The 57671-nt window shown below is 68.2% G+C and carries 35 protein-coding genes and 2 pseudogenes (1 of these 37 running past the window's edge); 32 read left to right on the top strand and 5 right to left on the bottom strand.

The window, feature by feature from the left end; translation table 11 throughout:
- From IEY68_RS30915 to IEY68_RS30825, 20 genes are all read left to right on the top strand, one after another.
- Positions 1–748: the 3' portion of a CoA transferase subunit A gene (locus IEY68_RS30915; protein WP_058856181.1), read on the top strand. The gene continues 11 nt to the left of window position 1, outside the view; only the last 748 of its 759 coding nucleotides appear in the window; its start codon lies off the left edge, out of view; it ends in the stop codon at positions 746–748.
- On the top strand, positions 745–1407 hold the full coding sequence (locus IEY68_RS30910) for a 3-oxoacid CoA-transferase subunit B (RefSeq protein ID WP_058856182.1): 663 nt from the start codon (positions 745–747) through the stop codon (positions 1405–1407). The genes IEY68_RS30915 and IEY68_RS30910 overlap by 4 nt, the downstream gene beginning before the upstream one ends.
- A gap of 231 nt (positions 1408–1638) precedes the next feature.
- Positions 1639–2007 (top strand): hydrogenase maturation nickel metallochaperone HypA/HybF, encoded by a 369-nt coding sequence (locus IEY68_RS30905; protein ID WP_058856183.1) that lies wholly within the window; start codon positions 1639–1641, stop codon positions 2005–2007.
- On the top strand, positions 1971–2819 hold the full coding sequence (gene hypB, locus IEY68_RS30900; RefSeq protein WP_058856184.1) for a hydrogenase nickel incorporation protein HypB: 849 nt from the start codon (positions 1971–1973) through the stop codon (positions 2817–2819). Before IEY68_RS30905 ends, hypB begins: the two co-directional genes overlap by 37 nt.
- Positions 2820–2900: 81 nt before the next feature.
- Positions 2901–3956 (top strand): NADH-quinone oxidoreductase subunit B family protein, encoded by a 1056-nt coding sequence (locus IEY68_RS30895; protein WP_058856185.1) that lies wholly within the window; start codon positions 2901–2903, stop codon positions 3954–3956.
- 12 nt (positions 3957–3968) lie between these two features.
- Positions 3969–5765 (top strand): nickel-dependent hydrogenase large subunit, encoded by a 1797-nt coding sequence (locus IEY68_RS30890; protein ID WP_058856186.1) that lies wholly within the window; start codon positions 3969–3971, stop codon positions 5763–5765.
- A 33-nt stretch (positions 5766–5798) separates the two neighbouring features.
- On the top strand, positions 5799–6713 hold the full coding sequence (locus IEY68_RS30885; RefSeq protein WP_058856187.1) for a NifU family protein: 915 nt from the start codon (positions 5799–5801) through the stop codon (positions 6711–6713).
- Positions 6710–7345 carry a DUF5947 family protein gene (locus tag IEY68_RS30880; RefSeq protein WP_058856188.1) on the top strand — a complete coding sequence of 212 codons (636 nt, stop codon included), beginning with the start codon at positions 6710–6712 and terminating at the stop codon, positions 7343–7345. The genes IEY68_RS30885 and IEY68_RS30880 overlap by 4 nt, the downstream gene beginning before the upstream one ends.
- Entirely contained in the window at positions 7342–7989 is a 648-nt protein-coding gene (locus IEY68_RS30875; RefSeq protein WP_058856189.1) for a DUF6084 family protein, read from the top strand. The genes IEY68_RS30880 and IEY68_RS30875 overlap by 4 nt, the downstream gene beginning before the upstream one ends.
- Positions 7986–9311, top strand: coding sequence for a hypothetical protein (locus IEY68_RS30870; RefSeq protein ID WP_058856190.1), 1326 nt, complete (start codon positions 7986–7988; stop codon positions 9309–9311). Before IEY68_RS30875 ends, IEY68_RS30870 begins: the two co-directional genes overlap by 4 nt.
- A gap of 13 nt (positions 9312–9324) precedes the next feature.
- Positions 9325–9444, top strand: a complete 120-nt coding sequence (locus IEY68_RS37215; RefSeq protein WP_373293039.1) for a DUF6893 family small protein — start codon at positions 9325–9327, stop codon at positions 9442–9444.
- Positions 9445–9466: 22 nt separating this feature from the next.
- Positions 9467–9784: a hypothetical protein gene (locus IEY68_RS30865; RefSeq protein ID WP_058856191.1), complete on the top strand. Its 318-nt coding sequence runs from the start codon at positions 9467–9469 to the stop codon at positions 9782–9784.
- 13 nt (positions 9785–9797) lie between these two features.
- A complete protein-coding gene (locus IEY68_RS30860) occupies positions 9798–10262 on the top strand; it encodes a hydrogenase maturation protease (protein WP_058856192.1) in 465 nt (154 codons plus the stop codon).
- 2 nt (positions 10263–10264) lie between these two features.
- Entirely contained in the window at positions 10265–10507 is a 243-nt protein-coding gene (locus IEY68_RS30855; protein ID WP_058856193.1) for a HypC/HybG/HupF family hydrogenase formation chaperone, read from the top strand.
- On the top strand, positions 10504–12774 hold the full coding sequence (gene hypF / locus IEY68_RS30850) for a carbamoyltransferase HypF (RefSeq protein WP_058856194.1): 2271 nt from the start codon (positions 10504–10506) through the stop codon (positions 12772–12774). Before IEY68_RS30855 ends, hypF begins: the two co-directional genes overlap by 4 nt.
- Before the next feature lie 19 nt (positions 12775–12793).
- Positions 12794–13117 carry a HypC/HybG/HupF family hydrogenase formation chaperone gene (locus tag IEY68_RS30845; RefSeq protein WP_058856195.1) on the top strand — a complete coding sequence of 108 codons (324 nt, stop codon included), beginning with the start codon at positions 12794–12796 and terminating at the stop codon, positions 13115–13117.
- Positions 13114–14226 carry a hydrogenase formation protein HypD gene (hypD, locus tag IEY68_RS30840; protein WP_058856196.1) on the top strand — a complete coding sequence of 371 codons (1113 nt, stop codon included), beginning with the start codon at positions 13114–13116 and terminating at the stop codon, positions 14224–14226. The genes IEY68_RS30845 and hypD overlap by 4 nt, the downstream gene beginning before the upstream one ends.
- Positions 14219–15301, top strand: a complete 1083-nt coding sequence (hypE, locus tag IEY68_RS30835; RefSeq protein ID WP_058856197.1) for a hydrogenase expression/formation protein HypE — start codon at positions 14219–14221, stop codon at positions 15299–15301. The genes hypD and hypE overlap by 8 nt, the downstream gene beginning before the upstream one ends.
- A gap of 35 nt (positions 15302–15336) precedes the next feature.
- Positions 15337–16455 (top strand): Nickel transporter NicT, encoded by a 1119-nt coding sequence (gene nicT / locus IEY68_RS30830; protein WP_195826242.1) that lies wholly within the window; start codon positions 15337–15339, stop codon positions 16453–16455.
- Positions 16452–17201: a DUF6390 family protein gene (locus tag IEY68_RS30825; protein ID WP_267886591.1), complete on the top strand. Its 750-nt coding sequence runs from the start codon at positions 16452–16454 to the stop codon at positions 17199–17201. The genes nicT and IEY68_RS30825 overlap by 4 nt, the downstream gene beginning before the upstream one ends.
- Here the strand turns inward: IEY68_RS30825 and IEY68_RS30820 are convergent.
- A complete protein-coding gene (locus tag IEY68_RS30820; protein ID WP_229719144.1) occupies positions 17198–18538 on the bottom strand; it encodes an MFS transporter in 1341 nt (446 codons plus the stop codon). The genes IEY68_RS30825 and IEY68_RS30820 overlap by 4 nt on opposite strands.
- A 45-nt stretch (positions 18539–18583) precedes the next feature.
- Between IEY68_RS30820 and IEY68_RS30815 the strand changes: the two genes are divergently transcribed.
- Complete coding sequence (locus tag IEY68_RS30815) at positions 18584–18931, top strand: ArsR/SmtB family transcription factor (RefSeq protein ID WP_058856213.1); 348 nt, start codon at positions 18584–18586, stop codon at positions 18929–18931.
- A 49-nt stretch (positions 18932–18980) separates the two neighbouring features.
- Here IEY68_RS30815 and IEY68_RS30810 read toward each other — a convergent pair whose 3' ends face one another.
- Positions 18981–19346: an ArsR/SmtB family transcription factor gene (locus IEY68_RS30810; protein ID WP_058856198.1), complete on the bottom strand. Its 366-nt coding sequence runs from the start codon at positions 19344–19346 to the stop codon at positions 18981–18983.
- Positions 19347–19438: 92 nt separating this feature from the next.
- Here IEY68_RS30810 and IEY68_RS30805 point away from each other — a divergent pair, with 92 nt between their 5' ends.
- Positions 19439–21415, top strand: a complete 1977-nt coding sequence (locus tag IEY68_RS30805) for a heavy metal translocating P-type ATPase (RefSeq protein ID WP_189094582.1) — start codon at positions 19439–19441, stop codon at positions 21413–21415.
- Positions 21416–21478: 63 nt separating this feature from the next.
- Complete coding sequence (locus tag IEY68_RS30800; protein ID WP_082681548.1) at positions 21479–22135, top strand: TetR/AcrR family transcriptional regulator; 657 nt, start codon at positions 21479–21481, stop codon at positions 22133–22135.
- Positions 22136–22310: 175 nt separating this feature from the next.
- On the opposite strand, the gene IEY68_RS30795 is transcribed toward IEY68_RS30800, so the two are convergent.
- Positions 22311–23402 carry an acyl-CoA thioesterase gene (locus tag IEY68_RS30795; RefSeq protein ID WP_082681549.1) on the bottom strand — a complete coding sequence of 364 codons (1092 nt, stop codon included), beginning with the start codon at positions 23400–23402 and terminating at the stop codon, positions 22311–22313.
- 222 nt (positions 23403–23624) lie between these two features.
- Here IEY68_RS30795 and IEY68_RS30790 point away from each other — a divergent pair, with 222 nt between their 5' ends.
- A complete protein-coding gene (locus tag IEY68_RS30790; protein ID WP_058856200.1) occupies positions 23625–23798 on the top strand; it encodes a CsbD family protein in 174 nt (57 codons plus the stop codon).
- Positions 23799–23916: 118 nt separating this feature from the next.
- On the opposite strand, the gene yczE is transcribed toward IEY68_RS30790, so the two are convergent.
- On the bottom strand, positions 23917–24588 hold the full coding sequence (gene yczE / locus IEY68_RS30785; RefSeq protein ID WP_229719143.1) for a membrane protein YczE: 672 nt from the start codon (positions 24586–24588) through the stop codon (positions 23917–23919).
- Positions 24589–25045: 457 nt separating this feature from the next.
- Between yczE and IEY68_RS30780 the strand changes: the two genes are divergently transcribed.
- The 5 genes and pseudogenes from IEY68_RS30780 to IEY68_RS30760 all read left to right on the top strand — a co-directional run.
- The gene (locus tag IEY68_RS30780; protein WP_063000455.1) at positions 25046–49498 is read left to right on the top strand and encodes a non-ribosomal peptide synthetase; all 24453 of its coding nucleotides are present in this window, start codon (positions 25046–25048) and stop codon (positions 49496–49498) included.
- Complete coding sequence (locus IEY68_RS30775) at positions 49498–50280, top strand: FkbM family methyltransferase (RefSeq protein WP_058856203.1); 783 nt, start codon at positions 49498–49500, stop codon at positions 50278–50280. The genes IEY68_RS30780 and IEY68_RS30775 overlap by 1 nt, the downstream gene beginning before the upstream one ends.
- Positions 50281–50345: 65 nt before the next feature.
- Positions 50346–50561, top strand: a complete 216-nt coding sequence (locus tag IEY68_RS30770) for an MbtH family protein (protein WP_058856204.1) — start codon at positions 50346–50348, stop codon at positions 50559–50561.
- A 106-nt stretch (positions 50562–50667) separates the two neighbouring features.
- Positions 50668–52869: a molybdopterin oxidoreductase family protein gene (locus tag IEY68_RS30765; RefSeq protein ID WP_063000457.1), complete on the top strand. Its 2202-nt coding sequence runs from the start codon at positions 50668–50670 to the stop codon at positions 52867–52869.
- Between the two features lie 503 nt (positions 52870–53372).
- Positions 53373–53609 (top strand): annotated as a pseudogene (locus tag IEY68_RS30760) (oxygenase MpaB family protein); the annotation flags it as partial.
- A gap of 77 nt (positions 53610–53686) precedes the next feature.
- On the opposite strand, the gene IEY68_RS30755 reads toward IEY68_RS30760, so the two are convergent.
- A complete protein-coding gene (locus tag IEY68_RS30755) occupies positions 53687–54310 on the bottom strand; it encodes a TetR/AcrR family transcriptional regulator (RefSeq protein WP_058856206.1) in 624 nt (207 codons plus the stop codon).
- 148 nt (positions 54311–54458) lie between these two features.
- Between IEY68_RS30755 and IEY68_RS30750 the strand changes: the two genes are divergently transcribed.
- The 3 genes and pseudogenes from IEY68_RS30750 to IEY68_RS30740 form a co-directional block, all read left to right on the top strand.
- Positions 54459–55415: an oxygenase MpaB family protein gene (locus tag IEY68_RS30750; protein WP_058856207.1), complete on the top strand. Its 957-nt coding sequence runs from the start codon at positions 54459–54461 to the stop codon at positions 55413–55415.
- A 30-nt stretch (positions 55416–55445) separates the two neighbouring features.
- Positions 55446–55724, top strand: coding sequence for a hypothetical protein (locus IEY68_RS30745; protein ID WP_058856208.1), 279 nt, complete (start codon positions 55446–55448; stop codon positions 55722–55724).
- 105 nt (positions 55725–55829) lie between these two features.
- Positions 55830–57617 (top strand): annotated as a pseudogene (locus IEY68_RS30740) (DUF4158 domain-containing protein); the annotation flags it as partial.
- Positions 57618–57671: the final 54 nt, after the last annotated feature.

Raw genomic sequence — 57671 nt, 5'->3', positions numbered from 1 at the left:
GGTGGCGGCATCGGCCGCCGCGGCCGTCGCCGATATCGCCGGCGGCGCGTCACTGGCTGTCGGTGGTTTCGGCCTCTGCGGTATCCCCGACGCGTTGATCGCCGCGATCGCCGCGGGCCCGGCGACCGGTTTCGAGGTCTACTCGAACAACTGCGGTGTCGACGACTACGGACTCGGAATCCTGCTCTCGGCCAAGCGCATCGCGCGCGTCACCGCGTCCTATGTGGGGGAGAACAAGGAGTTCGCCCGGCAGTATCTCGCCGGAGAGCTGGAAGTCGAACTCACACCGCAGGGCACGCTGGCCGAAAGGCTGCGGGCCGGCGGCGCCGGAATACCGGCGTTCTACACTCCGGCCGGTGTGGGTACGCCGATCAGCGAGGGCGGTCTGCCCTGGCGGTACCGGCCCGACGGGTCGGTGGCGGTGGCCTCCCCACCCAAGGAGGTGCGCGAATTCCACGGTAGGCGTTTCGTCCTGGAGGAAGGGATCCGCACCGATTTCGCGCTGGTGCACGCCGTCGTCGGAGATACCGAGGGAAATCTGGTGTTCGACAAGACCGCGATGAACTTCAATCCGCTCGCCGCCATGGCCGGGAAGGTGACCATCGCCCAGGTGGAACGACTCGTCGAACCCGGTGCACTGGATCCCTCGCAGATCCATCTTCCCGGTGTGTTCGTCCAGCGGATCGTGGATACCGGGCCGCAGGACAAGCGAATCGAGAAGCGGACCGTGCAGGAGGCGACGGTATGAGCTGGACCCGGCAGCAGATGGCGCGACGGGCCGCCGCGGAGATGCGTCCCGGTGAGTACGTGAACCTGGGCATCGGACTGCCGACGCTGATCCCGAACTATCTACCGCCGGAGGTGAAGGTCGTCCTGCACTCGGAGAACGGCATCCTCGGCACCGGCCCCTATCCCACCGCGGACGCGGTCGATCCCGACCTGATCAACGCGGGGAAGGAGACCGTGACGGTCGATGCCGGTGCGGCCTTCTTCGATTCGGCGCTGTCGTTCGGCATGATCCGCGGCGGGCATATCGATACCGCGGTACTCGGGGGTATGCAGGTGTCGAGAACCGGTGACCTCGCGAACTGGATGGTTCCGGGCAAGGTGGTCAAGGGGATGGGTGGCGCCATGGACCTGGTGCACGGCGCCCGCCGCGTCATCGTCGTCATGGAACACACCGACCGCGCGGGTGGTGCCAAGATCGTCGAGCAGTGCACCCTGCCGCTGACGGGTCAGGGGGTGGTGCAGCGGATCATCACCGATCTGGCCGTCATCGATATCGGCAGCGATGCCCTGGTGCTGCGCGAACTCGCACCGGAGGTGGAGGTGGAGCAGGTGCGGGCGGCGACCGGTACCGATCTCGTCGTCGATCTCCTCGCCACCACCGGAGGTAATGCGCGGTAGCGGTCGCCGGCTCGGCAGGTGGGGGCACGAGGCCCGCCGCCGGTGCCCGGCGTATTCGACGTGCAGCCCGCGGTCCCGCGCCCGGACCGCCGGTACCGAACGGTCGAGCTCCGGCGCGATCTCGGACCGGCCCCGGTGACGTTCCCGAGACGAGCCCGCCGGCCCCGAGGGTGACTCGGCAAGAAGCGGCCGGAGTAGCATCCAAGTATCCCTCGACGAGTCGAGATCTTGATGCACGAACTCGCGATCGCGCAGAGTGTCATCGACGCCGTGTGTGACCACGCGGCGGGGCGTGCCGTGTATCACGTGACCGTCGATGTGGGGGTGCTGACCGCGGTCGTGCCCGATGCCCTGCGATTCGCTTTCGAGATCGCCGCCGAGGGCACCGTCGCGGACGGCGCGAACCTCGATATCCGGTCCGTACCGGGTGCGGCGCACTGCCGCGACTGCGGTGCGGACTTCCCCGTCACCGATCTGCTCCTGCTCTGCCCGTGCGCAAGCGCGGATGTGGAGATAAGGGGCGGCCGGGAACTGCGGATCCGGTCGATGGAAGTGAGCCGAGAATGTGCGCAACCTGCGGATGTGGAAACGACACGATAGGCGTGATCACGGTCGGGCGCGACGGACCGGCCGATCCCGAACACGGCCGGGACGGGCCGCCGCACTCCCATGGTCCCGGCCACGAGCATTCACCTGACGATGTGGCCCCACATACCCATCCACCGGCGACCGAGACGGTATCGCTCGAGCAGAAGGTGCTCGCACGCAACGACCACCTCGCTCAGCACAACCGGGAGTGGCTGCGTGCCCGCGGCATCGTGGCGCTGAACATGACCAGTTCCCCGGGAGCGGGGAAGACCACGCTGCTCGAACGGACGATTCGCGCGCTGCCCGATGCCCCGATCGCCGTCATCGAGGGCGATCAGGAGACCGTACGAGATGCCGAGCGGATCGCCGCGACCGGAGCTCGGGCGGTGCAGGTCAACACCGGAGCCGGCTGCCACCTGGACGCCGAGATGACGCGCCGGGCGGTGCATGCGCTGGGTCCCGCACCGAGCACGCTGCTGTTCATCGAGAACGTCGGCAACCTCGTCTGCCCCGCGCTGTTCGATCTGGGTGAATCCCGGAAGGTGGTGATGATCTCGGTGACCGAGGGGACGGACAAACCCCTGAAATACCCGCATATGTTCGCGGCCGCAGGTCTGGTGCTGGTGAACAAGATCGACCTGCTGCCCTACGTCGATTTCGATCTCACCGCCTGCGCCGCGTACGCGCACGCGGTGAACCCCGGCGTCGAGATACTGCCGATCTCGGTCACCACGGGCGAGGGGCTCGAGCACTGGTACGAATGGCTCGCGGACCAGCGCCGGGAGGCCGCCACGAGCCTTGAGGGTGCGGGTCACCCCGTCTAGACTGTTGTGATCAGAGTCACAATCCGTGGTCTATGAGCCGGAACGGCCAGTCCCCGCTTCGACTCCGGAAGGTGGCAGCGTATGCCAACTCAGGAAGCGGTCCGAGCCGAAGAGACCTTGATCCACGTGCTCTGGATCAATGCCGGTCTCAGTTGTGATGGCGATTCGGTGGCGTTGACCGCCGCCACCCAGCCCAGTGTCGAGGAAATCGCCCTCGGCGCCCTCCCCGGTCTCCCCCAAGTCGCGGTGCACTGGCCGCTCATCGACTTCGAGTGCGGTCCCAACGGTGGTGCCGACGATTTCCTCGAATGGTTCTTCCGGGCAGACCGTGGCGAACTCGACCCGTTCGTGCTGGTCGTGGAGGGATCGATACCCAACGAGCAATTACACGAGGAGGGCTACTGGTGCGGATTCGGTAATGATCCCGCCACCGGCCAGCCCCTGACCACCAGCGAATGGCTGGATCGTCTCGCCCCGAAGGCCACGGCCGTCGTGGCGGTCGGTACCTGCGCGACCTATGGCGGTATCCACGCGATGGCGGGTAACCCGACCGGCGCCATGGGCGTGCCCGACTATCTCGGCTGGGACTGGAAGAGCAAGGCCGATATCCCCATCGTCTGCGTGCCCGGTTGCCCCATCCATCCGGACAATCTGTCGGAGACCCTCACTTACCTGCTCTATACGGCCACCGGCCAGGCGCCGATGATCCCGCTCGACGAGGCCTTGCGCCCCAAATGGCTGTTCGGCGCGACCGTGCACGAGGGTTGCGACCGTGCCGGCTACTACGAAGAGGGCGATTTCGCCACCGAGTACGGGTCACCGAAGTGCATCGTGAAACTGGGCTGCTGGGGCCCGGTGGTCAAATGCAACGTGCCGAAACGCGGCTGGATCAACGGTGTGGGCGGCTGCCCGAATGTGGGTGGGATCTGTATCGGTTGCACGATGCCCGGCTTCCCCGACAAGTTCATGCCGTTCATGGACGAACCACCCGGCGGAAAGCTCTCGTCCACTGCCTCTGGCGTCTATGGATCCGTGGTCCGCAGCCTCCGCAGCATCACCGGTCGCACGGTCGACAAAGAGCCACGCTGGCGGCACCGCGGCGAAAAGCTCGAGACCGGCGCGACCCGAACCTGGTAGGAGGTATCTCCGATGACACAGATCATCCCCGAGCCGTCGCATCGGACGATCGAACCGGACAGTCTCGTCGAGATGGCATGGGACCCGATCACCCGCATCGTCGGCAGCCTGGGTATCTACACCAAGATCGACTTCGATAACAACGAAGTGGTGGAATGCCACAGCACCTCGTCCATCTTCCGCGGCTACTCCGTGTTCATGCGCGGCAAGGACCCGCGCGACGCCCACTTCATCACCAGCCGTATCTGCGGTATCTGCGGCGACAACCACGCGACCTGCTCCTGCTACTGCCAGAACATGGCCTACGGAGTGCAGCCGCCACACCTCGGTGAGTGGATCGTCAACCTCGGCGAGGCGGCCGAGTACATGTTCGACCACAACATCTTCCAGGAGAACCTCGTAGGCGTGGACTTCTGCGAGAAGATGGTCGCCGAGACCAATCCCGGTGTGCTCGCGGTGGCCGAGCGGACCGACGCACCGCACGCGGCGGCACACGGATACCGCAAGATCGCCGACATCATGCGTGCGCTCAATCCGTTCACCGGGGAGTTCTATCGGGAAGCCCTGCAGGTGAGCCGGTACACGCGCGAGATGTTCTGCCTGATGGAGGGCAGACATGTACACCCGTCGACGCTGTACCCCGGCGGTCCCGGGACGGTGGCGACCGTGCAGCTGATGACCGATTACATGACCAGGCTGATGCGCTATGTCGAGTTCATGAAGAAGGTCGTGCCGATGCACGACGATCTGTTCGACTTCTTCTACGACGCGATACCCGGCTACGACAAGGTCGGCCTGCGGCGCACGCTGCTGGGCTGCTGGGGCTCGTTCCAGGACCCCGAGGTCTGCAACTTCGACTACACGGATATGGAGGACTGGGGTCGCAAGATGTTCGTCACCCCGGGCGTGGTGGTCGACGGCGAGCTCCTCACCACCTCCCTGGTCGATATCAATCTGGGCCTGCGGATCCTGCTGGGCAGTTCGTACTACGAGGACTGGACCGATCAGGAAACGTTCGTGCTCACCGATCCCCTGGGCAATCCGGTGGACCGGCGCCACCCCTGGAACCAGCACACCAACCCCAAACCGCAGAAGCGCGACCTGGACGACAAGTACAGCTGGGTCATGTCGCCGCGCTGGTTCGACGGCAGCCAGCATCTCGCCCTGGACACCGGCGGCGGTCCGCTGGCGCGGCTCTGGGCGACGGCGCTGGCCGAACTGGTCGATATCGGATATGTGAAGGCGACCGGCCACAGTGTGCAGATCAACCTGCCCAAGACCGCGCTCGCGGGCCCGGTCACGCTGGAATGGAAGATCCCCGCGCACGGTAGCAACACCATCGAACGCGACCGTGCCCGTACGTATTTCCAGGCCTACGCCGCGGCCTGCGCGCTGCACTTCGCGGAGAAGGCACTGGCGGAGATCCGGGCCGGCCACACCAAGACCTGGGAGCCATTCGAGGTGCCCGAGGAGGGCATCGGTTGCGGTTTCACCGAGGCGGTGCGCGGTGTGCTGTCGCACCACATGGTGATCCGGGACGGGAAGATCGCGAACTATCACCCGTATCCGCCGACCCCGTGGAACGCCAGTCCGCGCGACAGCTACGGCACGCCGGGCCCGTACGAGGACGCGGTCCAGGGTCAGCCGATCTTCGAGGAGAACGACCGCGAGCACTTCAAGGGCATCGACATCATGCGCACGGTCCGCAGTTTCGACCCCTGCCTGCCGTGTGGTGTGCACATGTACCTGGGTAAGGGGCAGAGCCTGCGGAAACTGCATTCACCGACGCAGACGCTCACACCGGAGTGAGTCCCGTAGCGATACCGGCGACGGGAGGGTGAGGTGGACGCATCCCCACGGGAGCAGGACGGCACAGCACCCGACGAGCAGCGCTGGCGGGCGGCGGGCGACCGTATCGAAACGCTGCTGGAGGCGAGTTCGGCGGGCGGCACCGTCGCGCGCGAACGTGCCGAGCAGTTGGTGCGCGAAGTGGTCGAGTTGTACGGCGCGGGACTGGCCCGGGTGGTCGACCTGCTGGACACGGGAACACTCGAGCTGCTGGCCCGTGACGACCTGGTGGCGAGCCTGTTGCTCGTGCACGGGCTGCACCCGCACGAGGTGGACGTCAGGGTGCGGGCCGCACTCGACAGTGTGCGGCCGTATCTGGGTTCACACGGCGGTGATGTCACCCTGGTCGGCATCGTCGACGGGGTGGTCCGCCTGGAACTGACCGGCAGTTGCCGCAGCTGTCCTTCCTCGTCGGTGACCTTGGAACTGGCCGTGGAAGACGCGGTACGTGCCGCGGCCCCCGAGATCGAGGCCATCGAAGTCGTTGCGGCGCAACCTGAACCGGCGGAGCCGATCGCGCCCGAATCGCTGTTCTCCCGGGTGCGGTCGAACGATCGTGCGCCGGGCAGTTGGGTGGCGGTCCCCGAACTCGCCGAACTCGGTCCGGGCGAGGTGGGCGGGTTCACCGTCGCCGGACTCACGGTGCTGGCCTGCCGGGTGGGTGAGCAACTGTTCGCCTATCGGGACCATTGCCCGGCCTGTGCGCATTCGCTCGCGGGCGCCGCGCTGCACCGGCGGGCCGGAGCCCCGGTCGGTGACGCGGTACTGCGCTGCCCGGTCTGTCGCGCGCATTACGATGTCGTACGGGCCGGTGCGCGTATCGACGGCGACGGTCACCTCGAACCGCTCCCGGTCCTGGTGCGTTCCGGTGAACTGTCGGTGGCGGTACCGGTGGGGGTGCCCGGGTGAACACGCCGTTGGGAGTGCTGCGGCGGATCACCGCCGAGCGTCCGCCCGCGCCGCGGGTGGGGGAACGCTGCGAGATGTGCGCCGAGCCGATCGCCGCCGAGCACCAGCATGTCGTGGATATCGAAGGCCGGCAGCTGATGTGTGTCTGTCGCGGCTGCTACCTGCTGTTCGTCGACCAAGAGGCAGCGTTGCGGTACCGGGCGGTGCCCGCGCGCTATCTCGCCTTCCCCGGCTTCACGATCGGCCCCGCGGAGTGGGACGCATTGGAGATACCCGTGGGGCTCGCCTTCTTCTTCCACAACTCCGCGTCGGACCGGACCGTTGCCTTCTATCCGGGACCCGCGGGCGCCACCGAATCGGAACTTCCACTGGCGCAGTGGAACACGATCCTGCGGCGCCATCCGGAACTGGACGTGCTCGCCGCCGATGTCGAGGCCCTGCTGATCCGCGTCCCCGAGAACGACACCACGGAGGCGAGCTGTCTGCTGCTGCCGATCGACGCGTGCTACGAATTCGTCGGCCGGATGCGGCTGCTGTGGCGCGGTTTCGACGGTGGGCAGGATGTCCGTGACTATCTGGACGAGTTCTTCGCGGCGGTCTCGGCCCGGGCGCGACCGGGCGGTGCGGTATGAGTCCTGTGCACTCGACGACGTTCGCGGTTCTCGAGATCGGGCCGCAGCCCTACTCCGTCGCGCCGATCCTGTCCGCTCGGGTCGGCATCGCCTCGCTCGCGGACGAACCCGTGCACGCGATCGCGCTCCGCGCGCAGGTACGGATCCAGCCGTCGCGCCGCCGCTATACCGACGAGGAGGGCGCGGGGCTGACCGACCTGTTCGGCGCTCGCGATCGGTGGCGGGATACGCAGCGATCCTTCCTCTGGATGCACTGCGCCACCATGGTTCCCGGGTTCTCCGGCGGCGCCGAGGTCGATATGCCGATGCCGTGTACCTACGACTTCGAAGTGACCGGGTCGAAATACCTGCACGCCCTGCGTGACGGCGCGGTGCCGTTGCTCTTCCTGTTCAGCGGCACGGTTTTCATCAAGGGCAGCAACGGATTCGCGATCCAGCAGATCCCCTGGGATCGCGAGGACGCGTTCGATATGCCGGTCTCGGTCTGGCGGGACCTGATGGCCGCGCATTTCCCGAACACCGGCTGGGTCCGCCTGCACCGGGACACCCTCGACGCGCTGGCCGCGTACAAATCCGGCCACGGCCTGCTCGGGTTCGACGAGGCGGTGACCCGGCTGCTGGCAGGGAGCGAGGAAGTACCGTGACCGCCGATCCGCTCGCCCGGGCGCGCGCCGTCGCCGACGCGGTGCTCTACGAGGGCTATCTGCTCTACCCCTATCGAGCGAACGCGCGTAAGAACCTGTCGCGCTGGCAGTTCGGCGTCCTGGGCCCACCGGGGGCAGCCGCGGCCGGGTTCGGCGAAGAGCCGTCCCTATCGGCCGGATTCCTGCTCGACCCGGGTACGGACCCGATGCTGACGTGGACGATCCGGTTCCTCCAGCTCCAGCGGCGGCAGGCGATCGACGGCGACGGCCGGGCCCGCGCCGAACTGTCCGCCGGCGCGCGGTCGTGGCTGACCTGGGACGAGGCCGTCACACAGGAGATCGTCATCGGACCGGCCGCAGTGGAGTCCTTCGTACGTCCGCTGACGGTTTCCGGGGGTGTCGACACCGAGGAGGTCGACGACGCCGCGGGCCGGACGGTCGGGGCACTGGTGCGCACCCGGCAGCCGCTCGCCGGCGAGTTCGAGGTCGCCGCCGTGCCCGACGGCCGGTTCCTGCGGCTCACGGTGGAGGTGCGCAATGCGGACGCACCGGCGACCGGGCCCCAGGACGCCATCGCGCGTTCGCTGATCGGCGCGCACGTCCTCGGACAGGTTACCGGCGGACAGTTCGTCTCGTCGCTGGACCCACCGGCCGAGGCCGCGCCGGCGGTCGAACGCTGTGCGCGGCACCGGTGCTTCCCGGTACTCGCGGGTCCGCCGGACGATCACAGCCTGCTGCTCATTTCGCCGATCATCCTCTACGACCACCCCGAGATCGCGGAGCAGAGCGCGGGGGAGCTGTTCGACTCCACCGAGATCGACGAGATCCTCACCCTGCGTGTGATGACGATGACCGACGAGGAGAAGGCACAGGCGCGGGCGACCGATCCGCGCGCGGCCGAGATCGTGGACCGCTGCGACGCCGCAACGCCGGAAGCGATGCGGCAGCTGCACGGTGTGCTGCGGGAGCCCCGGCTCGACCGGCCCCGTCCGGTACCCGAGGTACCGGACGGATTCGACTGGTGGGATCCAGTGGCCGACAGCGCCGTCCGCCCGGATATCGACGCGGTGCCGGTGGCGGGCGTGCTGGTGCACCGGGGTAGCCGGGTCCGGCTGCACCCGTCCCGGCGCGCCGACGCCCAGGATCTGTTCGTCGACGGTGCGGCCGCGCGGGTGGTCTCGGTGCACCAGGACGTGGACGGGGATTCGCACGTAGGGGTCGTACTGGACGACGACCCGGCGGCCGAACTGCACGAATGGTTCGGCCGGTACCTCTATTTCGCGCCCGACGAACTGGAGCCGCTCGACAGTCCCGAGAAGTGAAAGGAAGTTCGTGATGGAGACGGTGGGAGTGATCGCGACAGCGGTGGTGGCGGTACTGGCGGCAGCCGGTGTCTACCTCGGCGTGCGGTCGGTACCGGACATCCGGAGATATCTGAAGATCCGGCAGATGTAGCGGCGGATCGGAAGGAGGCGAGATGCAGGACCCCAGAGAAGAATCACAGGAGGCACGCGGCGAGCCGGGCTCGCGCGATACCGGCGCGGACACGGTGGCCGGCGGAACCACCGATCGTGAAGCGGGCGATCTCGGTCACGAGGAGACGACCTCCGCGCCCGACGAAGCCGCCGAGCGGGAGGCGGAGTTCACCTCGGAACCGGCCCCCGGCAGCGAACCGCCCGTCCCGCCCTACGACGACCGCAAAGCGACCGCGAACGAGCCGCAGGAGACGGCGACCGGGAAGGTCGACGACAAGAGAGTCGGCGGGGCGACGTCGCCGACCGAAGGGGAAGGCTGAACCGACGGATACCGTGCTGATCGCCGGGATCGGCAATATCTTCCTCGGCGACGACGGGTTCGGGCCCGAGGTGGTGCGGCGGCTGCCGGACCACCCGGCGGCCGGTGCGCGCGTGGTGGACTACGGCATCCGCGGTATGCATCTGGCCTACGACCTGCTCGACGGCTGGGACGCACTGGTCCTCATCGACGCGGTACCCGATCGCGGTACGCCCGGACAGGTGGAGGTGTTGCGGGCCGAGGTCGGCGATGCCACCAGCGTGGAACTCGACGCGCACGCGATGAACCCCGCCGCGGTTTTCGCCGGTGTCCGCGCGCTGGGCGGCACTGTCCCGCCGACCGTGATCGTCGGCTGCCAGGTCGAGTCGGTGGATGAGCGGATCGGCTTGTCCGCTCCGGTCGAGAACGCGGTAAACGCTGCCGCGAAAGAAGTGCATCGCGTGGTCGCCGAACTGCTGAGACCACGTCAGGAGGTGTGACCATGTGTCTCGGAATTCCTGGGCGGGTCGTCGAGATACCCGAGGGATACCACCATCAGATCGCCCTGGTGGACGTATCCGGCGAGCAGCGCCGGGTGAACATCGGCCTGCTCGAAGACGATCCGGTGCGACCCGGTGACTGGGTGATCATCCATATGGGATTCGTGGTCGAGAAGACCGACGCGGCGGGCGCCGCCGAGGCGATGGCCGGGCTGCGCCTGCTCGGGAGCGGTGAGCAGCCGTGACGGCCGACCGGGCCCGACGACGGTTCGTGGTACGCGGCGTAGTGCAGGGCGTGGGCTTCCGGCCGTTCGTGTACACCACCGCCGCGGAACTTTCGCTGAGCGGCCGGGTGTCCAACGACAGCAGCGGTGTCATCATCGAAACCGAGGGCAGACCCGTTGATCTCGCGGAATTCGAGGGGCGCCTGCGGGGTTCGCCGCCACCGCTGGCGATGATCGAATCGATCGAGCGGACCGAGATCGCCGTCCGCGGTGGAACCGGATTCCATATCGCCGATACGACCGGAGGCGCCGGTCGTACCCTCGCGTCACCGGATATCGCCCTGTGCGCGGCGTGCGCCGCCGAATTGCGCGATCCCGCCGACCGCCGCTACCGGCATCCCTTCGTCAACTGCACCGACTGCGGACCCCGGTTCACCATCATCGCGGCACTGCCCTACGACCGGGCGAGCACCTCGATGGCCGATTTCCCGATGTGCGACCGGTGCGCCCGCGAATACCACGATCCCGCCGACCGCCGTTTCCACGCTCAGCCCATCGCCTGCCCCGACTGCGGCCCGAGCCTGTACTACACCGGGCCGGATGGGGGCGAACCACTGGCCGCTGCCCGGGAACTGCTCCGGTCGGGTGGAATCCTCGCGGTGAAGGGGATCGGCGGCTACCACCTGGCCTGCGATGCGGCGAACGAGACCGCGGTAGCCGAATTGCGCCGCCGGAAACGACGCGGTGGCAAGCCTTTCGCCGTGATGACGCCCGATCTCGCCACCGCCCGGACGATCGCCGCCGCGGACGCCGCGGCCGCCGCGCTGCTGACCGGGCCACAGCGCCCCATCGTGCTGCTGCCGCGCGGCGAGCGGCCGGTGGCGGCCTCCGTCGCGCCGGACAACCCGGATCTGGGTGTGCTCGTTGCCTATACCCCGTTGCATACGCTGCTGTTCGGCCTTCCCGGTGATCCGGCCGGGCCCGACGTACTGGTGATGACCTCCGGCAACCGGAGCAGCGAGCCGATCTGCTACGACGATGTGGACGCCGGTGAACGCCTGGCCGGTCTGGCCGACGGATGGCTGTGGCACAACCGCAGGATCCTGGTGCCCTGTGATGATTCGGTGGTGCGTCTGGTCGACGGTACCGAATCACCGGTGCGCCGCTCGCGTGGATACGCACCGCTGCCCCTCGCACTACCTGTACCCGTCGCGCCGACACTCGCCGCGGGTGCCGACCTGAAGAACGTCTGCGCGGTCGCCGACGGCCGATATGTGTGGCTGAGCCAGCACATCGGCGATATGGACGATCTGGCGACACTGCGGGCCTTCGATGCCACCGAACGACATCTCCGGGAACTCACCGGTGTGCACCCCGTTCAGCTCGCCGCGGATATGCACCCGGGCTACCGCTCCACGGAGTGGGCGCGCCGGAACGCGAACGGCCGCCCGGTGCGCACCGTGCAGCACCATCACGCGCATATCGCCGCGGTGATGGGGGAGCACGGCCTCGGCCCGGCCGAGACAGTACTGGGCGTCGCGTTCGACGGCACCGGGTTCGGTCCCGACGGAGCCGTCTGGGGCGGTGAGATCCTCGCCGCCGGGTACAAGGGTTACCGGCGGCTGGCCCATCTGAAATATGTGCCGCTCGCCGGTGGTGATACGAGCGTGCGACGCCCTTATCGGATGGCGCTGGCGCACCTGTGGGCGGCGGGGATCGAATGGTCGCCCGCGATTGCCTCGGTCCGCGCCTGTCCGGCCGCCGAACGCGCGGTGCTCGCCCATCAATTCGAGACCGGACTGGGTTGTGTGCCGACCTCGAGCATGGGCCGATTGTTCGATGCGGTGGCGTCGCTGGCCGGGGTCCGGCACACCGTGGAGTACGAGGCGCAGGCGGCCATCGAACTCGAAGGAATCTCGCGGCCCGGCGATACCGGTGGTGCGGAGTACCGATTCGCGGTCGACTCCGGCCGCGACCCGGCGTCGATCGATCCCGCCCCGGTGCTCGCGGCGGTGGTCGCCGATGCCGCGCGCGAGGTACCCGCGGCGGTGATCGGTGCCCGGTTCCACGCCGCCGTCGCGCGGCTGGTACTGGATACCGCGCTGGCCCGCGCCGGGCCGGATACGACTGTCGCCCTCTCGGGCGGTGTGTTCCAGAACGCGCTGCTGTTGTCGGCCACCCGGCGGCTGCTGCGGACAAGCGGTTTCACCGTACTCACCCACCACCGGCTGCCACCCAACGACGGCGGCCTCGCGTTCGGACAGGTGCTCGCGGTGGCCGCGGGCTGAGCGGAGAAGGAGGACGATCATGTGCCTGGCAGTTCCCGGTAAGGTGCTCAGCCTCGCGGAGCGCGACGGCACCCTGATGTCGGTCGTCGATTTCGGCGGCGTGCACAAGGACGTATGCCTGCAGTACATCCCGGACGCCGCGATCGGCGACTACGTCGTCGTGCACGTCGGATTCGCCATCCAGCGGCTGGACGAGGAATCGGCACTGCGGACCCTGGCGGAATTCGATCACCTCGGTGTGCTGAAGGAGGAGTTCGGCGACGGTTTCGCCGTCGCGGCCGCGCAGGCGGGAATGGACAACCCGGAGGCGCCGCGGCAGCCCGACCCAGAGGAGGAGCCGTGAAATATCTCGACGAATTCAGTGATCCGCACTTGGCGAAGAAACTTCTCGACCGGATCCGCGCCACCACCGACCGCCGCTGGGCGATCATGGAAGTATGTGGCGGGCAGACACATTCGATCATCCGGCACGGCATCGATCAGTTGCTGCCGGATCAGATCGAGATGATCCACGGTCCCGGCTGCCCGGTATGCGTCACTCCGCTGGAGGTCATCGACAAGGCGCTCGAGATCGCCGCGCGGCCCGGGGTCATCTTCTGCTCGTTCGGCGATATGCTGCGGGTTCCGGGCAGTACGAAGGATCTCTTCCATGTCAAGAGCGAAGGCGGAGACGTCCGCGTCGTCTACTCACCACTGGACGCGCTGGAATTGGCCAGGGCCAATCCGGACCGGCAGGTGGTCTTCTTCGGTATCGGTTTCGAGACCACCGCCCCCGCCAACGCGATGACCGTGTATCAGGCCCAGCGACTCGGTATCGAGAACTTCTCGCTGCTGGTCTCGCATGTGCTGGTGCCCCCGGCGATCGCCGCCATCATGGAATCACCGCAGTGCCGGGTGCAGGCTTTCCTGCTGGCCGGGCACGTGTGCACGGTGATGGGCACCCAGGAGTATCCGCCGCTGGCACAGCGGTACCGGGTCCCCATGGTCGTCACCGGTTTCGAACCGCTGGATATCCTCGAGGGCATCCGCCGCACAGTGGCACAGCTGGAGACGGGTCGGCACGAGATGGAGAACGCCTATCCACGCGCGGTATCGGATGCCGGAAATCCCGCCGCCAAGGCCATGCTGGACGATGTCTTCGAGGTCACCGACCGGGCCTGGCGCGGTATCGGAGTGATCCCGGGCAGCGGCTGGCGACTCTCGTCGCGTTACCGCGACTTCGATGCCGAGCAGCGGTTCTCGGTCGGCGAACTGCGTGCGGACGAATCGGCGGTCTGCCGGTCGGGGGAGGTACTGCAGGGCCTGATCAAACCGAACGAATGCGCCGCGTTCGGCACCCAGTGCACGCCGCGCAATCCCCTGGGCGCCACCATGGTGTCCTCCGAGGGCGCCTGTGCCGCCTACTACCTCTATCGCCGCCTGGACCTGCCCGCGGAGGTGGCCCATGCGTGAGGATCTGAGTATGCCCGCCGCACCGGCCATCGACGTGGACGGTTGGGTCTGCCCGATGCCGTTGCGTGACGCGCCGAATATCGTGATGGGCCACGGCGGCGGTGGTGCCATGTCGGGCGAACTGATCGAGCATCTGTTCCTGCCCGCCTTCGGGGCGGCCGCCGACGCCGGTATGGGGGATTCGGCGGTCTTCGCGGTCGACGGCACCCGGCTGGCCTTCTCCACCGACTCCTTCGTGGTGAAACCGCTGGTCTTCCCGGGTGGTTCGATCGGTGAGCTGGCGGTGAACGGTACCGTCAACGATCTCGCGATGGCCGGTGCGCGACCCCTGGTGCTGTCCACCGCCTTCATTCTCGAAGAGGGCACCGCCCTGTCCGAGATCGCCCATGTGGCCGAGGCTCTCGGCACTGCCGCGTCGGCGGCCGGAGTATCGCTGGTGACCGGTGATACCAAGGTCGTCGACGCTGGCCACGGTGACGGGATCTTCATCAACACCGCCGGGATCGGTGTCCTCGATGAGGGCGTCGATATCCGGCCCGAGCGGGCGGCACCCGGAGATGTCGTCATGGTCAGTGGCGATATCGGCGTACACGGGATCGCGGTCATGAGTTGCCGGGAAGGTCTGGAATTCGGCACGACGGTACTCAGCGATACCGCGCCGCTGGCCGGACTGGTGTCGGCGATGCTGGACACCGGTGCGGATCTGCACGTCCTGCGCGATCCGACACGTGGCGGAGTCGCCGCGACCCTGAACGAGATCGCCCGCGCGGCCGGGATCGGCGTATCGCTGGAGGAGACCGCGCTACCGGTCCCGGCCGCGGTGCGCGATGCCTGCGGGCTGCTCGGCCTGGATCCGGTGTATGTGGCCAACGAGGGCAAACTGGTCGCGTTCGTCGCGCCCGCGGACGCGGATCGGGTACTGGCGGCCATGCGCGCGCATCCGCTCGGGGCACGTGCGGCAGTGATCGGTACCTGTGTCGAGGAACATCCGGGAATGGTGGTGGCGCGCACCGCACTCGGCGGCACCCGGGTGGTCGATCTGCCCGCCGGGGAGCAACTGCCGCGGATCTGTTGACGCGGCGGGTCCGATCGGACTGCCGCCCGAAAGAAATGAGGTATCCGACGGTGCGGATATCGGTGGCGGCCCTACGGCGGGGATGGTCGGATCTGGGCCCGGCGCAGCGGCGCAGTGTCACCGGGATGAGTCTCACGATCGTCGCACTGCATGTGATCGGGTTCGCGACGCTGCTGTTGCTCGTGGTGCCCGGCGGCTATCTCGTGGACGGAGCGGTGTTCGGCGCCGGACTCGGGATCACTGCCTACACCCTGGGTATGCGGCACGCGTTCGACGCCGACCATATCGCCGCCATCGACAATACGACCCGGAAACTGGTCGCCGAGCAGAAGAAGCCGCTCTCGGTCGGGTTCTGGTTCTCGCTCGGACACTCGACCATTGTGTTCGCACTGGTCGCCTTGCTGGCGGCCGGAGTCAAGGCGCTCGCGGTCAATCTGCAGGACGACGATTCGCGGTTGCAGCAGTGGACCGGTGTCTTCGGAACCGGGGTCTCGGGTACGTTCCTGATCCTGATCGGGTTGCTCAACCTGGTATCGCTGGTCGGGATCTGGCGGGTGTTCCGCGGGATGCGCGGCGGTCGATACGACGAAGCCGAACTCGAGCGCCGGCTCGACGATCGCGGCGCGCTCAACCGCGTTTTCGGGCCGCTGATACGGGCAGTGCGCGAACCCTGGCAGATGTATCCGGTCGGGTTGCTGTTCGGCCTGGGCTTCGACACCGTCACCGAGGTCGGCCTGCTGGTCATCGCCGGTGGCGCCGCGGCCACCGATCTGCCCTGGTACGCGATCCTCGTTCTGCCCGTGCTCTTCTCGGCGGGCATGTCGCTGTTCGACGCACTGGACGGGACTTTCATGAACTACGCCTACGGCTGGGCGTTCGCGGGCCCGGTGCGCAAGATCTACTACAACTTCGTGGTCACCGGTCTGTCGGTCGCGGTGGCCCTGCTGATCGGCGCGCAGGAGATCATCTCGATCATGACCGAGAAACTGGACCTCACCTCGGGCCCGCTCGCGTGGATCGGTTCGCTCGACCTCGGCGCGATGGGGTTCATCATCGTCGGTCTGTTCGTGGTGACCTGGGCCGCCGCTGTCGCGGTCTGGCGTTTCGGCGAGGTCGAACAACGGTGGCGGCGCGGATTACCGGTGGATCCGTGAGTACGAGCGCGAAGGCGGTCGCCGCCCCGGGAACCGAGATGTTCGCCCGGTTCGCCTACGCACCCAACCGGCTCGGTTACTGCGGACCGGCCGAGACCTCGGCCCTGCGCACGGGCTCCGCCGACCGGGTGCGGGACGCGGCGCGCCATTTCACCGGGGCCTGGCCTTATCTGCGGGTGATGTCGCGGATGACCGGGATCGCCGATCCGCTCGATCGCCGGCTCGTCGAGTCGTACTGGCTCGGTGGTGGTGTGGGCGCGGAACTCGATCCGGCCGCATTCGTCACGGAGTTGCTCGCCGTGATCGGCCCGGCCGCGGGGAACTACTGGCAGTACCTGACGCGGGACTGCCTGGCCGGGGAGGCGGCGGCCAATCACTGCTTCCACGTATTCGGCATCTATCCGTGGTCCCGTCTGCTCGGTCGCGGTGGGGAGCAGCCGATCCGGGTGCTCGACTGTTGCCGCATCGGCTGGGGCACGGTGTCGGCCCGGGCCGGCGACGAACTGACGGTGCGGTGCCGTCGGTTGCGCTTCGATGGGGGCCGATTGCTTCTGGGAGTACCGGAGCCGGTCTCGGTGCCCGTATGGGAAGACGGGTTCGCCGCCGTCCCGGACGCAGCGCCGGGGCAGCTCGTCGCCCTGCACTGGGACCGGCTGTGCGGTCCGTTGACCCTTTCCGAGGCGCGCACACTGGCCGTGACGACGGCTCGGCAACTTCGCGTCACCAACCGGCGACTCGCGCGTTAACCGACCGGCGTGGGCCACCGCCGGTGGTTGTCGTCGATGACGAACGTGTGGGTGTGCCGGTAGGTGGTCGCGCCCACCGGCACGGCGTCGTGCAGGTGATCCGGATCAACGCGGTCGTCGTGGACGTGGCCGAGAGCCGCCGGGTCGCGGCGCGGCCAGTACCGGACCGCCGCGGCCAGCCCACCCACCGCGGCAACGGCCAGGACGATCCAGGCGACGGCGAAGCCCGCCGAGGTCGCCAGCCCGCCCGCGAGCGGGTAGGTGATGAGCCAGCACAGATGCGATAGCGAGAACTGGGCGGCGAAGAGGGCCGGCCGGTCCTTCGGTTGCGCGGAGCGACGTAGTACTCGACCCACCGGAGTAATCGCCAGTCCGGCGCCGGCGCCGATGACCGCCCAGACCACGAGGGCGGTGGTCCGGCTGCCGGTACCGTTCAGCGCCATCATGATCGCGGCGGTGATGCCGAGTACCAGAGTGCCCGCGCCGGCCAGCACGATCGAGCGTTCGCGCGCCCGATCCAGCACTCGGGGCAGTGCGAGGGCGGCGAGCATCGTTCCGGAACCATTGGCCGCCAACAGCACCGCGACATCGGATTGTGAGCCGCCCAGGACATCGCGGACGTAGTTCACGGTATCGACCATCACCACCGACCCCACCGCGGCCACCACCAGGTTCACCCCGAGCAGGCCGCGCAGGCGCGGGGTGGCGGCGAAGATCCGCATTCCCGCGACGGTGCGGTCCCATATCCCGGTTGTCCGCGCGCGGTGGGCGATATCCGGGATCGCAGTGCCGGCGACCAGCGCCGCGGAGGCGAGGAACCCGAGGGCGGTCCCCGCGAACAGCCAATGGAAGTCCAGCACCGTGAGCAACAGCGCCGCCAGCAGCGGGCTGAGCAGGGTCTCCATCGTGGAAGCGAGTTGTGCGGCGGACAGGGCTCGGGTGTACTCGCGCTCGTCGGGCAGGATATCGGGCAACACAGCTTGGAAGGCCGGGGTGAACACCGCCGACGCGGTCTGTAGAACGGCGATCGACAGATAGATCTGCCACACCTCGTTCACGAACGGCAGTGTCAGCACCACCGCTACCCGGACCAGATCCAGCCCGACGAGCAGCCCCCGCCGCGGCAGCCGATCGGCGTAGGCCGCCGCCACCGGCGCCACGGATACGTAGACGACCATTTTGATCGTCAGCGCGGTACCGAGTACCAGGCCCGCATCTCTTCCTGCCAGCTGATAGGCCAGCAGACCCAGCGCCACGGTCGCCAGACCGGTGCCGCACAACGCCGACACCTGCGCCGTGAACAGATGCCGGTAGGCGCGTCGGCTGAACAGTGACACCCTCGACTCCTGGATCCGCTCCGAGCACCGGCAGAATATGTGCTCGTGTACGCACATGATAGTAGTAGCCATTGGTCCGAGCTTCCGCCCCCGGACCTCGCCGAGGCGGCGGCGAAGGCGATGCGGATGCTGTCCGACCCCACCCGATTGCGACTCCTGTGGTTGCTGAGCGGTGACGAACTGGATGTCGGCTCGCTCGCCGAACGGGTATCGCTGGCCCGGCCCGCGGTATCGCAGCATCTGGCCAAGCTCGAACTCGCCGGGCTGGTGATCCGGCGTCGCGACGGCCGGCGCATGCTCTACCGCACCCGTGGCGGACATGTGCGCCGCCTGCTGGTCGAGGCGCTGAACGCCGCTGAGCATCACGTACGCGGGATACCGGACCACGACTGAGATTCCGGGCCGCCTGTTCGGTGAACCCGGTATCCGGTAGCGGATCCGCTCAGCCGGCGGCTTCGGGGCGATCGGCGAGACCCAGGCGCAGGTGCTCGCTGTGGTAGATCGCCTCGTCGAGCAACTGGGCCACATGGTTGTCGTAGAGGCTGTAGACGATGCTGCGCCCGGCGCGAGCGCCGGTGACCAGGCCGAGATTTCGCAGCAGTCGCAATTGGTGGGAGACCGCGGACTGTTCCATCCCGACCGCCGCCGCCAGCTCGGTCACCGGTAGCGGTCCCTGCCGCAGTTCGCTCAGGATCAGCAGCCGGCTCGGCGTGGCCAGCGCCTGCAGCGTCGTCGCGACCCGGCCTGCCGCATCGGCGTCCAACCGCGTGGTGGTCGGGCGGTCCCGGCCTTCGACCCCGTGTCCCATAAGCGAACAGCATATCAACCAGCATAAATGAAGACGTCTTCATATGTTCTGTTATTGTCGGCGGATCTGTTCGTTCCCTGTGGAGGTGGCCCGTGGCCGTTCCGACGCGTACGTCCACCGTCGCGACAGCTGTACCCGCGCCGGTGGCGGTGCGCCGTACGAAGCTGTTGTCGCTATCCGAAACCCGTTGGGCGGCAACGGCAGTGGCGTTGTCCGGGGCCGGGGCCGCGGCGCAGCTCGCCGGGGGTCCGGACTGGCTGTGGTGGTCGCTGTACCTGGCCTGTTACGCGGCCGGTGGCCGGGCACCGGCCGCGGCCGGTTTGCGCGCGTTACGAGAGAAGACGCTGGATGTGGATCTGCTGATGGTGGCCGCCGCCCTCGGCGCCGCAGCGATCGGGCAGGTCGGTGACGGCGCGCTGCTGATCGTCATCTTCGCAACCTCGGGCGCGCTGGAGGCCTTCGCGAGCGCCCGCACGGAGGATTCGGTACGCGGGCTGCTGGATCTGGCCCCGGATACCGCGACCCGGGTCACCGAATCGGACGAGGAGGAGACGATCGCGGTCGCCGACCTCGAGGTCGGCGATACCGTCCTGGTGCGGCCCGGAGAACGGATCCCCGCCGACGCCACCGTTGTATCCGGCGGCAGCGAGGTCGATCAGGCCACCATCACCGGGGAACCGTTGCCGGTGGACAGATCCGCCGGTGACGAAGTGTTCGCCGGCACTCTCAACGGCACCGGCTCCCTGTGGATCCGGGTCGATCGCCGTGCGCGGGACTCGGTGATCGCCCGGATCGCGTCCCTGGTGGAAGAGGCGAGCCGCACCAAGGCCCGTACTCAGCTGTTCATCGAGAAGATCGAGCAGCGCTACTCGGTGACGATGGTCGGGGCCACCCTGGTGATATTCGTGGTGCCGCTGGTGTTCGGCGAGACAGCGCAGCGCGCGCTGCTGCGCGCGATGACGTTCATGATCGTCGCCTCCCCGTGCGCGGTGGTGCTGGCGACCATGCCTCCGCTGCTGGCCGCGATCGCGACGGCCGGACGCCACGGTGTCCTCGTCAAGTCCGCGGTCGTGATGGAGAAACTGGGTACCACCGATGTGATCGCGTTCGACAAGACCGGAACGCTGACCCGGGGTACTCCCGAGTTGGCCGGGATATGGTGTCCGATCGACACATTCGACGCCGACGAGGTGCTCCGGCTCGCCGCGGCCGCGGAGCGGCCCAGCGAACATCCGCTCGCCGCCGCCATCGTCCGGGCCGCCCGCGCGCGGGGGCTCGACCTACCGTCCGTGAGCGATTTCGTCGCTCATCCGGGCCGTGGCGTGAGCGCTCGCGTCGAGGGCCATCGCATCGCGGTCGGGTCACCGGCGGCGCTGGAGAACGTCGAGCCCGGCCCGGTCGTCGAGGCGGCGGCTGCTGCGATAGCGACGATGCAGGCGGGGGGCCACACCGCGGTCGTGGTGACCCGTGACCGCCGCCCGGCCGGGGTGCTCGCCCTCGCCGACGAGATGCGGCCGGAAGCCGCGGTCGCTGTCGATGCGGCGCGACGGCTGACCGGAACGATCCCTGTGCTGCTGACCGGTGACAACCGGGCGGCCGCCGACCGAGTGGCCGTCCGGGTCGGCATCACCGATATCCGGGCCGGACTGCTGCCCGCCGACAAGGTGGCCGCTGTCCGGCAGTTGCGGGCCGCCGGCGCCGGGGTGGCGGTCGTGGGTGACGGTATCAACGACGCCCCCGCTCTCGCCGCCGCGCACGTCGGTATCGCGATGGGCGGGGCGGGTTCGGATCTCACGCTCCGGACCGCCGACGCGGTTATCGTTCGTGACGATCTCACCACCGTTCCCACGGTGATCGCACTGGCCCGTCGCGCCCGCCGGGTCGTGGCCGCGAATCTGGTGATCGCCGCATCCTTCATCGTGGTGCTGGTGGTATGGGATCTGGTGGGTACCCTGCCGCTGCCGCTGGGGGTGGCGGGCCACGAGGGCTCCACGATCATTGTCGGACTCAACGGCCTGCGCCTGCTGCGCAGTGCCGCCTGGCGTCGTGCCGCCGACGCGGGCCGGTAGCCGGGCGCGGCGGTGACCTCGGCCGCCCACTCTGCTATGTAACCGGATTTGTATATTGGTTACATGGCTGCGGGTGGCGACACTGTCGATGAGGCGATCATGGACGCTGCGTTGGAAAGGATTCTGCAGGTCGGGATCAGGCGGGCCGGCCTCGAGGATATCGCGCGGCGGGCCGGGATCAACCGGATCACCATTCATCGGCGCTTCGCCGGGAAGGACAACCTGGTCGAGGCGGTCCTGGAGCGGGAGACCCAGCGCATGCTGACCGAGGTCAGCGCGATCGCCACCACCGCCACCACCGTGGAGGACCGGATCGAGGAGACGATGCTGCATGTGCTGTTGCAGACTCGGATCCACCGGCTGGTCACCCAGCTGCTGCGGGTGGCTCCGGAGGAGGCGCTCGGTTTCTACACCGTGCAGGGTGAGCGGCTGGTCGCGATCGGTATCGATTACATCGTCGGGATGCTCACCCACGCCCAGTCCGCCGGTCTGGTCGACCGCTACGATCCGCGTCCGGTCGCCGAACTCGTTGCCCGCCTGGCGCATTCGCTGATGCTCACACCCGGCGTCGGTGGTGTCGATTTCACCGATCCCGACGAAGCGCGCGCCTTCGTCCGCAGCACCATCGTTCCGCTCATGAAACACGGGATCGCCGCCCCTTCGAGCGCCGGAACCGCCGGCCGATCCGCCCCGGCGTCGGAAGGGATCGCTCAGCTGTGATGTCCGGGACAACCTCACCGGACATCACGCCTGGATACACCGCTCGCGCGATTCCGGCCGGAACGGGGGAGAGTGCGCTCGCCGGCTCCGGCGCGGCCCGCCGACAACTCGTCGGATCGAGCCGGATCCCGCCGGGTACCTGCCGAGGGGGCCGGCAACCCCGGCACGCTCCGGCTCAGCCCGGAATCGGCGCGCGGAAGTAGCTGGGTTCGGCGTCGGCGGGCAGATCGGCGGCGGTGGCGAACGGTTCGGCCTCCGCCCGCAGCTCGACCAGGTGACGGGCATGGGCAGCCAGCGAGCGGTCCTCATCGGAGACCGGTGTCCACTGTTCGATCGGGCGGGCCTTCCCGTTGGCGTCGACCGCCACCACGACCGCCAGGCCGTGTGCGGCGAGTGCGGGTTCGTCGGAGTGCGGGTCGGTCGACGTCACGTGCACGCTGATATGCATACTGCGCGGCCCGGTATGGATGAGCCGCGCGGTGACCTCCACGATATGGCCGATGACGATCGGCCGGTAGAAGCGGATACCGCCGAAATAGGAGGTGATCACATGCTGCCCGGCCCAATCGGCGCCGCAGACGTAGGCGGCCTCGTCGATCCACCCCATCGTGCGGCCCCCGTGGACCTTGCCGCCCCAGTTGATATCCGACGGTGCCGCGAGAAAGCGCAGCGTCGCGCTCGGTGCGGTGCCGCTCGCGGTGTAGCGCTGCGCCGCCATGGCCTCCTCGATCCGCTTCCGGACCGAGATACGCGCCCGCGCCTGCCGATGGCGGTGCAGTTCGAGGATCGTGGACGGCTCCCACTGGGGCACCTCGACGGTCCGGCGTTCATCGTCCACCGCGACGAAGATCGTCAGGCACTGGGCCGTCTGGACCGGTTTCTGCCGGGTGGGGTCGGTCGAATAGACGCTGACCAGGATATGCATGCTCGTGCGCCCGGTGTGGACGAGATTCGCGTGCAACTCGACCAGTTCGCCGACCGCGATCGGCCGGTCCAGGTGAATATTGCCGACGTAGGCGGTGACGCAGTAGCGCCCGCTCCACTGGGCCGCCGCGGCATAGGCGACCTTGTCGATCCATTCGAGAAGTTTGCCGCCGTCCACCGCGTCCGCGATCCCCGCGTCGGCGGGTTTGACGAGGAAACGATGGATCGCCTCGGGCCGCCTGCCGGATACGGCCGGGGTCGGGAGAGGGTCGATGGTTGTGGTGGTCACGGCCTGCCGATCTGCTCGGGTGGACGGATGTACGGTTCCCGACTCCGTTGTCATCCGGTGGAGGATAGGCATACGCGACGCTACGGGCGAGTAGCGCGCCACCACCGCTGGAGAACTCTGCTGTCGGACCGTCGATCGTGTGTACACACTCGCCGAGTGGGTAGCTGCGTTCGCCGGGCAGATCGCGACTACCTGTTTGGGACGGCGGTTGGTGGTTATTCGCCCCGACGACCGGCCGGACAGCAGGCCGGGCGCACCCGACGAGAGGGTCAGGCGATGAGTGCTACGGACAAGTTCAACAACAAGGCCGAAGATCTCGCTGGTCAGGCCAAGGAAAAGCTCGGGCAGGCCACCGGCGACAAGGACAAGGAGAACGAGGGTAAGGCCGACCAGACCAAGTCCAACCTCAAGGACGCGGGGGAGAAGGTCAAGGACGCCTTCCGCGACTGAGGCGAACATACGAGTGGGCGACGCCGGAATCGGCGTCCCCCACTCGGCGTCTGCGGCAGAACCGCGACGTGGGCGGGTTCGTACCCCGACGCGGCGCGGGATGCAGCGAGATATCCGCTCACGCCCGCGACCGGATCTCGGCGTTATCGCCTCCCATGGGTTCGGGAGCGCCGTCGGTATCGGTCGGCCGCCGCGTCGGCGTGGTGTCGAATCCGGGCAGGCGCCCCGCGACCAGTGGCACCATGAGCTGGATGAGCGGTCCGATGGCGACCGCGTAGACCAAGGTGCCGACCCCGACGCTGCCACCGAGGAGCCAGCCGATCGTCAGGACCGATACTTCGAGGACGGTCCGTACCAGCCGGATGGACCACCCGGTCCGCCGGACCAGACCGGTCATGAGACCGTCGCGCGGGCCCGGCCCGAGTCCCGCGCCGATGTACAGCACACTGGCCACCGCGTTCAGCACGACCGCGACCACCATCGCGCCCAGCCGGACCGGCATCGACTCCCACTCGGGGAGTATCAGTAACCCGACGTCGACGGAGACGCCGACCAGCACCACGTTGCTCACCGTGCCCACACCGGGCCACTGGCGCAATGGAATCCAGGCCAGTAGAACCACCACACCGGTCAGTGCGGTGACGGTGCCGAAGCTCATCGGGACGTGCCGGGTGACACCTTGATGGAAAACGTCCCACGGGTCCAAACCCACTGCGGCGCGGATCATCACGGCCATCGAGAAGCCGTACAGCCAGAGACCGGCGAACAGCGCGGTGAGACGTCTGATCATACGACGAGCATTCCTGTCGCTGGATCTATCGTACAGAGCCACATGTCTACGACTGGACCTCGATAAGGAGCCGAGCGTTCCGGGTATGCGTTGTTCGATATCCGGGCGAGCCGCCGATCCGGGCTGTTCGGCCGAGGCCGGCTCGCGGGTTGGGTGGCCGTCGTCCCCGGCCCGTTTCCGTTGCGCCCGAGGTCGAACCGGCGCCCGCGGCGCAGGTCCGGGCGGGGGCGGCGTGCCAAAAGGCGAAACGCCGCATCCGGTTGCGGGCCGCGCGGAGAGTATGCATAAACTGTGCGGCGCACGGTCTGATAGCTGTTTGCTCTTAAAGGTGTTCCGTGGCAGGGGCGTGGACACCGCTTCGACGTTGACGAAGTCGTACACAGGCAATTTCGAGCATGCGCAAGGGGATCTTTCTGCTGTGCTCCGGTGCCTCCGAGTCTGAGCGAGAGGTTAGAGGATGAATTTGAGGTCAGCCGCACCCGTCGACCACGATCTGGAACTCATACCGTTGTCGCGGGCGCAGTACAGCATGTGGCTGGCCGATAATCTCCCGGGCAGGCCCAACGTCAATATCGCACACTACGTCGAAATCGAGGGCGAGGTCGACGTCGAGCTGCTCACCGAAGCGGTGAACATCGTTGGGCGGGAAACTGAATCGCTGGTTGTGCGGGTCGTCGAATGCGACGGCCGCCCTTACCAATTCGTGGACCGCAGTATCATCTACGCCGAACCTCTGCTGGATCTGTCCGATGCCGACGATCCGTACGAAGCGGGCATGGCGTGGATGCGCCGGGATTGCAGTACCAGGGCCGTCGATCTCAGCCGTGACCGGCTGGCCGTCACCAAACTCATTCGCATCGGCGAGGACCGGTACCTGTGGTACGCGCGCGCCCACCATCTCATCATCGACGGATACGGCGCCTTCAACGTCATAAGCCGGATGATCGAGCACTACAACGCCATCCTCGAGGGTAGACAGCCGCCGCCCTTGGTGGCGGCGGACCTGCGTGCTATCGCCGAGGCCGACCGCGCGTACCACGAGAGCCCGCGCTTCGAGACCGACCGCGCGTACTGGCGTGCGAAGGTCGCCGACCTGCCGAGTCCGGTCAGTCTGTCGGGGCGGGCGGCGCGCTGGAGCGATAACGACCATGTGGCCGGTCGCAGGCTTCCCGACCAGCTCTCCGAGATGCTCGACCGGTTCGCGGGGAATCTGCACGCCTCGCCCGCACAAGTGGTCGTCGCCGCGTTCTCCGCGTTCCTGGCCCGGATGACCGGCTCCGACGATGTGGTGCTGTCGATGCCGGTGAGCGGCCGGGTGACCCGGCGGCTGCGGCACGCCGCCGCGATGTTGGCGAATATGGTGCCGATCCGTTTCACCGTGACTCCGGAGACCACGGTGGCGGAACTGATCGGCGCATCGGTTACCGAGCTCGTCTCCGCGATCCGGCATCAGCTCTATCGATTCGAAGATCTGCGCCGCGATTCGAATATCGCCGAGACAGGGGCCAATTCGTTCGGTCCGGTCGTGAACATCCTCTTCTTCGATACCGAGATCCGCCTCGGCTCCGCATTCGGCCGCTATCGCGCGCTCACCTCCGGCGCCCTGGACGATATGCAGCTGAACCTCTATCGTCCCGGTGCCGACGGGCCCTTGCTCCTCGAATTGCACGGCAATACCAATCTGTACAGTCCGGAAGAACTCGAACAGCACACCACGCGGTTCGTCGAATTCCTGCAGCGGCTGCTGGAGTCGCCGCTCGACACTCCCGTCACCGATATCCCCCTGGTCGATTCCGCGGAAGAGCGGCGCATCGTCGGGGAACTCGCGGGCCGGGACGGGGTGATCGCCGATACGACGCTCGTCGATCTGCTCGCCCGCCGGGCCGCGGCGAACCCGGACGCGGTGGCGGTCACCTTCGGCTCGACCGCCCTGACCTACCGGGAACTGGACGAACGTTCCAACCGACTCGCCCGCGCGCTCATCGCACGCGGTGCGGCACCCGAATCACTGGTGGCCGTGGCGATGCCACGGGACGCCGATCTGATCGTCACCACGCTGGCGGTGCTGAAATCGGGCGCCGGGTACCTGCCGCTGGATATCACCCACCCCGCCGACCGGCTCGAATACGTACTCACCGACGCCGATCCGGTCCTCGTGGTGACGAACCGTGCGCTGTGTGAGGGGTTTCCGGGTGATCCGGGCCGGACCGTCGCGTTCGACGACCTCCGCACCGCGGATACCGGCTGCGCGCCGGTCACCGACGCCGAACGTCTCCGCCCGCTGCGCCCGGACAACACCGCCTATGTCATCTACACCTCGGGGTCGACAGGTCGCCCCAAGGGTGTGCCGATCGGTCATCGCGCGGTGGCGTCCTATCTGACCAACGCCTGCGCCGAGATCGGCATCCGGCCCGACGATGTGTGGACACTGTTCCACTCCTTCGCCTTCGACTATTCGGTGTGGGAGATCTTCGGTCCGCTGGTCTCCGGCGGCCGTGTCGTCGTCGTGGATATCGAGACCACGCGGTCACCCGATGATGTCGTACGGCTGGTGGCGCGTGAGAAGGTGACCGTCTTCAACCAGACCCCGTCGGCTTTCCAGCAGTTCACGGCCGCGCGGGAGCGATACGCTGCGGACGGCGAGCCCGAGGGGGCGCCGGCGCTGCGGACGGTGATCCTGTCCGGGGAACGCCTCGACCCGGCGGGCCTGGCCCCCTGGTACGAACACGATTCGCGAGTTCCCGTACTGGCCAACAGCTACGGGATCACCGAGACCACGGTGTTCGTGACCTACCTGCCGCTGACCCCGCAGCACGCTGTGCCGGGCGCGGCGAGTGCGATCGGAACGGCGCTGCCGGGTCTGCGGACCTACGTGCTGGACGAGCGGTTGCGACCGGCACCGCTGGGCGCCTGGGGCGAGATCTATGTCTCGGGCGCACAGCTGTCCCGCGGATACCTCGGCCGCCGGGCGCTGAGCTCGGCGCGTTTCGTCGCCGACCCGTTCGGTGCGCCGGGGGCCCGGCTGTATCGCAGTGGAGATGTCGCGCGGTGGAATCACCGGGGCGAACTGGAATACCGGGGCCGCGCCGATCAGCAGGTCCAGTTGCGCGGGTTCCGGATCGAGCTCGACGAGATCCGCAACGCCCTGCTGACCGACGATACGGTGTCGACGGCGGTCGTGATCGTGCATCGGCCCGGTACCGAGGCCGCCCGTCTGGTCGCCTATGTGGTGCCTGCCGGGGATACGGACTGCGGCGCCGACGCACTGCGCGCTCATGTGGCCGAAATGCTGCCGGAATACATGGTGCCCGCGAGCATCGTCGTGCTGGCCGAACTGCCGCTGACCGTCAACGGCAAGATCGACTACCGATCGTTGCCCGAGCCGGTGTTCGATTCGGCAGCCGCCTACGTCGCGCCGAGCACGGTGGTCGAGGAGATGATCGCCGATGTCTTCGGCGATGTCCTCGGTATCGAGCGAGTAGGCGTACTCGATCGATTCTTCGACCTCGGCGGTAATTCGCTCACCGCGACGAGCGCCGCCGTGCGGATCGGCGAACTGACCCGCTGTGATGTTTCGGTGCGCGACCTGTTCGGCAAACCGACCGTCGCCGAACTCGCGGCGCATATCACGGCCGAGCGCCGACCGGGCCGTCCCATCCTGCGGCCCCGGTCACGGGGCGACGAGCCCGTCCCGCTGGCGCCCGCGCAGAACCGCATATGGCTGATCAACCAGGTCGACCCGGCCTCGGCGGCATACAACATCCCGCTGGTGCTGGAGCTGTCCGGACAGCTCGACGCCACCGCGTTGCGGACCGCTCTGCTCGATGTGCTGGAACGGCACGAAGCACTGCGCACCGTGTTCCCGGCCGTCGAGGGATCCGGCGTCCAGGTCGTGCTGCCGGCCGAGGACGTGGTCGCCGGTCTCGATCTGACACCCGAGACCGCCGACACCGACGATATCGAGTACCGGATCGGTGACCTGGCGGCACAGGGATTCGATGTGACCGTGCGCCCGCCGCTGCGCAGTGCCCTGCTGGCATCCGCGGATCGCCGCCGCCATATCCTGGCCGTCGTTCTGCACCACATCTGCTGTGACGGATCATCGCTGCGGCCACTGGCCGGCGATCTCGCGACCGCCTACGAGGCCAGGGTCCAGGGCAAGACACCGGACTGGCAGCCGTTGCGCGTGCAGTACGGCGACTACAGCCTCTGGCACCACGATCTGCTCGGCGCGGAGACCGACCCCGAATCGCCGGCGGCACGCCAGCTGAGCTACTGGACAGTTCGATTGGCAGGTAAACCGCCGGTGCTGGAACTGCCCGCCGACCGGGCTCGCCCGGCCCAGCGGTCGATGCGCGGTGACCGCGCCGAGACTGCGATTCCGGCCACGGTATTCGGTGGGGTCGAGGGACTGGCCCGGTCCCACAACGTCACCACCTTCATGGTGGTGCACGCCGCGCTGGCCGTACTGCTCGCCCGGCTCTCGGGCTCCCACGACATCACGATCGGCACCGCGGTGGCCGGCCGTGGCGAACAGGCGCTGGCACCACTGGTCGGGATGTTCGTGAATACGGTGCCGTTGCGTACCGAGATCCGCCCGGAGGAATCGTTCGCCGCCTTCCTGGCGCGGGTCCGCGATATCGATGTGGACGGTTTCGCCAACAGCGATCTGCCCTACGAACGGGTCGTGGACGAGGTCGAGCCGCGACTGTCGAGCGCGCACCCGGCGCTGTGCCAGATCTACCTGGCCTTCGAGAATATGGACCGCCCGAGCCTCGAACTCCCCGGGCTCACGGTGGAGATCCTGGATCCGGGTGCGCAGCCGGCGAAGGCCGATCTCATCGTCACCGTCGCGGAGAACACCTCCGGTGGCGGTGATGTCGCCCTGCGCCTCGATTACGCGACCGATCTCTTCGACCGGGGCACGGTCGAGGAACTGGCCGCCCGATTGAACCGGGTGCTCGACGCGGTCGTGGCGGATCCGCATATCCGGGTGGGCGGTGTGGATATCTTGTCGGCGGCCGAACGAGCCGGTCTGGTACCCGCGTCGGGGGCTCCGGCGGAGGCGCCGCGGATCCTGGCCGATGTGTTGTCGGTATCGGACAACGATGCGGTGGCCGTGATCTCGGGTGAGCGAACGGTCACCTATGGGGAACTGGACGCGTGGTCCAATCGGATCGCGCGCGATCTCATCGCCCGCGGGATGGGCCCGGGTGATCATATCGCTCTGGTGATGGGGCGGTCGGTCGAGTTCGTGGCGGCTGTCCGGGCGGTGACCGGGACCGGCGCGGCCTTCGTTCCGGTGGATCCCCGGAATCCGGCCGAGCGGGTCGCGCTGATGCTCGACGACGCCGCGGCGCGGGTCGCGGTAACGGTCGCGGCGTCGCGGGAACTGATACCGGCGTCGATTCCGCAACTGGTACTCGACGATCCGGAGACCGCGGCCACGATCGGCTCCCGATCGGCGGCGCGAGTGACCGACGCAGACCGGGTGCGGCCCGCACGGTATGCGGATACGGCCTACGTGCTGTACACCTCCGGGTCCACCGGGATGCCCAAGGGCGTAGCGGTGACCCATGAGGGTATGGCGAATTTCGCGGCCGAACAGCGGGACCGTTACCAGGTGCGGCCGTCGTCACGGGTATTGCAGCTGGCGGCACCCGGTTTCGACGCGGTCGTACTGGAATTGCTGATGGCGCATGCGAACGGCGCAGCTCTTGTCGTCTCGCCACCGGATGTCTTCGCCGGTGCCGAACTGGCGGAACTGATCCGGGTGCAGCGGGTCTCGCACGCATTCGTGACGCCGACCGTGCTGTCCACCATGTCTCCGGCGGATCTGCCGACGCTGCGGGTGCTGGTGGCCGGCGGCGAGGCGGTACCCGCGGAGACGGTCGCACTGTGGGCGCCCGGCCGCGAACTGTTCAACGGATACGGCCCGACCGAGACCACGATCATGGTCGCGATCAGCGATCCGTTGTCGGTGGGCGACCGTGTCACGATCGGCGGGCCGATCCGCGGTGTCGAAGCCGTGGTACTGGATTCGGAATTGCGGCCGGTTCCGGTCGGGGTGGCCGGGCAGCTCTTCATCTCCGGTGTCCAGCTGGCCCGCGGCTATCTGAAACGGCCGGCCGCCACGGCGGCCGCGTTCGTGGCCGCACCCTATGGTCCGCCCGGGACCCGGATGTACCGCACCGGGGACCTGGCGCGCTGGACATCCGACGGGACGCTGGAATACCTCGGCCGCACCGATTTCCAGGTGAAGATCCGCGGTCAGCGCATCGAACTCGGCGAGATCGAAGCCGTGCTCGCCGCGCATCCCGCGGTGGCGGTCGCGCACGTGATGGGCGTCGCCGGTGCGCACGGTGCGCGGCTGGCCGCCTACCTGGTGCCCACGGACAGCGATATCGATCCGGCGGAGCTGCTCGCGTATGCCGCGCAGCGGTTGCCGGCGCATATGGTTCCGGAGGCGGTGCTGGTGCTCGATTCGCTGCCGTTGTCGCCGGTGGGCAAGATCGACCGCGCCGCGCTGCCCGAACCGGTGTTCGGCACGACCTTGACGGAATACGTCGCCCCGCGCGATACCGTCGAGCAGACCGTCGCCGAGGTGTGCGCAGCGGTGCTGGGGGTCGAGCGCATGGGGGCCTTCGACAGTTTCTTCGAACTGGGCGGCAACTCGCTGTCGGCTACCCGCGCCGCCGGGCAGTTGGGCGCCGCGTTCGGTGTCGATATCGCGCTGCGCACGATCTTCGACGCACCGACCGTCGCGGCGCTGGCCGATCGGCTGCGCGCGAGCCGCCCCGGCGAGCGGCAGCCATTGGTACCGCAGGCGCGCCCCGAGCGGATCCCGCTGTCGCCGGCGCAAGCCCGCATGTGGTTCCTCAACCAGTTCGACACCACCTCACCGCTGTACAACATTCCGCTGGTGATGCAGCTGTCGGGCGCCCTCGATGTGGCGGCCATGCAGGCCACGATCGCCGATGTCCTCGACCGGCACGAATCACTGCGCACGCGCTATCCGGACAGCGACAGCGGACCACATCAGGTGATCATGCCGGTGGCGGGTGCCCGGGCGCCGCTGGTGCCGGTCCCGGTGACGCCCGGCGAGGTCGAGGACCGCATCGCCGCGGAGACCGCGACCGGCTTCGACGTGACCCGCGAGGTCCCGTTCCGGATCACGCTGCTGCGCACCGCACCCGACGAGCACACCCTGGTGCTGGTCGTCCACCACATCAGCTTCGACGGCTCGTCGCTCGCCCCGCTGGCCGCGGATCTGATGACCGCCTACCGGGCCCGGTCGCGAAACCAGGAGCCGCAGTGGGCTCCGCTGCCCGTGCAGTACGCCGATTACACATTGTGGCAACGGAAACTGCTGGGTAGCGAGGACGATCCGGACAGCCCGACGGTCGCGCAGACCGGCTACTGGCGCTCGGCGCTCGCCGATCTGCCCGAGGTGCTCGACCTCCCGACCGACCGGCCCCGCCCGGCGCAGCAGAGTTTCCGCGGTGCGACGGTATCGACCACGCTGGCCGCCGATCTCCATCGTGAGGTCGTCGCACTGGCCCGCCGGCACGACACGACCGTGTTCATGGTGATGCACGCCGTCTACGCCACGCTGCTGGCCCGGCTGTCGGGAACCGGCGATATCGCCGTCGGTACGCCCATCGCGGGCCGGGGCGAGCCCGGCCTCGACGGCCTCGTCGGTATGTTCGTCAACACACTGGTGCTGCGCACCCGGGTCGTACCGGGTGCGTCGTTCGCCGATATCCTCGATCAGGTCCGCGCCACCGATCTCGGGGCCTTCGAGAATGCCGATATCCCGTTCGAGCGACTCGTCGAGGTGCTCAATCCACCTCGTTCGACGGCACACGCGCCACTGACACAGGTGGGGTTCTCGTTCCAGAACATCGAGATCCCGACCGTGCGGTTCGACGGGCTGACGGTGACATCTCGGATGATCGATCCGAGTGTGGCCAAATACGATCTGCACCTGAATCTCGTGGACACACTGTCCACCGACGGTGGATCCGGCGGTATCGCCGTCGAATTCGGTTACGCCACCGATCTGTTCGACGAATCGTCGATACAGTCGATCTTCGACCGTTACCAGCTGTTGCTCCGCGCGGTCGTCAGCGATCCCACCGGGCCGATCGGTGATATCGATCTGCTGACCGAGACCGAGCGGCGGGCACTGGCCGAGCGGTCGCACGGGGTGATCGCGCCCGCGCCGGCCGCCACCCTCGCGGATCTGTTCGCCGCGCAGACGCTGGAAACCCCGCGGAACACGGCTGTCGTCGACGCGGAATCGGGTGCCCGGCTGGACTACCGGGAGTTCGGGGCGCGGGTGAACCGCCTGGCCCGGGCGCTCATCGGCCGCGGCGCCGGTCCGGGCACGGTGGTCGGCGTCGCGATGCACCGCTGCGTCGACCTGTTGACCACCCTGTACGCGATCCACGCCGCCGGCGCCGCGTACCTGCCCCTGGACCCGGAGCATCCGGCCGAACGGCTCCGCTCGGTGCTGACGACCGCCCGGCCGATCGCCGTGCTCACCCGGCCCGGCGACGAAGTGGACCTGCCACCCGGCGTGCCGGTGTGGCCCGTCGCGGAACTGCTCGCCCAGCACACCGATTCGGCTCCGGTCACCGATGCCGACCGGAGCCGCCCGCTGGACCCCGGCGATCTGGCCTACGTCATCTACACCTCCGGCTCGACCGGTGTGCCCAAGGGCGTGGCCGTCGCGCACCACGCGGTGGTGAACCAGCTTCGCTGGATGCGGGATCACTACGGACTCGACGGTTCCGATGTGATGATCTGGCGCACCCCGGTGACCTTCGACCTGTCGGTATGGGAACTGTTCTCCGCGGCGGTATGCGGTGCGGCGTTGGTGGTGGCCGACGCCGACGCGCACCGCGACACCAGGGCGCTGGCGCGGTCGATGGCCGGATACGGGGTCACGACGATCGATTTCGTACCATCGCTGCTCGCCGCGTTCCTGGCCACCACCGACGGCTACGAGTTCCCGGAGCTGCGGCGCGTCCTGTGCATCGGTGAGGCGCTGCCGGCGGATACCGTCCGGCGGTTCACAGAGTTCAGTGCGGCCCGGATCGACAACCTGTACGGGCCGACCGAGGCCGCGGTCAGTGTCACCTCCCATCGTGTCGAGACGGTGACCGGCACCGCCGTGCCGATCGGTGTGCCCGAGGCGAATATCGTGGTCCGGGTACTGGACGCCCGGCTGCATCCGGTACCGGACGGTGTCACCGGTGAGCTGTATCTCGGTGGCGTCCAGCTCGCCCGCGGGTATCACGAGCATCCGGCGCTGACCGCGGCCGCTTTCGTCGCCGATCCGCTGGGGGCCGCCGGTACCCGGCTGTACCGCACCGGCGATCTGGTGCGCTGGGACGCCACGGGCGATCTGCGCTATATGGGTCGCGCCGACACCCAGGTGAAACTGCGTGGTCTGCGGATCGAACTCGGTGATGTCGAGGCCGCCTTGGTGGCGCACGACGGGGTGGCGGCCGCGGTGGCACAGGTGCTCATCGATCACGGTGAACAGCGGCTGGTCGCCCACGTGGTCGCGGCGCCGACCTGGGACAGCCGGGAGATCCGCGCATCGCTGTCGGAACGGCTGCCCGCGTATATGGTTCCGTCCGCGCTGGTCCGGATCGACTCGATACCGCTCACCGCCAACGGCAAGGTCGACTATCGGGCGTTGCCGGCACCGGATCCGAGTACGCGCCCGGCCGAGCATCGGGAACCGCGGGGACTGGTCGAGCAGACGGTGGCGAATGTCTTCGGTGAGCTGCTCGAACTGCCGGATATCGGCGCACCGGACGATTTCTTCGCACTGGGCGGCAATTCGCTGCTCGCGACGCGCGCGCTGAGCCGTATCGGTGACATCCTCGATGTCACCATCGCGGTGCGGGTGATCTTCGAGGCGCCCACTGTCGCCGACCTCGCCGAGCGCATCACCCGGTTGCGCGCCGTACCGAGTCTGCCGGCGCCCACGCCGGGCCCGCGCCCCGAACGGGTGCCGCTCTCGCTCGCGCAGTCACGGATGTGGTTCCTCAACCAGTTCGATCCGGGCGCCACCGGATATATCGTCCCACTGGCCATCCGGCTCGACGGCGTACTCGATCTCGGTGCGCTCACCACGGCTGTCGCCGATGTGGTCGAGCGCCACGAGAGCCTGCGCACCGTGTACCCGGCCGTCGACGGTGTCCCCGCCCAGGTCGTACTGCCGGCCCACGAGGTCACCGCGCGCGAGGATCTCGTACCCGAACCTATCGCCGAGGGAGAACTCCCGCGCCGGTTGTCGGATTTCTTCGGTATCGGCTTCGATGTGGCGAAAGGTGTGCCGCTGCGGGCCGGGCTCTTCCAGCTCTCCGAGGAGTCCTGGGTTCTCGCGCTGGCCGCGCACCACATCAGTTGCGACGGTTTCTCGGTCGCGCCACTGGCCACCGACCTGGTGACCGCCTACCGGGCGCGTTCCCTGGGGGGCCGACCGGAGTGGGCGCCGCTGCCGGTGCAATTCGCCGATTTCGCGCTCTGGCAGCGCGAGGTGCTCGGTTCGGCGGACGACCCGCATTCGCGCGGCGCCCGCGATATCGACTACTGGCGTACGCGGCTCGCGGGTATCCCGGATCTGCTGGAGCTGCCGGCCGACCGTCCGCGGCCGCTGCGGCGCACCCAGCGCGGTGCGTTCGTGCAGATCACGATTCCCGCCGACGTGCACCAGCGGGTGCGAACCCTGGCGCGCCGCGCCGGGGCGACCACCTTCATGGTCGCGCACGCGGCGCTGGCGGTACTGCTGTCCCGTCTGTCCGGGGGAGACGACATCACCATCGGTGTGCCGCACGCGGGCCGTGGGCACCGGTCGCTCGACGACCTCGTCGGCATGTTCGTGAACACGCTGGTGATGCGTACCCGGATCACCCCGGACCAGACCTTTCGGGAACTGCTGGACCAGGTACGGCGCGCCGATATCGAGGCCTTCGATCACGCAGGTGTTCCGTTCGAACAACTGGTGGAAGCACTGAATCCGGTGCGATCGACCGCGCATACACCGCTGTTCCAGGTGATGCTCGCCTACCAGAACATGGACCGGGCCCGGATCGAACTGCCGGAACTCATCGTGCAGAACATCGATCCCGGTGACGACGCCGCCATCTACGACCTGCTGTTGATGATGTCGGAGGGGTACGGCGACCACAACGAGCCGGTCGGTATGACGCTGCGCCTCACCTATGCCACCGATCTGTTCGACGAGGACACCGTCCGGCGGTTCGCCGCGCAGTTCGTGCGCGTACTCGACACGGCCGCGACCGATATCGATTCGGTGGTCGCGGGAGTCGAACTCCTCGATATCGCGGATCGATCGGTACTCCTGGACCAGTGGAACGCCACCGGCGGCCCCGTGGTCACCGGCCGGACACTGGTAGACCTCTTCGACGACCAGGTCGCGCGGACCCCGGCCGCGCCGGCGCTGCGTGGCCCGGACGGTGAGGTGCTCACCTACCGGGAATTCGACAGCCGCGTCAACCGGCTCGCCCGCCGGCTGACCGCGCGCGGAGCCGGACCGGAAACCGTGGTGGCGGTGGCAGTCCGGCGCTCCATCGAACTGGTCACCGCGCTCTACGCGGTGGTGAAGTCCGGTGCGGCGTTCCTGCCGCTCGATCCGGAGCATCCGGGCGCCCGGATCGCGCGGGTGCTCGACGCTGCCCGCCCGATACTGATACTCAGCACGACCGCGGACGCCGAGGAGCTGCCGCCCGAATACGAGATCGAGCGGATCGACCGGATCGACCTCAGCGGCTACGACGCCGCGCCGGTCACCGACGCGGACCGGAATGCGCCGCTGCGGCCGGACAACGCGGCCTATGTGTTGTTCACCTCGGGTTCCACCGGCACCCCCAAAGGGGTCGCGCTCACCCACGCCGCGACGGTCGCCCAGCTGGCCTGGGCACAGCGGGAATGGCCACACGACGGGTCGGACGCGGTCCTGTACAAGACACCCGTCACCTTCGATATCGCGGTATGGGAGCTGTTCTGGCCGCTGCAGACCGGCGCGCGGATCGTGGTCGCCGAACCGGACGGTCACCGGGACCCGGCGTACCTGGCGAAGGTCGTCGCCGAGCACCGGATCACCACGGTGCACTTCGTACCGTCGATGCTCGATGTCCTGCTCGACACCAGCGGTAGCCCGATGCCTTCGGTCCGGCGGGTGTTCGCCGCCGGTGAGGCGCTGGCGCAGCGCACCGCCGATCACGCGGCGCGGGTGTTCGGTTCCGCCGAGATCGTGAACTGGTACGGACCGGCCGAAGCCGAGGTAGTCACCGCACACCGGTGCTTGCCCGGGGCATCCGCCGGCGCCACCGTCGCGATCGGGCGGCCGGTCGCCGGTATGCGGGTCTACGTGCTGGATTCCCGGCTGCAACCCGTTCCGCTGGGTGTGGTCGGCGAACTGTACGTCGCGGGTGTTCAGACCGCCCGCGGTTACCACGGGCGGCCCGACCTCACCTGCGCCGCGTTCGTGGCGCACCCGTTCGGCGCACCGGGCGAGCGGCTGTACCGCACCGGCGATCTCGTCCGCTGGACGAGGTCCGGCGATATGGAGTTCGCGGGCCGGGGCGATTTCCAGGTCAAGGTCCGCGGGCAGCGGGTCGAACCGGGTGATATCGAGGCCGCCTTGTGTGCGCTGCCGGAGGTCACCTGGGCGGTTGTCGTCGCGACGGCCGAACGGATCGCCGGTTACGTGACACTCGTACCGGGCGCGGTGGCCACCGGGCGTGAGCTCCGCGACCGGATCGCCCGGACACTGCCGGGGTATCTGGTACCGGCGGCCGTCGAGGTGCTCGACGCTGTTCCGCTCACCGCCAACGGCAAACTCGACCGTTCGGCGCTGCCGCGGCCGGTGTTCGAGGACGGTGCCGAATTCGTGGCCCCGCGCACCGCCCGGGAGACCGCGCTGGCGCGTATCGTCGCCGATCTCACGGGATCCGACCGGGTGAGTGTGGCCGCCGATCTGTTCGAGATCGGAGTCAACTCGCTCTCGGCGGCCCGGATCGCCGCTCGTGCCGAGGCGGCGCTGGGCATCGAGGTCGGTATCCGGGATATCTTCGACGAGCCGACGATCGCCGGACTGGCCGAACGACTCGCCACCCGCCACCGCGGTGCCGCCGCGGTGCCCACGGCGCGCGAGCGTCCGGCGACCGTCCCGCTGGCGGCGGCGCAGCGGCGGATGTGGTTCCTCAACCAGTACGACACCGAATCCGCCGCCTACAACATCTGTTTCGCGGCCCGGCTGACCGGTTCGCTGGATATCGACGCGCTGCGCGCGGCGTTCCTGGACGTGTCCGTCCGGCACGAACCGCTGCGGACCGTGTACCCCGCGGTAGACGGTGAGCCGTGCCAGGTCGTCCTGGACGCTCCGGCCGATCCGGCCGAGCTGCTGCCGGACGCCGAGGAGGTCGCCGATGCCGCCGAACTGGCGGAGCGTATCCGCCGAGTGGCCGAGACGGGCTTCGATGTCGCGGTATCGGCGCCCGTCCGGGCCCGGTTGTACCGCGCCGGAACCGGCGAGTACGCCCTGGTGCTGGTGGTGCACCATATCGCGGCCGACGGAGCCTCGGTGCCCGCACTGGCCCGCGATGTCTTCACCGCTTACGCCGCCCGTGCGCAACAGCGACCACCGCAGTGGCAACCGCTGTCGGTGCAGTACGGCGACTACGCGCTCTGGCAGCAGGAGCGGCTGGGCGCCGAGGATGATCCCGAGTCCCTGGCCTCCCGGCAGATCGCGTACTGGAAGAACATTCTCGGCGATGCGCCGGAACTGCTGGATCTGCCCACCGACCGCCCACGGCCGGCCACCGTCACCACGGCGGGTGGCAGTGTGCGCTTCGGCATCCCGCCCCGGCTGCACGACGCCGTCGCGCGGTTGGCGCACGAAGAAGGCGTGACCGTCTTCGTGGTCCTGCACGCGGCGCTGGCGATCCTGCTCGCGCGCACGGCGCACAGCGACGACATCTCGGTCGGCACCCCGGTCGCGGGCCGGGGCCACGAGGCGTTCGACGATCTGGTCGGAATGTTCGTCAATACCGTGGTGCTGCGCACCCGGGTCCACGAGGATCGGTCCTTCCGGGAACTGCTGGCGCAGGTACGCGGCGTGGATGTGGCCGCGCTCGCCCACGCCGACGTCGCCTACGAGAGGCTCGTCGATGTGCTCGAGCGCTCACGGTCGACCGCGTACACACCCCTGTTCCAGGTGATGTTCGGATTGCAGAACACCGAGCCGGCGCGTTTCGAACTGCCGGGTGTGGGCGTCGAACTGCTCGATCCCGGTATCGCGCAGGCCAAAACTGATCTCACCGTCCTGCTGAACGAGCAGCGCGACGGCGACCGTCACACGGGCATCGCGGGTGAGATCGTCTACGCCACCGATCTGTTCGCCGCGCCGACCGCGCAGGCGCTGGCAGAGCGGTTCGTGCGGGTCCTCGAGGCGGTCACCACCGATCCGGCCGGAATGGTCGGCGATATCGATCTGCTCACTCCGGAGGAAGCCGAACAGCTGGTACCTGCCGTCGGCGGTGATGCCGAAGTTCCGTGCCTGCTGCCGGATCTGCTGGCCGCGGCCGTCGCGGCACATCCCGCGGAAGTCGCGCTGATCGGGGAGACCGAAACCCTGACCTACGCCGAGCTCGACCGGCGATCGGAGATGCTGGCCGGATATCTGCTGTCCCGGGGCGCGGGTCCTGGAATGTTCATCGCGCTGGCGGTTCCGCGGTCGGTGGACTACCAGATCGCCATGTGGGCGATCGCCAAAACCGGCGCAGGCTTCGTTCCGGTGGATCTGCGGTACCCGCGGGAGCGGATGACCCATATGATCGCCGACTCCGGTGCCGCGTTCGGTCTCACGGTCCGGGACGCACTCGCGGCGCTGCCCGACGGTACCGGTTGGTCGGTACTCGACGATCCGGAAACGGCCGCGGAGATCAGCACGCAGCCCGGTCTCTTCGATACGGCCGCGGTCCGTCGTCGCATCCGGATCGGGGACGCGGCGTACGTGATCTACACCTCCGGATCCACCGGAACGCCGAAGGGAGTGGTGATCACCCACGAAGGACTGGCGAATTTCGCCGCCGCCCAGCGGGTGCGCTATCGGGTGGACCGTACCGCGCGGGTGCTGCATGTGGCCGCACCGGCTTTCGACGCGGTACTGCTCGAGGCATTGATGGCGTGTGCGGCGGGGGCGTCGCTGGTGATCTCGCCGGCGGATGTGTTCGGCGGTGCGGAACTGGCCCAGCTGATCCGGAAGCACCGGGTCTCGCATGCCTTCCTGACGCCGAGCGTGCTGGCGACGGTCGCGCCCGCCGACCTGGAATCGGTGCGGGTGCTGGCGGTCGGCGGTGAGATGGTATCGGCCGAGTTGGTCGCCTCCTGGGCGCCCGGGCGGCAGTTGCACAATATCTACGGTCCGACCGAGACGACGATCGTCATCACCATGAGCGCGCCGGTGCGGTCCGGCGGTCCGATCGATATCGGTGGTCCTATCCGCGGCGCCCATGCCGTCGTCCTGGATGCCCGGTTGCGGCCGGTACCGGTCGGTGTGGCGGGCGAGTTGTACCTGGCGGGCGGCGCCCTGGCCCGCGGCTATCTGAACCGCCCGGCGCTGACCGCGGGTGCGTTCGTGGCGAATCCGTACGGCGGACCGGGATCGCGGATGTATCGGACCGGCGATATCGTGCGCTGGACCGCCGGACACACACTGGAGTACGTCGGCCGCAGCGATTTTCAGATCAAGATCCGCGGGCAGCGCATCGAACTCGGTGAGATCGATGCCGCGCTGGTCGCGCAGTCCGGCGTCGCCACCGCTGTCACAGTCAGCCGTCCCGGTCCCGACGGCCGGGCGCTGCTCGCGGCCTATCTCGTCGGCGAGCCCGGCGCGGAAGTCGAGCCGGGCGTCGTGCTGAACGGGCTCGCGGGTGTACTGCCGGCTCATATGCTGCCTGCGACGATCACTGTGCTGGACCGGATGCCGCTCGCCTCGACCGGCAAGGTGGACCGGAAAGCGCTGCCGGAACCCGTTGTCGCGGTGCGGGACACCGATATCGTCGCGCCGGCCACCGATATGGAGCGCACCATCGCCGCGGCGTTCGCGGATGTGCTCGGGGTGGCGTCGGTCGGGGCGAGCACATCGTTTTTCGCGCTGGGCGGCGATTCCATCATGTCCATCCAGCTCGCCGCGCGGCTGAAGGCCGCCGGAGTGGTCGTCCGCGCGCGCGATATCTTCGAATGCCGGACCGTACGGGCTCTGGCGCAGGTCGCCGCGGCCACGACACGAGTGACGCTCGCGGAACTGCCGGGCGGCGGTATCGGTGATATCCCGAGCACGCCGATCGTGGCCTGGTTCGGGGAGCGGCTCGGCGCGGCCGGAAGGTTCGCCCAGTCGATGCTGGTACGTCTGCCCGGCGATGCGGATATCGCCGATATCACCACGACGGTGCAGGCGCTGCTCGACCGGCACGATATGTTGCGGTCCCAGCTGCACGAACGCTGTCTGCGGGTGCTGCCGGAAGGTGCGGTCGACGCGGCGGATTCGATCCTCGTGCGGACCTTCCGTGCGGACGAGGCACCAGGGGGCGACGGGTTCACCGCCGTCGCCGAAGCCGCACTGGCCGCGGCCGCCGACCGCCTCGATCCGGCCGCGGGCCGGATGCTGCAGGTCGTCTGCTTGCTGCCCGTCGCGGGAGTGGAGGTGGAGGGGCGGGCCCTCATCGTGATCCACCACCTGGCGGTCGACGGCGTATCGTGGCGCATCCTGCTCCCCGATTTCGCGACCGCCTGGCAGCAGATCGCGGAGGGACGTGGTCCGGAGCTGCCCGCGCAGGGCACCTCCATGCGGCGATGGGCCCACGCCCTCACCGCGGCCGCCGCGGACCGGGCCGGCGAATTCGAGCTGTGGCAGCGGTCGAGCGAAGCAGCCGACCCGTTGCTGGGCCGGACGGCACTGGATCCGGCGGTCGACACCCAGGCGACGGTCCGGCAGCTCACGGTATCCCTGCCGGTCGAGGTGACCTCGGTCCTGCTGGACGTGGTGCCCGAGGCCGCTCGGGGTAATGCCGACGACGCGTTGCTGGCGGCGCTCACGGTCGCCCTGGCTCGCTGGCGGGGACGGCGCGGTATTGCCCATCCGGGCGCGAAGATCCTGCTGGAGGGCCACGGCCGGGAGGAGCAACTCGCCCCGGGCGCGGATCTCTCCCGCACCGTGGGCTGGTTCACCAGCGCCTATCCGGTGGCCCTCGACCTGGCCGGAGTCGATACCGGTGATATGCGCGCGGTAGTGAAATCGGTGAAGGACCAGTTGCGGTCGGTCCCCGACAAGGGGATCGGTTACGGTCTGCTCCGTTATCTCGATCCGGTGACCGGCGATCGGCTCGCGGCCGCGCCGGAGCCGCAGATCAGCTTCAACAATCTCGGCCGGGCCGGTGTCGATATCGCCGCGCTGTCGGGTCTGGCGTGGGTTCCGACCGGTGAGGAGTTCGATCAACGCGGGGCATTCGATCCGGATATGCCCGCGGCGGCGGTCGTCACGATCGATGTGAACACCACCGATACCGCGGCCGGACCGGTGCTGTCGGCGCATATCGGCTATGCCTCGCGATTGCTCGACCGCGCGGAGGTCGAAGAACTCGCCGGCGACTGGGTGGATGCCGTGCACGAGATCGCCGCGGCGGCGCGGGCGGACCACGATTGGGGTCTTTCGCCGACCGATGTTCCGCTCGTCGCGGTCACCCAGTCCGATCTGGATGCCTTCACCGGCCGCTACGGTCTGCTCACCGATGTCTGGTCGCTGGCGCCGCTCCAGGCGGGCCTGCTCTTCCACGCCGAATTCGCTGCGGGCGAACTGGACGTGTACACCGCCCAATCGGTACTGACACTCGCGGGCACGGTCGACGCGAACCGGCTCGAACGAGCCGCGTGGGCGCTGCTCGAACGGCATCCCAATCTGCGCGCGGCCTTCACCCGGACAGTCGACGGTATCGCCGCCCAGGTCGTTCCCGCCGCGACGGCGCTGCGCTGGTGCCGCGCGGAGATCGAAGGGGATGCCACCGAGCTGGACCGATTGATCGAAGCCGAACGGGCGGTGGTGTTCGATCCCGCCGATCCGCCGCTGCTGCGTTTCCTCGCGGTCACGGTGGGGCCGGGAGATTTCCGGCTCGTGCTGACGGCACACCACCTCCTGCTCGACGGTTGGTCACTGCCGCTGCTGTGCCGGGAACTGATCGGCTTGTACGCGGTGGGCGACCGTACCGATCTGCTGCCGCCCGCACCGTCCTATCGCGACTATCTGGAATGGCTCGACGGCCGCGACCACGACGCCGGGGTGCGGGTGTGGCGCGAGGCACTGGGCGAATCCACCGAACCCACGCTGATCACCGATCCGCATACCGCCACGGTCGCCGATATCCCCGTCGATCTGCCGCTCGTGCTCGATCGCGCCACCACCGAGCGGTTGGCCGAGTTCGCCCGTGGTCGGGCGGTCACCATGGCCACGATCGTCCAGTTCTCCTGGGCGGTGGTGCTGGGCAATCTGCTGGGCACCGAACGAGTGGCATTCGGTAGCACCGTCTCCGGACGGCCCGCCGATCTGGCCGGTGTGGAGTCGATGATCGGGTTGTTCATCAATACGATCCCGGTGGCCGTCGATATCACGCGGGACCGGACCGTCACCGACGCGCTGGATCGGCTGCAGGCGGACAACACCCGGCTGCTGGATCACCACTACCTCGAACTGTCCGAGATCATGTCGGCCGCGCACACCCCGCAACTGTTCGACACCCTGGTGGTCTTCGAGTCCTATCCGGTCGACAGCAGCGGACTCGGTGATACCGATATCGACGGTATGCGGGTGGTCTCGGCCGAGGGTCGCGACGCCGCGCACTATCCGCTGCTGGTGCAGGCCCACCAGACCGATGAACTGCACGTCCGCGTGCGGTACCAGCGGGCCCGTGTGGACGACCACACGGCGGCCGGTCTCGCTGCCCGCCTCGGTATCGTGCTGCGCGCCATCGCCACCGATCCGCGTATACCGCTCGGCGCGATCGATATGCTCACCGCCGACGAGCGTGCGGAGTTGGTGCAGGCCTCGGGCGGTCGCGCCGAGGCATCGCGCTCGATGCCGGAACTGCTCGCGGCCGGCGCGGCCGTCGATCCCGCGGCCGCCGCGCTGATCGCGAACGGGCGCACTGTGTCCTACCGGGAACTGGACGCCCGTTCCGACAAGCTGGCGCGGAAGTTGATCGACTGGGGTGTCGGCCCGGGCGACCACGTGGCGCTCGCGCTGCCGCGCTCGGCCGAGTTCGTGGTCGGTCTCTGGGCGGTGACCAAAACGGGCGCCGCGATCGTGCCCGTCGATATCCGTAACCCTGCCGATCGCATCGCGTTCATGGTCGAACACGCGGATATCCGGGTCGCGCTCACGAGCAGAGCCGTGCGGGAGCTGCTGCCGGATTCGGTACGGACGATGGAACTCGACGACCCGGCAGTACGGGAGTCCATCGATGCGTACCCGCCGGGCCGGATAGCGGACGCGCACCGAGTGCGCGCCCTGAATATCCGGGATACCGCGTACGTGCTCTACACCTCGGGTTCCACCGGTGTGCCCAAGGGCGTGGCTGTCGCGCACGAGGGCTTGGCGAATTTCGCCGCAGAGCAGCGGAGGCGCTTCGACGTCGACAGCGGGTCGCGAGTACTGCAGGGTTCGGCGCCCGGGTTCGATGTCCTGATTCTCGAAGTACTGCTGGCGCACAGCAGCGGCGCGGTGCTGGTGCTGCCGCCGCCGGAGGTGTTCGCGGGCCCCGAACTGGCGGAACTGGTCCGGACGCAACGGGTATCGCACGCGTTCCTGACACCCAGCGTGTTGGCCACAATGTCACCGGAGGGCTTGGAAACGCTCCGCGTGCTGGTTGCGGGCGGGGAGGCGGTAACGCCGGAAACCGTCGCCGTGTGGGCGCCGGGGCGGCGCTTGCTCAACGGTTACGGCCCCACCGAGACCACCATCCTGGCGTGTATGAGCGAACCACTGCGCCCTGGTGCCGCGGTGACGATCGGCGCGCCACTGCGCGGGGTGGAGGCGCTCGTCCTGGACGCATGGCTGCGGCCGGTACCGCCCGGAGTGGTGGGGGAGCTGTACCTCGCGGGTGTGCAACTGGCACGCGGGTACCTGAGCCGGCCGGCGACCACAGCGGCTGCGTTCGTCGCGAATCCGTTCGGTGCGGCGGGAGCACGGATGTATCGCACCGGCGACCTCGTGCGCTGGACCCCCGACCGCGCACTGGAATATCTCGGACGCCGGGATTTCCAGGTCAAGATCCGTGGTCAGCGAATCGAGCTCGGTGAGATCGAAGGCGTCCTGGCCGGGTGCCCCGGCGTGGATCACGCGGTGGTCGTACTGCGACCCGACGAGCGGGGCCGCAAGCGACTGGCCGGTTATCTGGCCGGTGACGCGACGGTGGACCTCGCTGCCGTGCGGACGGCCGCGCGCACGCGGCTGCCCGCGCATATGGTGCCCGAAGCATTCACACTGCTGCCCGAGCTGCCGCGGACCACAAGCGGAAAACTCGACCGCCTGGCCCTGCCCGCGCCCGAGTTCGGTTCCCGCCGTGAGTGGGTGGCTCCGCGTACCGATGCCGAGCAATGTGTGGCGGAGATATTCGAGCGCGTGCTCGATATCGAGAAGGTGGGTGCGACGGACGGCTTCTTCGACCTCGGCGGCAATTCGCTGTCGGCCACCCGGGTCGCGGCGCAGTTGAGCGCGGCGACCGGCGTCCGGGTCGGCGTCCGGGAACTGTTCGAGGCACCGACCGTGGCCGATCTCGCCGCGAACCTGGCCGGTCTCGGCCGCGAACAGCGGGCGCCGCTGGTCGCGCGCACCCGGCCCGCGCTGGTGCCACTGTCCCCCGCCCAGCAGCGGATGTGGTTCCTCAACCAGTTCGACACGTCGGTGGGCGCCTACAACATTCCGCTGGTGATCAGATTGCGAGGCGAACTCGATATCGAGGCGCTGCGCCGGGCATGCGCGCTGGTCGTGGAACGGCACGAATCATTGCGCACCAAGTTCCCGACGGACGAAGGCGTCCCACACCAGGTGGTGGTGGCGGCCGGAGAAGTCGTACCCGATCTGATCCCGATACCGGTCGCGGAACAGCAGCTGACGCGGCGTGCTCTCGCCGCGGTTTCCGCGGGTTTCGATGTGACCCAGGCGCCGCCGTTGCGTATCGAGTTGTTCGAACTCGGCGACTGCGACCACGTCCTGATGATCACCGTGCACCATATCTGCGCGGACGGGCAGTCGATGCTGCCGCTCGCCCGTGATGTGACGATGGCGTACGAGGCGAGCCGGCAGGGGACCGATCCGCTGTGGCCCGCGCTGCCGGTCCAGTACGCCGATTACGCCCTGTGGCAGCACGAGATACTCGGTGACGAACGTGATCCCGAGTCACTTGTGTCGCGGCAACTGCGGTTCTGGAAACAGACCCTCGGCGGGCTGCCCGAACTGCTCGAACTGCCGACGGATCGGCCACGGCCCCCGGTGGCGTCGATGCGAGGGCGCGCTGTCGAATTCGAGGTCTCCGCCGATCTGCACGCTCGGATCGGTGCGGCGGCCCACGCGGCGAACGCGACGGTCTTCATGGTGCTGCACGCCGCGCTGTCGGTGCTGCTCGCCCGGCTGTCCGGGGTCGGCGATATCGCGATCGGCACCCCCGTGGCCGGTCGTGGGATGCGTGAACTCGACGATCTGATCGGTATGTTCGTCAATACGCTGGTCTTGCGGTCGCGGGTCGCGTCCCGGCAGACGTTCGCCGAGCTGCTCGCCGACACCAGGGAAGCCGATCTGGCAGCGCTGGCGCACGCGGACGTACCGTTCGAACAGGTCGTGGAGGCGCTGAATCCGCCCCGATCGACCGCACACCTGCCGCTGTACCAGGTGACACTCGATGTCCAGAACCTGAGCGGGGCCGCGGTCCGGCTGCCCGATCTCACGGTCGAACCGGTCGAGAACGGCTTCGAGCAGGCGCAGGCCGATCTGAACGTGAAGCTCTCGGAGCGGTTCGACGACGCGGGCCGTCCGGGCGGGCTCGTGGGCCGGCTGACCTTCGCGACGGATCTGTTCGTCGAGGAGACGATGAACCGTTTCGCGCGGGCATATGTGCGGATCCTCGAGGAGGTGACGGCGGATCAAGCGGTCGTCGTCGGCGATATCGATCTCGTCGATGCCGGGCAGCGGAACATGCTGCTGGCCGCTGCGGGCGAGGACAGTGCCCGAATCGCCGAAACGACTCTCGCGCAACTGTTCGCCGAACAGGTCGCCGCCCGGCCCGAGGCGATCGCGGTGACCGGCAGTGGGTCGGCGCTGACCTATGCGGAGCTGGATCGGCGCGCCACCCGGATCGCTGTCCGGCTGGCCGAGCACGGTATCGGCCCGGAATCGCTGGTCGCCGTGGCCCTGTCCCGCTCGGTCGATCTGGTGGTCGCCCTGCTCGCCGTGGTGCGTACAGGCGCCGGGTACCTGCCGCTGGATGTGGCCTATCCTGAGCAGCGGTTGCGATTCGTCCTCGCCGACGCCCGCCCGGCGGCCGTGCTCGCATCGGCGCGGACAGTCTCGGCGGTGCCCGAGTTCCCGGCTCCGGTCCTGCTCGTGGAGGACTGTGCGGCGGGTGGATCGGAGGATCCGGCCCCGGCCCTGCCGGTCGCCCGGCCGGACAATACGGCCTACGTGATCTACACCTCGGGGTCCACGGGCCGCCCGAAGGGCGTGACAGTCGGCCATCGCGAAGCGGTCACACTGTTCACCAATATGCGCGCGCGTTTCGATCTCGGACCCGGCGATGTGTGGACCATGTTCCACTCCTATGCCTTCGATTTCGCGGTATGGGAGATGTGGGGCGCGCTGCTGACCGGTGGCCGGCTGGTCGTGGTCGACTACGAGGTGTCCAGATCACCCGAGGCGTTCGCCGATCTGGTCGCCCGAGAGGGCGTGACGGTCTTGAGTCAGACGCCGTCGGCGTTCTACGGATTCGCCGAGGCCGACCGGGAGCGCCGGATCTCCGGTCGTGGCGGTCCCGAACTCGCACTGCGGTATGTCGTGTTCGGCGGCGAGGCGCTGGATCCCGCCCGGCTGGCCGGCTGGTTCGCCGCCCACGCACCCGATTCACCTCGATTGATCAATATGTACGGGATCACCGAGACCACGGTGCACGTGACATTCGGCGAGACAACCGGATCGGAAGTCGTGGGAATCGGTACACCCCTGCCCGGTATGCGGGTCTACGTGCTCGACGAACGGATGCGTCCGGTGCCGATCGGGGTGGCCGGAGAGATCTTCGTGGCCGGTGGCCAGCTCTCCCGGGGCTACCTGGGTGCACCCGGCACGACAGCGGGCCGGTTCGTGGCCGACCCCTTCGGGCCGGACGGGGCCAGGCTCTACCGCTCGGGCGACGTCGGCCGGTGGCAGCACTCGGAGCGGGGATTGGAGTTGCGCTACCTCGGCCGCGCCGACGCCCAGGTCCAGTTGCGCGGCTACCGGATCGAACTGGGCGAGGTCGAATCGGCGTTGCTCCGGCATCCCGCGGTCGTGCGGGCGGCCGCGGCCGTGCACCAGCACGAGCACGGAATCGCCCAGCTGATCGGTTATGTGGTGGGAGCGGACGGGCAGCAGATCGATCCGGCCGCGGTCCGGGCCGCGGCGGCGGAGGTGCTGACGAGCTATATGGTGCCCGCGACGGTCACCGTCCTGCCCGATCTGCCGTTGACGGTCAACGGCAAGCTCGATCGGAAAGCGCTGCCCGCACCGGTTTTCGATATGGCCGCGAGCGAATTCGTCGCACCGCGGACCGGGACCGAAAAGGCGATCAGCGAGGTGTACGCACAGGTCCTGGGCGTGCAGCGGGTAGGGGTCTCGGACGGTTTCTTCGATCTGGGCGGAAACTCGCTGCTGGCGACCATGGTGGTACGCGAATTGAAGACCCGCGGTGTCGCGATCGCCCTGCCGTGGATGTTCGACGATGCCACCCCGGCGGCTCTGGCACGCCGCGCCGACGCCGCCGAGGGCGGATCCGGTCTGCAGGTGCTGCTGCCGTTGCGGGCGAGCGGTTCGAAGCCGCCACTGTTCTGCGTGCATCCCGCGGGCGGGCTGGCGTGGTTCTACGGCGGCCTCGTCGAGCACGTGCACGAAGACCGGCCGATCTACGGTCTGCAGGACCCGCATGTGGTGGCCGGTGCGGACCCGGCGGAATCGGTGGATCAACTGGCCGAACGCTATACAGCCGAGATCCGCCGGGTACAGCCGGACGGCCCCTACCATCTGCTCGGCTGGTCGCTGGGCGGGCAGATCGCGCATGCCGTCGCGGTCCGGCTCCGCCGGGCCGGTGCCGAGGTCGCGTTGCTGGCGCTGCTCGACAGTGCGGTGGAACTGCCCGGCGCACCGGCCTCGACGGAGGCCGCGCCGGACCGGCTGCCGGGACAGATGATGTCGGATCTGCTCGGCGGCTGGCGTGAACTGTTCGATCTCGGTGACGAGGTGAGTGCCGGTACCCACGAACAAGCCTGGACGGTCATTCGTGAACAGGTGCTCGGTACCGCGATGTTCAGTGCCGAACAGGTGGACCGGGTGATGACGAGTTTCGAAACCGCGAGCGCGATCGCCGACCGGTACCGGCCGGAGGTCTTCGACGGGCACCTGCACTTCTTCACCGCGGGAAAGGACCACGCCGACCACGACTCGCTCGCGAGATCGTGGCGGGATTATGTGACCGGGGAAATCCACAATCAGGTGGTCGATGTCCGCCACCTCGAGCTCAGTCACCCGGAAGCGCTGGCCGTGGTCGGTGCCGTAATAGAAAGGGCCGTGGAGTAATGCTGAATGCGCAACAGACGCTGAAACTCGACGACGGCAGGGTGGTCGATTGCCCGAGCCCGGCCGAAGCGAGATTTCTCTGGGGTGAGATCAGCGTGGCGACCGGTTTCTACTGCCGGGCCGCCGCCTGGTTGCGGCCCGGCGATATCGCCCTCGATATCGGGGCGAACATCGGGCTCAGCGCGATGCTCTTCGCCGAGGTCTGCCCCGCGGCCCGGGTGATCGCGGCCGAACCGGTCCCAGCGACCTTTCAGTGCCTGGAACGTAATCTGGCCGCCCACGTCCCGCATGCGGTACCGGTCCGCACCGCGGTCGGCGCCGAGCCGGGCGTTCTCCCACTCACCTGGTACCCGCAGGCTCCGGCGAATTCCGGGCTGTACGCCGATCGCACAGAGGACGACGAGGCGACCCGGACCTTTCTGCGCAACAGCGGGTTGGACGACGAGGCGATCGCGCTCATCACGGCAGGTCTGCACCAGGGCGAGCAGATCGATGTCGAGGTGACCACGGTGTCGGCGATCCTGGACGAGCACGGCCCGGAAGGCGATATCGGCTTGCTCGAAGTCGACGTCGAGCGGGCCGAACTGGATGTGCTGCGCGGGATCGCCGAGCGGGATTGGCCGCGGATCCGCGCGGTCGTGGCGGAGGTACACGACACCGCAGGCCGCCTGGCCCAGTTCCGGGATCTGCTGGGCGTCCACGGGTTGTCCGCGCGGATAAGGCAGGACCCGAGTCTGCGGGGTACCGATCTGCACGAGGTGTACGCCGTCAGGGGCGAGTGAACCCGATCCGGCGTCCGTGCCGGTGCGGGGCGATACGACAACGACAACGATCTGTGGAAGGTGATATGAGCGCGAATCCGTTCGACGACGAGGACGGCCGGTTCTTCGTACTGGCCAACGACGAGGACCAGCATTCACTGTGGCCGGCTTTCGCCGAGGTGCCGCACGGGTGGCGGGTCGTGTTCGGCGACGACAGCCGGGCGGCCTGTGTCGATTATGTCGAGCAGAACTGGACCGATATGCGGCCCAGTGGGCTGCGGGAAGCGGTATCGGCCGAGTAGAGCTGCCCGATCCGGTGCGTTCGGGCCCGGCGGGCCGCACGGCTGGTTCGTAGCGGATCTCGCGATACACCTTCCGGTCGGTGTATCAAAGAGTGATGATGGTGTCATGGCCGCGAACCCTGCCGCACCCGATACCGCCGTCCGGAACCTGCTGCGCACCTGCCCGCTGTGCGAGGCGGCCTGCGGCCTGGAGCTGACCGTCGACTCGCGCGATCGGGTAACCGGGGCGCGGGGCGATAAGCTGGATCCGTTCAGCAAGGGCTTCCTGTGCCCGAAGGGCGCCAGCTTCGGGCAGCTCGACGGCGACCCCGACCGGATCACCGAACCCATGATGCGGGATCGTGGCACCGGGTCGTGGCGGACGGTGGGTTGGGCGGAGGCCTTCGATCTGATCGCGTCGCGGATTCCGGCGATCAAGGCCGAGCACGGCGATCAGTCGGTGGCGCTGTACCTGGGCAATCCCAATGCGCATACCGTCGCGGGGACCCTGTACGCACCAGCGCTGATCCGGGCGCTCGGGTCGAGGAACGTCTTCTCCGCCAGCACCGCCGACCAGATGCCCAAACAGCTCGCGTGCGGGTTGATGTTCGGCGATCCGCTCGCCGTTCCGGTTCCCGATCTGGACCGTACCGATTACGTGCTGATGCTGGGAGCCAACCCGCTCGAATCGAACGGTTCGCTGTGTACCGCGCCGGATTTTCCGGGCCGGTTGCAGGCGCTGCGGGCGCGTGGTGGCCGGCTGGTCGTGGTCGATCCGCGACGGACCCGCACCGCGGCCCGCGCCGATGAGCATCTCTTCGTGCGGCCCGGTACCGACGCGTATCTACTGTTCGGCATCGTGCACTCCCTGTTCGCGGAGAACCTCACCGAGGTCGGCGTGCGAGTCACGGGGCTGGAAGAGTTGCGGGCGGCGGCCGCGGAATTCGATCCGGAGTCGGTCTGCGCGCGTACCGGTGTGCCCGCCGAGACTGTGCGTCGGCTCGCCCGTGAACTCGCGGCCGCGCCGACCGCCGCGGTGTATGCCCGGATCGGCACCTGCACCGCGGAATTCGGCACGGTGACCCAGTGGCTGGTGGACGTCGTCAACGTACTCACCGGGAATCTCGACACCCCCGGCGGTGTCATGTTCGCGACGGCGGCGGTCCGCGGGATCGTGCGGACCAAGCCCTTCCGGCCGGGCCGCTGGCGCAGCCGGGTCCGCGACCTGCCCGAGGCGATGGGTGAACTACCGGTGGCGACCCTGATCGACGAGATCCGCACGCCCGGCGAAGGCCAGGTCCGGGCGCTGATCACGGCGGCCGGTAATCCGGTGCTGTCGGCGCCCGGCGGTGCCCGGCTGGACGCCGCGTTCGCCGGACTGGATTTCATGGTCAGTCTGGATTGCTATCTCAACGAGACGACCCGGCACGCCGATGTGATCCTGCCGCCACCGCGGCCGGTGCAGTCCCCGCACTACGATTTCGCGCTGCTGCAGTTCGCTGTCCGCAACTACGCCCGGTACTCGCCACCGTTGGTGCCGCTGGAGGACCGCCCGTCGGAGGCCGCGGTGTATGTGCGGCTGGCGGCCGCGATCGGCGGGCAGCCGCACAATCCGACCGCGGAATACGATCCGCTGACTGTTTTCGACGAACTCGTCATCGGCACGACCTTGCGGTCGGCCGGTCTCGAGCAGCGGCGGCACGAACTGTCCGGCCGTACCAGCACCGAACAGCGCTTGGACCTGATGCTGCGGCTGGGCCCCTACGGTGAGTGGAACGGTGGAGATCTGAGTCTGCGCACCCTGCTGGACAATCCGCACGGTATCGATCTCGGCGCGCTGCGTCCGCGATTGTCCGAGGTGCTGCGCACCGCATCGGGGAAGGTGGATCTGGCGCCGCCGCTGCTCCTGGCCGATCTCGATCGGCTGCGCGCCGGATCGATGGCCGCACCGGCGGAAATGGTCTTGATCGGACGCCGTCATCTGCGCTCCAACAACAGCTGGATGCACAATGCGCCCCGGCTGGTGGGCGGGACGAATCGTTGTACGTTGCAGATCCATCCCGACGATATCGCCCGGCTCGGACTGGGGGAACAGGCACTGGTGAAATCCGCCGCCGGTTCGCTCACGGTGCCGGTGGAGGCCACCGATTCGATCATGCCCGGGGTGGTGAGCCTGCCGCACGGCTGGGGGCATACGACCAGCTTCCAGCAGGTGGCGCGGCAGAACGCGGGCGTCAACGCCAATGTGCTGACCGACGATTCGGTGCTGGACGTACCGTCGGGCAATGCCGTGTTCAACGGTGTCCCGGTATCGGTGACGCCCGCCTGACCCGTCTCGCCGCCGTACCGCAACGGTAGTCCGGGCGCGCTGGAGCCTCCAGATGTAGTTCATCGATCGAATCTCGCTGTTCTGCGCCGGTTTCCGACTGTAATTGATAGCTTAGTGCGTGATTCACTATCACTGTGGGTTTCGGTTCGCCGATGCGGTCCTCCCCGACGACGTGGGGGACCGCCCGCGCTAGGAGTCGCCATGTCCCAGGCTCGCGTTGCCCCGGCCGGTGGGCCGGCTGTGGTCGTGGCCGGTACCCGAACCTTCGGGCGGGCGGTCCGGCTGGGTGTCCGCGCCGTGATCATCGCGCTGGCCGATAGCGCGCGCCTGCGCTTCCCGGTGCGCGAAACCCTCGTGCAGGCGTGGTATTCGCGGCGGTCTCGCTGCTGCCCGCCATCGGGATCTCGGTGCCGATGGGCGTTGTCATCGCAGTGCAGGTCGGCAGTATCACCGATAACGTCGGCGCCGCGTCGATGGCGGGCGCGGTCGGCGGGATGGGCGTCATAAACTATGTGTCCATCGTCGGACTCCTCGATCCGCGCCTGCGCACGATGATCGGCGCGCAATGGTCGGACGCGGACCAGCGGGCGCTGGAGCGTGCCTACTCGGTGATCCGGTTCGCCTACCGGGTGCTCCCGGACCGGTTGGCCTACTTCCCGATCGCCTATCACGCCCGCAAACACCATCAGCAGATCCAGAAGATGAAGCAGCGGGAGCTGAAATCGGCCGCTTACACCGTGCAGCCGCGACAGGAGACCCCGCGCGAGCCGGTCACGATCCTTCCGGGCGGCCGATCCGCGGGCCCGGCTGGGAGAGTTCAGCTGCTGCCGGGGTGGGGATACATCAGCGGTGCGAGATAGCGGCGGGCGAACGCCCGGGCCGCGTCGGTATCGCCGAGCGGTAGTACCCCGCGCGGGTTGGAGATGAAGGAGACGGTGAGCCGGACGAACAGTTCGGCCACTACCTCCGGGTCGAAACTGCCGAGTTCGCCGCGGTCCTGCCAATAGGTGAGGAACTGCGCGACCAGCCCGCGACCCTGCTGGATCACATCGTCGTCGCTGAGGAAGTCGGTGAGCTGACCGGCCGCGCCCGATAGACGCAGGCTCCGGGTCAGCAGTTCGGGGGCGGTGGCCTCACCGACGAAGGCGGCGAACATATCCGCCAATGCCCCGACCGGGCCCGCCGACCGATGCATCGCGTCGGCCACGATCATCGCCAGACGCTGGGATTCGGCCATGAGTGCGTACCGGACGATCGCCGATTTCGTACCGAAGCGGCGGTAGACGGTCGCCACTCCGACACCCGCGACCTCGGCGATCCGCACCATGGTCGTCTCCTCGAAACCGTGCGTGGCGAAACATTCGCGGGCGGCGTCGATGATGGTGCGTGATCTGGTGTCCAACTGCTGCAGCTCGCTCCACTGCGCAGCCGTCGTTTCCATTCGGATCAGCCTACCGGCTCGGTAGCGGGGCCGGTGCGATGCGTACGCGGAGGGCCCGGTTCGAGCCATGGTTTCCGCATCTGCCCAATGATAGACTCAAGGTGTTCAATCTATCATTTCTGTTCTTCTTCCCGCCCGAGGTGACGAGATGGCGACCCACGCAACGGAGCGCACCGCCGAAGAGTCGACCGACCCCCGAGTCCGGCCCGAGGTCCTACGCGAATTCCGCAAACATTCCGGTAGCATCCTGGCCGGCGTCTTCGCGGGTGCCGCCTTCGACCAGGTAGCGCTGGTCCCGGTCGCCGCCGCGGTGGACCGGACCGGCCGCTTCGAGCAGAACTTCGCCGATCGCGGAGTGCGCAGCGGCGTCTCCGCGATGATCGCGCTGTGGGGTGATTCCGATGACCGCCGGGCCGAAGCCGAATGGCTGAAACTCAGGCACCGTGATGTGCGCGGATCCGGTAGCGCGGCGTTCGGCGAGGTCGAATACAGTGCGCTGAACCCGTTCACCTGGAAATGGATCGCGGTGAGCGGCATCTTCGTCGTGCTCGATACCTTCACCTACTGCACCGGTACCGAACTGCGTCCGGAGGAGGAGGCGGCGGCCTATCAACAGTTGCGGGCCGCGTTCGCCGATCTCGAACTCCCCAGTGCCGCCGGGAAACTACCCGCCGATCTGGTCGACGCACGAGACTACTACGACCAGATGGCGACCCAGGAACTGGCCGAGAACCCTTTCCTGGTGCAGAAATTCGCCGACCTGACCCAATTGCCGCTGCCGACCCTCGGGCTGCCGCCGTTGCTGCGCCGCGCGCTGACACTCATGTGGCTGGTGATCCGGCCGGCGGCCGGGCATGTGATCCAGGTGTGCTCGTCCAAGGCCATGCACCCGGCCGTGCAGCGACTCACCGGATTCGAGCTCGAGCAGCGACACGATATGGAATTCGCGCTGTATGTACGGTTGCTGCAACTGGCCTGGCGGGTCCTGCCCGACCGGTTGCTGATGCAGCCACTGGCCTACAACCGCTTCCAGTACGAGAAACTAGTGGCCGCCTGCCGCAGTTATGGTCTCGAATCCTTCGCGGTACCCGCCGACCGGCGCTGAGGCCGTCACCCGATCACTCCGGGGGGAAACGTGACCACGATCGAGAACTCCGGTCCCGCCGGAGCCCCGGAGCTGCGATTGTGGGGCCCGGATTCGCTGAGCTGGCGACAGGGTATCGACTGGAAGACCGCTTTCACCGCCCGTGCTGTGCTGCTGCTGCAGGTCGCACACCCGGTGGCCGCACTGTTGCGCCTCACCACCGCCGGCTACCTGCTGCCCCCGCTGCGCGCCCGGTTCGGAATCGACTGGGACACCGGCCGTGCCGGGGTAGCCGTAGCATCGGCCGAATTTCGGGCGGATATGCCGTAGGCCGCCGATGAGGCTGGGTTTTGAGGTTGTTGTGCTGCGGGAGTGGGCGGTTGGTGCTTTGCTGGCTGACGTTGGGGTCGGTCGGTGTGGTGGAGGGTGTGGTTCGTGGCGACGCGGGTGTTCGCGGACGAGGAGTTGGAGCGTCTGCGGGAGTTCCCGGAGATCAGTCGTGATGAGTTGTTCCGGTTCTTCACGTTGACGCCGGCGGATGTGGCGTTCGTGGATCCGGGTCGTGGGCGGGGTCCGGCGGACCGGTTGGGTTTGGCGATCGCGTTGTGCACGTTGCCGTCGTTGGGGTTTGTTCCGGATCGGTTGGTGACGGCACCGCCGGTGGCAGTGGCTCGGTTGGCGCAGCAGTTGGGGGTGGATCCGGTCGAGATCGGCTCGTACGGGCGGCGGGCGAAGACCCGTACCGAGCATGTGCGGTTGGCCGCGCGGTATCTGGGGTGGCGCTCAGCAGGGGTGATGGAGTTGAAGGAACTCGATGAGTTCCTGCTGGCGCGGGCTATGGAGCACGATTCGCCGATGCTGCTGTTCCGGCTCGGGTGTGAGTATCTGGTCTCGGCGCGCGTGATCCGGCCGGGCCCGGTGATGGTGGTGGAGCGGGTCGCCCACGCTCGCGCGCAGGCTCAGGCCGAGACCTTCGACCGGTTGGTGCATGAATTCACCGCGGCACGGTGCGCGCAGCTGGATGGACTGCTGGTCAACGATGCATCGATCGGGATGTCGCGACTGCGATGGCTCGCGACTGGTCCGGTGGAAGCGTCGGCGAGCGCGGTGCGCGCCGAGGTGGAGAAGCTGGGATTTCTGCGCGACTTGGGCGCGGACACCGTCGATATGTCGGTGTTGCCCGCTGAGCGGCGTCGGTTCTTGGCCACGATGGGGCGTCGTTTGACCGGTCAGGCGTTGGAGAGGCGGGATCCGCAGCGCCGGTATCCGATTCTGTTGACCGTGATGGCGCAGTCGGCGGCCGATGTGCTCGACGAGGTGGTGGGGTTGTTCGATCAGGCGATCTCGGCGAAATCTGGTGCCGCTGAACGCCGCATGCAGCAGCAGTTGGCCGAACGCGGCAAGACCGGCGAGGACCGCCAGGCCCTGTTGGATGATCTCCTGGCCATCGTCACCGATCTCGGGATCGGTGACGAGGAGATCGGTGGCCTGATCCGCGGGGAGAAGATCGGGTGGGAGCGACTGCGTGCGGCGGTCGCGCAGGCCAAACCTCGCCTGCCCCGAGACCACGGTCACCTGGCCGCACTCGACGCGAGCTACAGCTATCTGCGTCAGTTCACCCCGGCGGTGCTCTCGGCGGTGAGGTTCGCCGGTGGGACCGCGGCCACCGAATTGTTGATCGCGGTGCACATGCTGCGTGAGCTGAACGCGACCGGCGCCCGCAAGGTGCCACCCGAGGCTCCGACTGGGTTCGTACCGACCAAATGGCGCGGCTACCTGGAGGAAGCCCGGAAATCCGGTAGTGCTACCGCCTATCGGCACTATTGGGAGTTGTGCGTGTTGCTCGGGCTGCGGGACGGGCTTCGCAGCGGTGATGTGTTCGTGCCTGGCTCGCGTCGCTACGCCGACCCGGCCGCCTATCTGCTCACGCCGCAGGCGTGGGAACCTCAGCGCGCCGAGTTCTGCCGCCTGGTCGGCAGATCCGCCGATCCTTCACACGCGCTGGCGGCCGCGGTCGACGAACTACACACTGCGGTCGCCGAGCTGGAGGCCGTGCTCGCTGACGGTGACGGTCCGGTCCACCTCGATGAGGCTGGGGATCTGGTGATCTCGCCGTTGACCGCCGAAGACATCCCCGCCGAAGCGATAGCGTTGAAGGCGGAGTTGACCGAGATGCTGCCGTTCGCGCCAATAGTTTCCTTGTTGATCGAGCTAGTGCCTCGTCCAGATAGGTTGCGCTGGTAATCCGGGGTGTCGGTTTGATCGTGTGCTCGCCGA

Source organism: Nocardia jinanensis (assembly GCF_014645735.1).
GTDB classification, from domain to species: domain Bacteria; phylum Actinomycetota; class Actinomycetes; order Mycobacteriales; family Mycobacteriaceae; genus Nocardia; species Nocardia jinanensis.
The sequence above is the reverse complement of the archived record's forward strand: the minus strand, read 5'-3'. Positions and strand labels throughout refer to the sequence as shown.

Bases quoted from the DNA above. Each gene is read 5' to 3' on its own strand.
- hypB (WP_058856184.1), top strand. From the start codon at position 1,971: ATGTGCGCAACCTGCGGATGTGGAAACGACACGATAGGCGTGATCACG.
- IEY68_RS30845 (WP_058856195.1), top strand. From the start codon at position 12,794: ATGTGCCTGGCAGTTCCCGGTAAGGTGCTCAGCCTCGCGGAGCGCGAC.
- IEY68_RS30775 (WP_058856203.1), top strand. From the start codon at position 49,498: ATGCTGAATGCGCAACAGACGCTGAAACTCGACGACGGCAGGGTGGTC.
- IEY68_RS30770 (WP_058856204.1), top strand. From the start codon at position 50,346: ATGAGCGCGAATCCGTTCGACGACGAGGACGGCCGGTTCTTCGTACTG.
- nicT (WP_195826242.1), top strand. From the start codon at position 15,337: ATGAGGTATCCGACGGTGCGGATATCGGTGGCGGCCCTACGGCGGGGA.
- IEY68_RS30765 (WP_063000457.1), top strand. From the start codon at position 50,668: ATGGCCGCGAACCCTGCCGCACCCGATACCGCCGTCCGGAACCTGCTG.
- IEY68_RS30790 (WP_058856200.1), top strand. From the start codon at position 23,625: ATGAGTGCTACGGACAAGTTCAACAACAAGGCCGAAGATCTCGCTGGT.
- IEY68_RS30795 (WP_082681549.1), bottom strand. From the start codon at position 23,402: ATGACAACGGAGTCGGGAACCGTACATCCGTCCACCCGAGCAGATCGG.
- IEY68_RS30905 (WP_058856183.1), top strand. From the start codon at position 1,639: ATGCACGAACTCGCGATCGCGCAGAGTGTCATCGACGCCGTGTGTGAC.
- IEY68_RS30910 (WP_058856182.1), top strand. From the start codon at position 745: ATGAGCTGGACCCGGCAGCAGATGGCGCGACGGGCCGCCGCGGAGATG.
- IEY68_RS30855 (WP_058856193.1), top strand. From the start codon at position 10,265: ATGTGTCTCGGAATTCCTGGGCGGGTCGTCGAGATACCCGAGGGATAC.
- IEY68_RS30780 (WP_063000455.1), top strand. From the start codon at position 25,046: ATGAATTTGAGGTCAGCCGCACCCGTCGACCACGATCTGGAACTCATA.
- IEY68_RS30750 (WP_058856207.1), top strand. From the start codon at position 54,459: ATGGCGACCCACGCAACGGAGCGCACCGCCGAAGAGTCGACCGACCCC.
- yczE (WP_229719143.1), bottom strand. From the start codon at position 24,588: ATGATCAGACGTCTCACCGCGCTGTTCGCCGGTCTCTGGCTGTACGGC.
- IEY68_RS30875 (WP_058856189.1), top strand. From the start codon at position 7,342: ATGAGTCCTGTGCACTCGACGACGTTCGCGGTTCTCGAGATCGGGCCG.
- IEY68_RS30890 (WP_058856186.1), top strand. From the start codon at position 3,969: ATGACACAGATCATCCCCGAGCCGTCGCATCGGACGATCGAACCGGAC.
- IEY68_RS37215 (WP_373293039.1), top strand. From the start codon at position 9,325: ATGGAGACGGTGGGAGTGATCGCGACAGCGGTGGTGGCGGTACTGGCG.
- IEY68_RS30810 (WP_058856198.1), bottom strand. From the start codon at position 19,346: ATGGGACACGGGGTCGAAGGCCGGGACCGCCCGACCACCACGCGGTTG.
- IEY68_RS30895 (WP_058856185.1), top strand. From the start codon at position 2,901: ATGCCAACTCAGGAAGCGGTCCGAGCCGAAGAGACCTTGATCCACGTG.
- IEY68_RS30755 (WP_058856206.1), bottom strand. From the start codon at position 54,310: ATGGAAACGACGGCTGCGCAGTGGAGCGAGCTGCAGCAGTTGGACACC.
- hypE (WP_058856197.1), top strand. From the start codon at position 14,219: ATGCGTGAGGATCTGAGTATGCCCGCCGCACCGGCCATCGACGTGGAC.
- IEY68_RS30865 (WP_058856191.1), top strand. From the start codon at position 9,467: ATGCAGGACCCCAGAGAAGAATCACAGGAGGCACGCGGCGAGCCGGGC.
- IEY68_RS30800 (WP_082681548.1), top strand. From the start codon at position 21,479: ATGGCTGCGGGTGGCGACACTGTCGATGAGGCGATCATGGACGCTGCG.